This window comes from Acinetobacter sp. CY79 (genome assembly GCF_059515845.1).
This window is the reverse complement of the sequence record NZ_JCAKMY010000029.1, coordinates 1-41,530: the sequence shown is the minus strand read 5'-3', so window position 1 is coordinate 41,530 and position 41,530 is coordinate 1. Positions and strand designations below refer to the sequence as shown.

Genomic DNA, 41,530 nt, shown 5'->3' with positions numbered 1-41,530 from the left:
AGTGATGTGTGCTGATAAAAACGGAGGCTTTCACTTGGTAAACTAGACATACTCATCAGGAGTTTACCATGAGCAAAAAACAAAAGATTTATACAGCAGAATTCAAAGCTGAAGCAATCAAAGCGATTGAATCAAATCAAGGCAATGTCTCTGAAACTGCTCGACAGCTTGGTATTTCCATGCAAACCCTTTCAAATTGGTACAACAAAGCAAAGGTTGGGACATTAGAAGGAACACAACAATATTTGCCCGATCTCGTTGCTCTACTCGAAGAAAATAAGAAACTCAAACAACAACTCAAAACTGCGGAAATGGAAAAAGAATTTCTAAAAAAAGCGGCAGCGTACTTTGCCAAAGAAAGTCAGTGAGGTACGCTTATATGAAAGAGCACAAAAACACATACCCAACCACGATGATGGCTAGATTGCTAAATGTCTCAGTATCAAGGTTTTATGATTGGCTTAAACAAGGTTTAAGCCAACGAAAGATTCTAAGCAATCAGCAGACAATATTGGTCAAAATCGCCCATCAAAAGACCAATGAAAGTTACGGTTATATTCGGCTGACCAAGTATTTACAGGCTCAAGGTATCCAAATTAGCCAGTATGCTGTGCGTTGCATTAAACAGCAGAATCATCTGTACTGTAAGCGCCATAAGCGTTTTAAAAGAACAACGAATAGCGACCACAATCGTTCTATTTATAATAATTTGTTAGAGCAAAACTTTGCAGTAACTGCTCCAAATGTTGCGTGGGTAAGTGACATTACATATGTATGGACAGCTGAAGGATGGCTGTATCTAGCTGCTTTAAAAGACCTTTGTAGCAAACAAGTGGTTGGCTATAGCTTAAGTGAACGGATGACATCACAGCTTGTTTGCAACGCACTTAGCATGGCTATCCGCAATCATAAACCCTCTCGAAACTTAATCGTTCACTCAGACAGAGGAAGCCAATATTGCAGTAAAGAATATCGGAATATGCTTGAAAAATATGGTTTCGAAGGCTCAATGAGTAAAAAAGGAGATTGTTACGATAATGCGCCGATTGAAAGCTTTTGGGGAATATTAAAGAACGAACTTGTACATCATCGCAATTATAAAACAAGGGAGGAAGCTAAGGCTGATATTACAAAATATATAGAGTTATTTTATAATCAGCAGAGAATTCAGAAAGGATTGGATTTTAAGACACCAAATCAAATGGCAGAGGACTTTTACAAGTTGGCTGCCTAGAATCTCCCAAGTTAAAGCCTCCTGTTAATTCAGCATACATCAAAATTGAAAAAGATGATCAATATACACAGGATCTAAAAATTCGCACTTTAGAATTATTTCGACGAGATTTAAGAAATATAGAAATTATTACCTTTGATGAACTATATGAGCGAGCTAAATTTATCGTTAAACATTAAAAAAGGCGCACTAAGCGCCTTTTTTAAACCTCAATGATTACTGAGGAATACGTAAAACCTGACCTGGGAAAATATCATCTGCATTTTTTAACAATGGACGATTTGCTTCAAAAATTTTATTGTACTGATTGGCATCACCATAAAATTCTTTCGAAATTTTAGAAAGGTTATCACCAGATTTCACTGTATAGAATTTGCTTTCTGGTTCTGGTGTAGCCACTGTAAGTTGATCATCCACTTGCGCAACGTGATCAATATTACCCACTGCAAGAATGATCTTTTCACGATCTGCTTGAGTTTGAACCTGCCCTTTTACAGTTGCCAAGTCAGATTGACCATTATAACTTACAGACAAACCTGTCACTGGAAGACCAAGTGCTTTGATGTGTCCTAATAGTTTGTTTGCAATTTCTTGTGCAGATGGCTCAGCAGGCGTTGCTGGTGCTGCTTGCTGTTCTGCAGGTGCTGTATTTTTTTTACCGATGCCTTTAACAAAATCAAAAAGACCCATGTGTATTCTCCGTTTAGTTTTAAATGGTGTAGTTCTAAAAAATCGTAAGTTTTATGTTTAAATTTAACTTTATTTTTTATACCTAAAATTTAGACCATTTAAGTGTAGCTTTGGTGAATTAAACGTAACGATATGTAATTATAATTTTTTGATTTAATAGAAATATTTTTATTTTATACAGACAATAAAAAACCACCTATGAAGGTGGCTTTTTATTTTCAGCGATGCTGAAAAGTCTTTAATTAAGCAAGTTTCTTAGAAACGTAGTCAATTGCAGATTGAACAGTCGTGATTTCGTTAGAATCTTCGTCTGGGATTGTAATGTCGAAATCGTTTTCGAAAGACATCACAAGCTCAACTAAGTCTAAAGAGTCAGCACCTAAGTCATCCATGAAAGACGCTTCGTTTTTAATCTCTTCAGCCTTAAGACCAAGTTGCTCAGCTACTGCTTGTTTGATACGTTGTTCGATATCGCTCACAGGAATTCTCCTCATTGCTTGTGGCGTTATAATTGCCACTAGTTTAATTGAATCTAAAGTTTTTTCAAAGTTTATACATCGCTTTAAGCCATGTATAGACCACCATTTACATGTAAAACCGTACCTGTAATGTAACTAGCCTTGTCAGAGGCTAAAAAACTTACAGCATCAGCAATGTCCTGAGGCTCACCAAAGCGATTTAAAGCCACTTGGTCACTCATTTTCTTACGAATTTCTTCACTCAATTGCGCTGTCATTTCAGTCGCAATAAAACCTGGTGCAATACTATTCACAGTAATTTGACGACTACCCATCTCTTTAGCAAGGCTACGGCTGAATGCTTCAATGCCTGCTTTTGCAGCAGAATAGTTTGCTTGGCCTGGGTTAGCAAAATGCGCAACAACCGAACTAATATTAATAATTCGACCATAACGTGCTTTTGTCATACCTTTAAGGACACGCTTAGACAAACGGAAGACAGCTTTTAAATGGATATTTAAAATGTCATCCCAATCATCTTCAGACATGCGAAGCAACAGATTGTCTTTTGTGATTCCTGCATTATTCACAAGCACCAAAACTGAACCGTAATTTTGTTCAATATCAGATACCAAAGCATCAATTGCCGCACCATCACGTACATCTAAAACTTTGCCTACGCCATTCTCAGCAAACTGTGCAGATAATTTTTCCGCACCCGCTTCAGATGTCGCTGTACCTACAACAAAAAATCCGTCTTGAATTAACTGCTGAGCAATCGATGCACCAATACCACGGCTTGCACCCGTTACCAAAGCAACTTTACGTTCTTGTGTCATGCAATTTTCCCTTCAGCCACTAAAATGGCATTTAATGCATCTTCCATGCGAGATTGGGTATCAAGTGGAAATGCTTTCTCGATATTTGGTAGGCGTTTCGCCAAATTTGCCAATACATTACCCGGACCACATTCAGCAATATAAGTAATGCCTTGGTCTTGTAATAATTGCATTGTTTTCGTCCATTGCACTGACTCATACAATTGAGCAGTCAATGCTTGACGAAGTATAGCGACATCAGTAGCAGCTTCTGCACTGACGTTTTGAATCACAGGAATTTGTGGCATTTGAATATCAGTTTGTTCTAATGCTTGAGCAAACTTTTCAGCAGCAGGCTTCATCATTGAACAATGAGATGGTACAGAGACTGGCAGTGCTATCGCCTTACCACCATTTTCTTTTGCCAAGCCCATCACTGCCTCAACAGCAACAGTTGCACCTGCAATCACAACTTGACCTTGAGCATTATAGTTAGCAGCTTCTACAGAGCCATTTGCTTGTGCAGACACTTGTTGGCAAAGCTCAACAACTTTCGCATCATCCAAACCAAGGATTGCCGCCATTGCACCAGCACCTTGTGGCACAGCATCTTGCATCAACTTACCGCGCAAGTTCACAAGTTTAACAGCATCGCCTAAGCTTAAGCTTCCAGCAGCAACCAATGCGCTGTATTCACCCAGTGAATGTCCAGCAAGATATTTTGGTGCTACACCACCGAGTTCCAACCATACACGCCATAATGCGATACTCGCAGTCAGCAACACTGGTTGGGTAAATTCTGTTTGGTTTAACCCTTCACCACTTTGTGCAATGTGCCATAAATCAAAACCAATTGCTTTGGATGCTTCAGCAAATGTTTCTTTTACACCACTAAACTGTTCAGCAAACTCTGCCAACATTCCCACTTTTTGTGAACCTTGACCTGGAAATACGAAGGCAGTTTTCGTTGCGTTTACAAATTTTGAGCTGTCTATCATGGACATATAAATACATCTTGTAGTCTAAATTTGAGTTGATTGTATCTTAACAAGCTTGTTTCGGTGTCACCATCGCAAAAAATACCGTTTTTCTTGGTTATTATTTATAAGCAATATTGAGGGTTTAAACCTGAATCTCCTTCAAGGAATAGGACATAAGCCTTCACACTTAACATTATACAACATACTGTATTACAATAAGTTTTACTCTATTAAAATAAAATATATTTAAATCCTCTTGGTTTTTATTTCTTAAAATTAAGCTACGTGTATACCGATATTTTTTAGACGTGACACGTTCTTGCACTACACCATTATCATCATTTTGGTTGAGTTCTGCGCTGACTTTTCGAATATCAAAAACTGAGTTATGGCGATTGAATCGCTTATTTTCCACCATCACATTTTGATCTTTCATTACATCATCAAATATGACCAGATCAATCGCGTATTGGGATTTGAACCGACGAAAATCTAGCACACCGCAACTGCTTGCCTGCTCCTCATCATCAATTATCCCAACACAGAAGTCATTTTCATAATGCTTTGGCTTACGATTGCCCTGCTTGAGAAAATGATCTGATATCGCCTTAAATTGTTTTTTAGTTAAGTTTTGACCCAAGGGAATATTGATACGCTGCTGAGGATCTAACTTTTGATCAACTTAATGGAAAATATTTTGAGTGGATTGTTTTGCTTGAGCTTGACTGAATAAAATCGTTAAGCCAGCAAATACACACATCATCAAGCTTAAAAATTCATTTTTTATTTTCATATTGCTTAGTCTCTATTTATTCATATTTTGACAAAAGAATGACTTACTTTTTATTACTACGACTGATCAAGATTTAAGATACTTATTGATCAGTGTTCTTTTTAAAATTAATTCAAATGTTCTAATTTTGATCAAAAATCATAAAGCCAACGACACATAACCATAAAACAAACATAAAAAAAGGGAGCTTACGCTCCCATTTTTTCTACTAAGCTTGACGCTTAATACATTATCACTTATTCAGCATCAGCTGCTTTAGCGAATAATTGACGACCACGGTAAACACCATCTTTAGTCACGTGGTGACGACGATGAGTTTCACCTGTAGTTTGGTCTACAGTTAATGCATTCTCGGTTAAAGCGTCATGTGAACGGCGCATGTCACGGCGAGAGCGACTTTTACGGTTTTGCTGAACGGCCATGATGGCTCCTTACAAAGATCGAAAAAATGGATCAGAACAAATTCAGTTGTCTTATACTTTACAGTATAACACAAAAATTAGTTAAGTTTACCCTTTAGAGCAGCCAAAGCTTCAAACGGATTATCTCGTTTCTCTTCAACGATCTCTTCAACGGTAGGTTGATGCTTATGCACACAAGACTCATGCTTAGGCGACAAAGGCATCAACAATAACAACTCATCTTCTATCAGTGCAAGTAAATCAGCGGTGGCAGGTGCATCGTATGAACCTTTCGTCGTTGCTTCACTTTCACCTAAAACGATGAAATCAGCATCCTCATCCAAGCGCTCTATCAGTGACTCATTATCGATCAAAGCCAGATGAAAATCTAAAGCAAGGGGTATTTCAACAGTATCCAAACAACGTTGGCATTCCATTGGAACGTTTGCTTTCACACTACCATCTAGCCATACAATACGATGATACGCATCCATTGATAGCTTACAGTCTACGTTAATCAATTGATCATCAATTGATCCAACAGCTTCACGGGAAATTCGAACAAGGCGTGACAATGGCAAGGTACCTGACCATGTAAAACCTTGTTCGGCCCATTTAAACGGCTCAATCTGTGCCGGAAAGGTATTTGCTGACATAATTAAGGCGGCAATTCTACAAATTCATAAGTACTCTGTCAAAGATTAAGATACAATTTTGTACTTATTCAGACAGATCATTTGGGTAATACAAGTCATGCATCAGTTGCAGCCGCAACCTGAAGTCACCACTTCATTACAGTTAAACTATCCTATGCCTTCAGCTTTAGCCGATTACTTAGACCGCGTGCAACTCGCACCTTGGGTAAATCTGCAAACAGAAGCGCTACAGGTAGAGTGGCTTATCTTACACTTTAATCATTGGTTTTCCCACTTAAATGTCACTTTGATCAAAGGTGATTTTGAACCTGAATATTTTCCTGCAACATCAACTACTTCAGCTCGCATTCAATTTGCACATGGTTTTTTTAATAGTGCTTTACATGAAATTAGCCATTGGACGATTGCGGGTGATGAACGTCGAAAACTTGCCGATTTAGGCTATTGGTATGCCCCCGATGGACGTACCGCTGAGCAACAAGCCTTATTTGAGCAGGTTGAAATTAAACCGCAAGCGATTGAATGGTTATTCGCACAAGCCTTTGGTCGTAAGTTCCGTGTATCACTGGACAACCTCACAGGTGATGCAGGAAATGGCGCAACCTTTAAAGATAACGTCTTCGCGCAACTACAAAAATATTTTAGTGGTGAAGCTAAGCTACCTCGTGATGCAGCGCATTTTATTCATTGTATTTGTCTCTGCTGTCGAGCAGGTCAACCGCTACGTGCTGATGAATTTAAGCGTGAAATGTTAGACTAATGCATATGTACTATGGATGTGCTCAAGATGGTTTATCATCTAAAAGAGTAACCATTTAAATTGATTGAATGGATGAGAGGTGATTTAAATGGTGAAAAATCCACATTGATCAATTGAACCATGACCTGACTCAGGTAATAATGAAATTGTGCACCATCCGCCATTGAACAAAAGCACTCTGTTTTTTGCTCTGTGTTGCACTGATTGAAGGTACTAAGCAAGTGCTACAAAATGATTAGTTTTAAGCCGCAAATATATTTACAGATACTTAATATAATAATCACATCAGGAGAATCATTATGCTGCATTTAAGAGTACATCCTGACAATCCTCAACCTCGACTCATTAGCCAAGCTGTCGAACGCATTCGCGCAGGCGATGTCGTGGTCTATCCAACGGATGCTGCCTATGCGATTGGCTGTCAGATCGGAAATAAAACAGCTATGGCACGTATTGCACAGATTCGTGGCTTAGGTGAAAAGCACCAATACGCCATTATCTGTGCCGATCTTTCAGATATTGCCACTTACGCCAAAGTCGACAATGCAATGTATCGATTACTTAAACACAACACCCCTGCTGTCACGACTTATATTTTGCCTGCAACCAGTGAAGTGCCGAAACGCTTAATGCATCCTAAAAAGAAGACTATCGGTCTGCGTGTCCCGAGTAATACGATTTGCCAAATGCTCCTCAAAGAACTGGGTGAACCCCTCTTGACCAGTACATTAATTCTGCCTGATCAAAATGAACCTCTAGATGATCCTTATGACATCAAGCTGCAACTAGAAAAGCGCATTGATGTGTTTATCGACAGTGGACTCGGGACTTTAACCACAACCAGTATTGTAGATTTATCTGGTGATACCCCTGTAGTGGTACGTCGCGGTGTAGGTGATGTCAGCGCTTTTGAGTAAGCACTTTTCAAGATATTATAATCTTTAAGCACTCTGAGCTGAATCATCATTTAAATAAAAAAAGCCATCTTTCTAGATGGCTTTTGATTGGGTCAGTATCTTAACCTCACTCGAATCCTGCTTAAGGAAATGAGAAGATTCATATTGAGACTCCCCCATGATTTTGATCATAAAAAAGTCCGCCCTTTGGTCTGATAAAGTTAAAAATCAATCATAAAATTACGCTTATCCTATGATTTTAAAGGAAAATTCTTATCGTTGATTCGGGTTAACCTACACATTCTATTTTTTATCTTTACGTCCTGTGATTGGATAAAGCTTCATAAAATCTTCTAGTCGATTTTTTTGCTCACGCTCTAGATTAAAATTGTCTTGTTTCAACCAATCTTCAAAAGCCAGTTTCAGTTTTTGCCATTCTTCATCCAAAATTGAAAAGCAAGCTGTGTTTCGGTTACGACCTTTGACGATTCGATCTTGTCTCAGCGTCCCTTCGTATAAGAAACCAAAACGTACCGCAGCATTTACTGAAGCCTCATTGGATTCATCGCAGCGCCATTCAACTTTACGGAATCCGTATTCGAAGCATTGATTGAGTAATAAATAAACCGCCTCGGTTGCTGCTGTGGTATGACGTAACTGCTCAGAAAAAAAGAGATTACCAATTTCAGCTTTACGATTCAGCTCATCAATATTGATCAAACCCATCCAGCCCCAATACTGATGTCCTACTTGCACCAAGTAGTGTTGTGCCTGCTTTAAACCAAATTCAGTTTTTAAACTTGCCTTGAGATCATCCTGCGTATTGAAACCGTCATAACGCATATATGTCCAAATGGCTTTTGCATTTTCTAACTCAGTATCTCGATCCAAAGTTCGCCAAATATTTCTAAAAGCGCTATCTTCATCTTCTTCCGAGATGCTATTCACTGGAATGATTTTGCACCAACGACCATTCAGTTGCTCTGCATGAAATTTATCAATTTCATCCGTTTCAACAGGTGCCCCAACCACTTGGTTAAATTCATTTAATTCTGTTTTTAGATATTCAAACATTTTTATTCTTTATAAATATGACCAAAGTCTCAATTTTGCAGTTTTTATGAATATTTATCTAGTATCTTATTGAAAATAATAACCAAAACACACTTACAAAACATCAACTTCGATCTAATTTGAAGCTCGAGTACTTTATTTAATACTTTTTATCGTAAAAACCGCTATTTTCAATTTATTCATCGGGCTTTTTCATTTAGAATAGACCTATTCTTTTTATGCAATTCGAATCACTGTCCTTTTTACTGATTTCGATAAGTGATCTCCTGAATCGCTCAACATGCTTTTGAAAATTCGCGTGGCTAATAACTGTAATGACTCAAGCAATCCATAATTCGATGGAGCCTTCTTCACACATCCGTGTCATGGATGAGTGGCAAGAAGATCTTCCTGAAGATTTATACATTCCGCCTGCAGCATTCGAAATTCTATTAGAACATTTCGAAGGACCACTCGATTTTCTGATTTACCTGATTCAAAAAAATGGCTTTGACCTCCTTCAATTGGATATCTCTCCGATTGCCAGCCAATATTTATCGTATATCGACAGTATGAAATCGTTAAATATTGAGCTGACTGCGGATTACTTGGTGATGGCAGCACTGTTGGCAGATTTAAAGTCTCGTTTATTACTGCCTAAACCGAAAGCGATTCATATTGAAAAAGATCCCAAACAAGAGCTGATTGATCGTTTAGAAACCTATTTAAGAGTAAAACAAGCCGCTGAACGCTTGGGTCAGATGCCTATTTTGGATCGTGATACCTATTTAACCAATGTGTCTATTGGGCATATCGAGACAGTGAATGAAGGTTATGACGTGAGCATGCTCCGTGATGCCTTATTTTGCATCTTTAATCGTCCAGAACCTGTAGTTCATCAGATTGTCCAAGAGCCTGTTTTACTGGAAGAACGTATTTCTTATATTGAACATATGGTTCAAAGCGGTGAAGTACTGAGTTTTAAAAAATTACTTAAACCGAGCCAAGGTCGTATGGGCATGGTCGTAACATTTATGGCTATTTTAGAGCTGACGCGTCAGCAGAAAGTTCAGATTGTCAGTTCAGGCATTGAGTCCCCGTTAACGATTCAGGGATCACATGTATGACGATCGATCAAAGTACAATATTTAATATCGATGAGTCGCATCATGAAATCTTGATGCAAATGGAAGCGATTATTTTTGCAAGTGATGCGCCTGTCTCTGTCGCTCGTTTAAAAGAAGCGTTTCAAAACCAATATTCAAAGCAACAACTGCGTGCTTATTTACAACAGCTTGCAGTATTACAACATGGTCGTTCCATTGAGCTGGTTGAAACAGCTCAAGGTTTTCGCTTTCAAGTACGTGCAAAGTACCGCAGTACCATCGCTCAAACATGGCCTGAACGCCCAACCAAATTATCACCCTCATTGTTAGAAACATTAGCAGTGATTGCTTACCATCAGCCCGTGACCCGCGCTGATATTGAGCAGATACGTGGAGTAACGAATAACAGTCAATTATTGAGAACGTTATTCGAATGGAACTGGATTAAAGAATCAGGGTTCCGTGAACTTCCAGGAAGACCCGCGTTGTTAGTTACAACGCCACAATTTTTAAATGCTTTTGGTCTCAATTCTTTGGATCAATTGCCTCCCCTACAGGATGCCAAGGAAGCTTTTTTGACTTTGGATGCTCATGCACCCATGTCTTAAATAGGTGAACTGTTGATGATTATTTCTAAGGTTATGCTGTTATGAGTGAAAAATTGCAAAAGGTATTAGCACGTGTTGGCTTAGGCTCTCGCCGTTATATGGAAGAAGTCATTGCTGCTGGTCGTGTTAGTGTCAACGGTCAAGTTGCTCAAGTGGGTGAACGTATTGAACCTACCGATGAGCTTCGCATCGATGGTCGTAAAGTTGCGTTCCAAATTGAAGATGAAATTCGCCGTCGTGTTTTGATTTATTACAAACCAGAAGGCGAAATTTGTTCACGTAATGACCCTGAAAATCGCCCAACGGTATTTGATCAATTACCTTCAATTCCGGGTGATCGTTGGGTAATGGTGGGTCGTTTAGATATTAACTCGACTGGTCTTTTGATGTTTACCAATGACGGCGAGCTTGCAAACCGTTTAATGCACCCTTCTAGCGAAATTGAGCGTGAATACGCGGTTCGTGTGATGGGTGAAGTAACACCTGCTTTGAAAAAGAACATGACCACAGGTGTTGTTCTTGATGACGGTCCTGCCAAGTTTGAATCGTTCTCTGAAATTGGTGGTGAAGGGATTAACCGTTGGTATCAAGTGGTTGTAAAAGAAGGTCGTAACCGTGAAGTACGTCGTATCTTTGAATCACAAGGCCTAAAAGTAAGCCGTTTATTACGTACGCGTTACGGTACTGTGATTTTGCCACGTGAACTTCGTACTGGTCGTTGGGTTGAATTGGATAAAAATGATATCGACAACTTGACCAAAGCGGTAGAGCTTAAACCACGTCAAGGTACAGGTTTGTTTGGGATGGCGAAACGTCGTAACGAACGTATGCAAGACAAACCCCTTGCTGCACGTCGTGGGGGATACTTACGTCAACAGCGCCGTGACGAAGGTGAAGCTCAACCTGAGTTTAACCGCGAATCTCGTCCAGACCAACGTCGTGACTCACGTCCAATGAATACAGATAACCGTCGTGAATCACGTCCTATGAATACGGATAACCGCCGTGATTCTCGTCAGCCAAATTTCGATCAGCGCCGTGACAATCGTCCATCAGGTGAGCCAGGTCGTAGTGACAATCGTAGCTTCCGTCAAGATCGCCCAACAGGCGCACCTCGTCGCCATGAAAGCACTAACTACAACAGTGGCAATCGCTTTGAGCGTAAAGAAGAGAATGGAAACACTGCTGAAACACAGCAACGTGAAGAATCTCGCTTTACACAGCGCAAACCTTTTACAGTGAATAAAGGTTTCAAAAAGTTCTAATTGCTGAGCGTATTTCAGCTTCAGACAAGAAATAATCAAAAAAAGCCACTCTCATGAGTGGCTTTTTTTATACGTTGATCTGTGACTACAGAACTTATAGCGCAGGAATATCGATCCATTGAGCTTGAGGAAAATGTAATTCTAAATATCGTTTTAAGTAGGCAGCCGTATCTTGTGAAATTTTCGGATCTTGAGATTCATCTTTAAGGTTATAAGCCACGGCAAATAAATTTAATCCACGGTGTTGAATTGCTTCTAAGCTCAACAAGGTATGATTAATACTGCCCAATCGACCTGAAGAAACCAAAATAATCGGATAATTCTTTTCAACCAAGTAGTCAATTGTGAGTAATTCAGTTGTGAGTGGCACCATCAAACCACCAGCACCCTCCAATAACACCACATCAAATGTATCTGCAAGTTTTTGAGTCGCTTCTTCAATTTTTTTAAAATCAATATCTCGTCCATCAATTTGTGTGGCTAAATGTGGAGAAGCTGGATAACTCAAGATTTCAGGCATTGTGAGTTTTGAATCGTCTTCAGCAAACCATCCACGCCCCATAATGTCACGATGCTTCTCAATATCTTCAGAAATACCATCATTACCTGTTTGTATCAGTTTCTGCGTAATCACATTTTGACCTTGCTCAAACCATCGCTTTGCGAGATAGCCTGTCGTATAAGTCTTACCAATCCCTGTATCAATGCCACTTACAAAGTAAATCTGACCACTCATACCACGCTCCGCGCAATCACATAAATAGGATGATAACTCAAAGGATAAACCAGATTTTCATGTTCATCGGTCGTGATAAATTGACGATACGCTTGGTAAAAGTTCTCTAAAGATTGCTTTGTCCAACGAAATTTACTGGCCGTAGCTGTCACCCCTGTTGCTTTTAAATGCTGCAACACATCCTTTGGATGCTTAAAATTCAAAGTATCGACTTGTTCTGAAATATGTAAAATCTCAAAGCCTTGATCTTCTAGTTTGAGTTGAATCTCACTCATGTCGTAATAACTTAATCCCTGTTGGGTTAAGGCTTTTATTTCTTTTAAATTCTGCGTACCGAAGGTCGAGAAGCAAAACAGTCCTTGTTTTAATAAAGCTTGATTCACCTTTTTTAACAAACCATCTAAATTGTGCATCCACTGTATCACTGAACTTGAAACGATCAGGTCTAATTCTTTCGGAAAGTTAATCTGCTCTGCATCGCCAATATGCCATTCGATTGTGTGCTGATTTTCAAGTCTATTTATCTCGAAGCTATTTTCCTCAAACTCGAAGCTATTTTCCTCAAAACTGTTTCCTTCTAAACCCACAGTTTCAAAGTGTTGTTTAACTTCCGCATATAGATCATTGAGATAAATGCTTTTGAAGATTTGATTTTCCATATAGAGCTTGGTCAGATTTCCTGATCCGCAACCGATCTCAAGAATACGTTTTGGATGAGCTAGATCTCCATCTATACAATGGTATTTAGACATCAATTGCATCAATCGTAGCGCAATCTTTTTCTGAATAATGGCATGCTCATCATAACTTTGCCCTGCTTGAGCAAAGCGCTTAGCGATCTCTAACGTATCGATATGAACTAATTCCATTTAAACCTCAGAGCAAAGCCACAAGACGGTCAAGATCATGCTGATCAATTCGCGTATTTAAACAAATCCTCAAACGAGAGCCACCATGGGGAACGGTCGGTGGGCGTACTGGCATGATATAGAAACCTGCGTGTTGTAGCTGATTGGCCAGCGCCACGGTTTGAATCGAATCCCCCACGATCACGGGGACAATCTGGCTACTCGAAGGACAATCATAATTTTTTGCAAGAATTTGAATATTCAATGAATGACTCAGACGTTTTAAATACTGTCTTTGATCATTCATCTTCACCACTTTCTGTAAGATAAAGTTTGTCCATGCCATACACATCGGAGGCTGTGCAGTACTAAAAATCAATGGGCGCATTTTATTGATCAAGAAATCTCGAATGATCGGATGACAAATCAAATATCCACCGACAGAGGCTAAGGCCTTACCAAATGTTCCGACGATAAAATCAACATCTTGAATTACACTTGCCTGTTCGACGATGCCTAAACCCTGCTCACCTCGAACACCAATCGCATGTGCTTCATCCACATAGAGCATCACATTCGAATATTGTTTTTTAAGCGCCACTAATGCAACCAAATCCGCCTCATCACCATCCATACTAAAAATAGATTCAGTGACAATAATGATCCGCTCAAAAGTTTGATCAGCTTGGTATTTTCTTAATAGTGCATCCAAATGTTTAAGATCGTTATGGCGATAACGCACATATTGCGCAGTTGAAAGTCGCATGCCATCAATCAAACTGGCATGTACCAACTTATCTGCCAAAACCAATGTTTTATTGTCACATAAGGCTGGCAAGATCCCGATATTCATGTGATAGCCACTGTTAAACAACAGCGCAGACCGATTTTCAAATAACTGACTTAAACTATGTTCAAGTTGTTTATATGCAGGAAAGTTCCCTGTTAAAAGGCGTGAAGATGAAGAACTCATTCGTCGCTCTGAAACGGGAGTCAGGTCAAAGAACTCTTCCCGAAGTGACTCATCACTCGCCAATCCCAAATAGTCATTGGATGAAAGATTCAACATTCGTTGATCATTGATTTGAATATCACGACCCAATTGAATATTTGCAGTGAATTGTCTGAGATTCCCTTGTTTTTTTAACTCATCCAAATGCGATGCATAATGATCTAATACACTCATGACAGCGCTTCCTGCATGTTTTGAACAACATCGACCAACTGGGTTAATAAAAACTCAAGTTCATGCTCAGTAATGATATAAGGGGGCATGACATAAACCAGCTTTCCGAAAGGACGAATCCACACACCTCGTTCTACAAATTGCTGTTGTAATGACCGCATATCCACATCGAATTTTAATTCCACTACGCCGATTGCACCCAATACACGTACATCATTGACATGATCAAGATGATTTAAAACGGTCAGCTTAGTTTTTAAATGGTTTTCGATACGCTTTATGTTGGCTTGCCAATCTTGTGACAACAGTAATTGCGTACTTTTTAAAGCCACAGCACAGGCTAAAGGATTCGCCATAAAGGTCGGACCATGCATAAACACCCCAGCTTCACCACGACTAATGGTTTCAGCAACATGTTGAGTGGTTAGTGTCGCAGAGAGTGTCATATAGCCACCCGTTAGGGCTTTACCCATACACATAATATCAGGCGCAACTTGTGTATGTTCCCATGCGAACATTTTTCCTGTACGTCCAAATCCTGTTGCGATTTCATCAAAAATCATCAAGATATTGTATTGTTCACACAGTCTTTTGGCTGCTTTGAGATATTCAGGATGATAGAAACGCATTCCCCCTGCACCCTGAACGATTGGTTCAATAATGAAAGCAGCAATGGTTTGATGATGTTGCTGAATCATCTGTTCGAAAGATGTCATTTCGGAAGCATGCCACGTTTGATCAAACCCTATAGACGGTGCATCGACAAAAATACGATTGGGTAAGCTTGAACCAAACACTTGATGCATTCCTGTCACAGGATCACAGACAGACATAGCATTCCACGTGTCACCGTGGTAACCCGAGCGTGGTGTTATAAAATTGGTTTTATGTGTTAAACCTTGAGCAGTCCAATATTGCACTGCCATTTTCAGTGCAATTTCTACTGCAACTGAACCAGAATCTGCATAGAAAATTTTGTCGAGATTGGGTGGTGTGATTTTTAATAACAGTTTACCCAATTCAATCGCGGGATCATGGGTGAGTCCACCAAACATGATATGCGACATCTTTTGCAGTTGATCAATTGCAGCTTGATTTAAATCAGCATGGTTATAACCATGAATCGCACACCACCAAGATGACATCCCATCAATCAACTGGCGACCATCTTCTAACTCAATCGTCGCGCCATATGCCTGCTTCACTTTATAGGTTGGCAATGGATCAAGCATCGAAGTATATGGATGCCAGAGATGTGCTTGATCAAAACTATCCGTCATTCCTAATTTGACTCATTTCTTTATGCTTTTTTGATCATAACGTGCACATAAAGATTAAGGTATTGCCTGATCGGACAATCTTGATTAACTTTTCTCGAGTCGTTTTAAATATTGAGTGATTTTGTCACTTAAGGCTTCATATTGGAAAACTGGAAATCCATGCGATCCATGAACGGAATCTACATTTAAAAACTTTGCGCCTAATTTTCTAAAATTATCCATAATTTTGTAACTAACTAGACCATCAGCCTCAGCAAAGACATGTAACTGACTTCCGGGATAATTTTGGATAGTGTCAACAGTATTGAATTGCTCCAACATCTCTAAACCACAACTTTTCAGCGCAAGTTCCTCGTCATTTACCGAACTTTGTAATTTTTGCCAGTCTAATTTTGCATTACTACGCCCTTGAGTCACCAAGTAACAGAAACGCTTTAAAGTGGTTATAGGGTTTTTCTCAAATGCGCTTTTAAAACTTAAAAAGGTAGAATTCTCCATTCCAATCCCCCATGTATCATTGGCAATGAAACAAGGATTACTGGCCAAAGTGATCAAAGCTTTCAATTCCCCTGTCTGCTCATGGATGTGTTGCGCAAGCTTTGTCGCAAGCTGTCCACCTAAGGACCAGCCCATAATCACATCAAATTGCTCAGCAAGCTTTACATGTTTGATGAAATCATCGGCATCAAAACCATTAAATATATTGATCAATTCAACCTCAAAACCTTTTTGAATCAGTGCATCTTTCAGCGCTTGTAATGGCTGCGTCCCTACAGCCCACCCCGTGATAAGTAATATCTTCTGCATCCCTTCAAACTCGTTATCCTCATTTGTTATTACTATATAAAGTCTTAACCACAACTACATTGTGAAATAACGACAAAATTCAGTGTATTAAATGATAGTGACGAAGAAAGAATTCTTAACATTAAGTGTGTGCTTTAAAAAGATTCGCAAATTAAATACACATTTTATTCATTATTTTCTAAATCGAGTAACAGTTTAGCTGGATAAACCTTGAACCAATTTGTCTTAAACTGTTTATGAACCTGATCGATCTCGAAGGTGCTGCTACGACCAATCTGTTGTGCCTTTGCAATATCGTGGGCGCGCATATAAGCAATAAGATAATCCTTAGCCTCTAAATTTAAATAAAACCAAGATTCAATCAAGACACCTTCTGCTTTAAGTGTTTCAATCGCTTCTATTTTTCTATTTTCTAATTCTTTTTGCCAATCATTTATTTGTTTCAAGCGATCTTGTTTTAGCTCAATGAGTACTGCACCCACATCCATTTTATTCTCTTTTTGTGTGCTGAATGAACACTTAAAATATAGCGAACACTTTGAGATTAATAGTCAAAATTTGTGATTATCCTTAAATATCTTTCATGCACTGCTGTTATTTAGAACGCTTGCGATAAAGCACTCAGAAACAAAATAAAAGTCCCGACATGAAAAAAGCCCAACTTTCATTGAGCTTTCAAATGGGTACTTTATCTACACTTTAGAGCATATGACAGCCAAAATTACATTTGTGATTGAATATAGTTTTGCAAACCAATCAACTCAATCAAACGTAATTGCTTTTCAAGCCAATAGGTGTGATCTTCTTCAGTATCTGACATTTGTTGACGTAGCATATCACGGGTAACGTAATCGCCTTTTTCTTCACACAGCTTTACACCTTGTGCAAGTTTCTCACGTACTTCATATTCAAGTTTTAAATCCGCTTTTAAACAGCTCACCACATCTTCGCCAACATCAATATCTTCACGATTCATATTTGGCGTACCTTCCAAGAAAAGTACACGACGAATGATCGCATCAGCATGCTGTGCTTCTTCTTGCATTTCATGATCGATACGCTCGAAGATCTTGCTTAAGCCCCAATCTTCATACATACGCGAATGGATCAGATATTGATCACGTGCAGCCAGCTCACCACCGATCAACATATTCAGATAATCTACAACTTCTGGATTGCCACGCATTTCATTATCTCCATTTCTTTGTGGACATTATGATGAAAACGGTGATATTTTGCAAAGATTAAAAAAATGTAAACCCATGATTTATATAAAATAAAAATGAGAAACATACGCATTTACACACATCAAATATCGAATTAACATATATAAAAGAACATCTTGCATTAGTTACAGGGCAGAAATTTTCCGATAAAACTATTTTTATGTAGTATTGATTTTTTGTAACCAAATTCAAAATCTTGGCTGTGCCTGTTCATCTTACCGTATATGAAAAAGTTTAAATTGAACGACCACATCAGCAATACTGCAATACTTAGGCAAATTTTTACCTTAATTAAGAATTAAGCCAACTAATGGCAAAACCCAGCGTCCAATAGCAAAAAATTCATCGAATTGAGCTTAGCGCCAATGAGTCTGCTTCCAATCTTGTTGTTGCTGTTTATTCAAGAACGTCCAAGCCACAAAACGGCTCTCTTTTTGCCCTTGAGCCATCTGAATCGTTTGGACTTCCAAAGCACCAATACGTTGTAAGGCTTTTAACAGCGATGGTAAAGTGGTCTTTTTCGATACGAGCGTAGTAAACCAGAAACACTGCTGACTAAAGACTGAACTTTCTTCAACCATTTGGCATACGAAACGTTCTTCTCCACCGTCACACCATAACTCATTTTTTTGACCGCCAAAGTTCAAGACTGACTTACCATTCTCCCGCTTGCCAAGATTATGCAGTTTCTTCGATGCTGTAGCCTTGGCTTCTTCTTGCGAAGCATGAAACGGTGGATTACACAAAGTCAGATCAAAACGATCCGTGGGCTTGATGATGCCTTTAAAAATATTTTGAGGCGATTTTTGCAAACGAATATGAATCCCCTTGCTTAGATTAGAGTTGGCTTGTGTAATGAGCTGAGCACTACTCACCGATGCAGGATGAATGTCCGATCCGACAAATTTCCAACCATAACTACGATGACCAATTATAGGATAAATGCAGTTCGCCCCAACACCAATATCGAGTACATGAACTTTATGCCCTTGGGGTATCTGATCGCCATTACTCCCACCAATTAGGTCAGCCAAATAATGAATATAGTCTGCTCGCCCGGGAATTGGCGGGCAAAGAAAACCCTGAGGAATATCCCAATGTTGAATGTGGTAATAATGCTTAAGCAGGGCTTTATTCAGCGTTTTCACTGCGTCAGGATCAGAAAAATCAACGGAAAGATCATCATATTTATTCAGTGATACAAAAGGAGCAAGTTCAGAACAACTTTTAATCAGCTGAGGAAAATCGTAACGACTGCGATGTAAGTTCCGTACATGTAATTCCGATTTTTGTTTCGGAAATAATTTCTTTGCTTGCGCCATTTTTTTGCCAATAATCAACGAAGGACGAGAATAATCTGGTGATACAGGATTTAATCCTGCGTAAGAACTGACATTGTACGTGAATTCAATTCACGATGACGATCAAAAACTTTCATTCAGTTACAATTGCCAATTCATCAAACAGGCTTTTAGATATTCGGTATATAAACATAATGATATAGGCTGAGCTATGTACAGGCGACGGTGCCAATGCTTTATTTGAACAAAAATAAATGGGGCAATATGAAAAGCTGATCAAATTAATCACAGACAAATCTTGAGATTCTCAATATGATAAAAACAAAGTTGATGAATCAAAGTTGATGAATATGAATACCAAGACAATAACAACACCCATTTTAGTCACAGGAGCAACAGGTTACATTGCAAGTTGGGTGATTCAAAAATTACTTGAGCAAGGTCACACCGTTCACGCGACAGTTCGTGATTTAAATAAAACTGCTAGTTTTGCTCATCTAGAAAAAATTGCTCAAGAACTCAATGCCAATCTCAAATTATTCAAAGCCAATCTCCTTGATGAAGGCTCATTTGACGAGGCTATGCAAGGCTGCGAAGTCGTGATTCACATGGCATCTCCTTTTCTAGTGACCAACTTTAAAGACCCGATTGCAGATTTAGTCGATCCAGCAGTAAAAGGCACAATTAATGTTTTAAACAGTGTCAATCGCACTGAATCTGTTAAGCGTGTCGTGGTGACTTCGAGTATTGCTTCAACCTATGGCGATGCAATTGATATCTTAAAAACTGAAAATAATGCCTTTGACGAAAGCCATTGGAATACCACCAGCTCTCCTGAACATCAGCCCTATTATTATTCTAAAGTGGCTGCTGAACGTAAAGCATGGCAAATGCAAAAAGCGCAATCACGTTGGGATTTGGTCTGTGTAAACCCTGCATTGGTGATTGGCCCTTCGCTTACTCCTATGACTAAATCCGGTAGCGTTGAAGTGCTTCAACAATTTGGCAGTGGTGTAACGCGTTTTGGCGTTCCCAAACTATGGAGCGCTTTGGTTGATGTCCGAGATGTGGCCGATGCACATTTAATCGCTGCATTTAAATCAGATGCGAAGGGTCGCTATATTATTAGTGCGAAATCATTATCTATATTGGAAATGGGACAAATCTTAGCCCAACATTTTGGATCAAAATATCCCTTCCCTAAAATGGAAACGCCAAAGTTTCTCATCAAAGCTGTCGGACCTTTTCTTGGACATTCACGTAAGTATGTCGAGCTGAATGTCGGTTATCCAATCTACTTCAATGCACAGAAGAGTAAAGATGAACTAGGAATAGAATATCGTGAAGTTGAGAACAGTTTGATTGAACATTTCCAACAATTGATTGACGATGGGATTGTCAAAAATCGTGCATAAAAACCTTATTTAAAGTCCTCGTTGAGGGCTTTTTTTTAATTACAATTGTGAGTAATATTTAATTAACCCGAATCCTGCTTAAGAAAATAAGACCATTCATCTTGAGGCTTATCCATCATTTTGATCATCAAAAAGTCTGTGCCTTGATCTGATAGCGCTAAAAATTAATCATAAATTATATTTATATTATGATTTTAAAGAAGAATCCTTATCCGTGATTCGCATTAATTAAAAAATATATTAAGCAAACAATCCGTTTACTAAATTTTACAGACCCATTTACAGAATACATTGTTCCAAAAACATCTCTCCCAAGATAAATATATTAGTTTAGAGTCCATAATTAGACGTTTTATTGGGCTTAGATATGGAACATTCACCTTCAGACAATATCATGGTCACTTTAAATAAAAGACCAGTTAGTCTTCCAAATAAAAATGACTTTTTAATTAAAACTTCTACTGTCCCTAAGCTAAAAACAGGTCAAATACTGTTAAGAACCTTATATTTATCACTTGATCCCTATATGAGAAATCGTATGGATGAGTTTTTCGAAACACATCAAACTTATGTCACGCCTTTGAAAATTGGAGATGTGATAATTGGGTCGACCATCAGTGTCGTTGAAAACTCTCAAAACTCAAATTTTAAAGTTGGTGATATTGTTTTAGCCAATTCTGGATGGCAAAAATATTCAATATCTGATGGAAAGGATATACAAAAGATTAATAAAGATATTCCAAAGCTTTCCTTGGCCCTCAGCCTATTTGGCTTACCTGCATTTACTGCCTATTATGGAATGGTAGAAATTGGCCAACCTAAAAAAGGAGAAACTGTTGTGATCTCTTCTGCAGCAGGCGCGATTGGTTCAGTTGCAGGACAGATAGCAAAAATTAATGGAGCTAGAGTCATTGGTATTGCTGGTGGCAAGGAAAAATGTCGATTTGTCGTTGAAAAGTTTGGATTTGACCAATGTCTTGATTATAAAGATCCAAATTTTGAATCACTACTTGAACAATCTACTCCTAATGGAATTGATGTGTACTTTGAAAATGTTGGTGGTCGTGTTCTAGAAACGATCTTTCCACGACTCAATTTGAGTGCACGTATACCATTATGTGGTTTAATTTCGTACTATAATCAGCAACCATTACCACATGGACAAATAAAACTTTCTGAATTTCTTTATGATGTTTTATTAAAACAATTAAAACTCACTCCCTATATCATTACAGATTATTATTCCACGCATTATGACAATTTCATTAAAGATGTAAGCTATTGGTTTAAGAACGATCTAATCACAAATCAAGAAGACATTTTTGAGGGGATTGAAGCAGCTCCTGATGCTTTTATCCGCTTATTATCTGGCAATAACCAAGGAAAAGTTTTAGTTAAAGTTTCTCAATTTGACGAGAAAAATGTACCGTAAGTTACGGTACATTTACTTAATCATAACAATGATTTAGAACATGTAAATCAACTTTAAAAATTTTAGAGTTGACGATGTTTAATCAGGTGTGCGCACCAAGCTCAGGAAATGCAAATGACGCTCATATTGATCAATGATGTCTTGAAGTAAATCCTCCCGCGTCCAATCCATCACATCATAGGCCTGACCACCTTCTCGCAAGAACACTTCCGCTTGAAAATATCGAATATTTTCTTCACTCGATTCAGGCATGAAGCTTGGCGGTAAAGTCTCACGAGCCACCACTTGATAGATAAAATTCACTTCATTGTGATGATCCACTTTTAATGCCAAACCATTTTCAATGGTCTCAATAGTCACGTTTAAGTAACGTCGTTCAAATTCGACTTGTACACTTTCAAAAGCAGACTTTACTTCAATATCAATATAATGGCGCACTTCAGCTTCACTATGCGGATAATGCATAATCAAGCCTAAACGTTGTTGCCAACTACGTGGTGTTTGAATCGCTCGCGGTGTGATTCTCGCATCTTGAAGTGCATACATTTTGGTGACATCCAGTTTTAAGGCTTTCAGCAAACCCCAACTGATAAACAACATGATCAATGTAAAAGGCAAGGCACTCATCATCGTTGCAGATTGCAAGGCGCTTAAGCCACCCACTAAAAGCAAAACGATCGCAAGAAACGCCATCAAGAATGTCCAAAATAAACGTTGCCAAGCTGGAGATTGATCAGATTTTGCAGTGAGATAATCTGTGACTAAAGCACCTGAATCCGCTGAGGTGACAAAAAACAACATGATCAATAAGGTAGCAACTAAACTCATGACAGAAGAGAATGGAAGCGTTTGTAAAAACTCAAACAGTGCAACAGAGGAATCCGTTTGAACCGCAGTGACCAGTCCATGGTTGGCTTCATGCAAAATGCTATACAGTGCAGCATTACCCATAAAGCCCATCCAAATCAGGGTAAAGCCTGACGGAATAAGCAATACTCCCACGATAAACTCTCGAATACTCCGCCCTTCTGAGACCCGGGCAATAAACATCCCGACAAAGGGTGACCATGAAATCCACCATGCCCAGTACATAATGGTCCAACCACCAATCCAGCCATTTGGTTGATAGGCATAGAGATTGAAAGTCATACTAAATAAATTAGAAACATACTGACCTGCATTTTGAATCGTAGTTTGTAATAAATAAATGCTTGAACTGGCAAAGAAAACAAAGAGCAACAAGGTAACTGCCAAAATCAGATTAAGCTCTGATAAGCGTTTAATTCCCTTGTCTAATCCGAAAAATACAGACAGTGATGCCATCGCGCTGACAATCATCACCAAAAAAATTTGCGTCGTTGATGATTGCTCTATACCAAATAAATAATTTAGCCCTGAGTTAATCTGTGTTACACCAAAGCCAAGTGTCGTCGCCACACCAAATACCGTACCGATGGTGGCAAAGGTATCTACAGCATCCCCAATTGGGCCATAAATTTTCTTACCAATGATCGGGTATAGTGCTGAGCGAATCTTTAAGGGTAAATGATGTCGATATGCAAAGTAAGCTAATGCTAAACCGACAATGGTGTAGATCGCCCATGCATGAAAACCCCAATGGAAAAAGGTAACACGCATGGCTTGTTGTGCTGCTGATATCGTCTCACCTTCACCGACGGGTGGTGAGACATAATGCATCACAGGTTCAGCAACACCAAAGAACATTAAGCCAATGCCCATTCCCGCAGTAAACAGCATAGCGAACCATGAACCATTGCTATAGGTCGGCTGGCTATGATCGGGACCGAGTTTAATTTTGCCCATGTCTGAAAACGCAATATAAATCAGTAAAATCAGAAAAATAGCGACAGATAAAACATAGAACCAGCTAAAAGAATCGGTAATCCATTGATTCAATTGTTTGGTGAGAAGATCAAAAGCGTTGGGTGCTAAAACCACTAAGGTGAGAAATAACGCAATAATAATGACTGTACTTAAAAAGACATTTGGATTCACATTGGAATACCAAGATGTATTTTTGGAAGGCATAAATCCCCCATTTCATTTTTAATTTAGGTGATTGACCACAATGGTCTTAAAAGCATTCACACGAGGTGAATAAAGAACAGGTTCTGAAGACAAACATTCGAACCGAGGGCACATCATAATTTATGATTAAAAATAAAGCAGTTAACTTAATGTAACTTTGGCTATACATAAATATGCAGGCTAATATATGGGTTATGTTCGAGGCAACTTTCTTATAGTGTGGCTTAAATCAGTTCTATATTTAGATTGTTTTACCTAAGCTCAAACAAGTGACCTACTCCATCAACACAATAGAGCAGGTCAATATTTTTCTAAAAAATTTTAGCCCTCAATGCCCTGTCCATACTCAGCCATGAGCGCTAAAAATGCGTGTTCATCCAACACAGGCACACCGAGCTTTTCAGCTTTATCCAGTTTTGAACCTGCTTTTTCACCTGCAACGACACATTTGGTTTTACTGGACACACTACCGCTCACACGCGCACCTAAAGCTTGTAGCATCTGAGTCGCTTCATCACGCCCCATAGAACTTAAAGTTCCAGTCACCACCCAACTTTCACCATTCAACGGCTGACGTGTAGGCGCAACAGGTGCATCCCAATGAATCCCGGCTTCGATTAAACGATTCACCACTTCAACATTATGCTCAGCTTGGAAAAAATCTAAAATCCACTCAGCTGTAATATCACCAACATCAGGCGTCTTCTTCAACGCGTCAAGATCCGCTGCTTTCAGCGCATCCAAAGTTTGGAAGGTATTTGCAAGCATGCGTGCCGTTGTTTCGCCCACACCACGAATCCCCAATGCAAAAATAAAACTCGCAAATGTGGTTTTCTTACTGTTTTCAATCGAATCAATTAAATTTTGAACTGATTTTTCACCCATTTTTTCAATGGTCAATAACTTTTCACGATGTGTGTGTAAGTGGTAAATATCAGCAACATCTTTGAGTAAATCTAAATGCAATAAAGACTCCGCCCAACGATCTCCCAAACCTTCAATATCCATGGCTTTACGCGAAACAAAGTGTCGAATTGCCTCAATACGCTGTGCCGCACAATATAAACCACCTGAACAGCGTGCAAGCGCTTCACCCTCAGGCATCACCACTGGAGAATCACATACAGGACAGTTCGATGGTAAATGCACTTCTATAGCATCGACAGGGCGGAACTCAGGCCAAACCTTTTCAACCTTTGGAATCACATCACCACTACGATAAACACTTACCGTATCGCCTATACGTACATCGAGACGATGAATTTCTCCGATATTGTGCAGTGTCACATTTGAAACCGTTACACCACCCACGGCAACTGGGTTTAAACGTGCCACAGGAGTCAAAGTCCCTGTTCGCCCTACTTGCCAATCAATGTTATCCACGGTGGTCAAAGCAGCGACCGCAGGAAATTTATAAGCCGTCGCCCAACGTGGCTCACGACTCAAGAAACCAAGCTGTTTTTGTTGTTTAAGATCATCAACTTTGATGACCATACCATCAATTTCAACACTCAGGTTTGGACGTTCTGCATTGATTTTTTCATAAGCAGTTTGTACATCTTGAATAGAATCACAGACAAAATGCTGTTCACCAATCGCAAAGCCAAACTGCGTTAACCATTCTAAGCTTGCCGACATCGTCGTTTGCCCATGATGTGGTTCGCACTGTGCAATCCCATAGGCATAAAATGCCAATGGGCGTGATGCCGCTATACTTGGGTCGAGTTGACGTAAGCTTCCTGCTGCAGCATTCCTTGGATTGGCAAAAGTTTTTTCACCCTTCGCTTCATTTTCAGCATTTAATTTTTCAAAGCCTGCTTTCGGCATGAGTACTTCACCACGAACTTCCAATAATGCTGGAACAGGTGCTTTATCCGAATTCAGTACTTTCGGTAAGTTACGAATGGTTTTGACATTTTCAGTAATCACTTCGCCTGATTCACCATCCCCACGTGTCACTGCACGAGTCAATACTCCATTTTCATACCACAATGAAATCGCTAGACCATCAAATTTTAGCTCAACATCATATTGAATTTTTTGATTGGGTAAGCGCTCTTCTATACGACGTGCAAATGCATAAAGTTCTTCTTGGTTAAATACATTGCCAAGTGACAGCATAGGTACGGCATGCGTGATATTTTCAAACTTAGACAACGCCTTTCCACCCACTTTATTGGTCGGCGTATCGGATTGAATCAGGTTTGGATATTGTTGTTCTAAAGCTTTAAGTTGATGAAATAATTGGTCATATTCACTGTCTTCAATCGTTGGCTGATCCATTACATAATAGGCATGATTATGTTGTGCAAGCAGTTGAATGAGCTGACGCATTTGCGCCAATACAGCAGTTTGATCCATGAAATTTCACCATATAAAAAGGCGGAAAATTCCGCCTAAATTCGTCTGAGCTGATTATAACCATTTTATTGAAATCGTTTGAACTCAATTCAGTCATTGAGCTATGGCAATGCTGAGTTTACATCACTCAGCATTGCCGATTTTTTTCAAATCCGATTTAAATACTCAATCAAACGTCTTGTCCAGAACGATAGTCGATGGCTTTATGACGCCAATGCTCTTTGAGCTGTGGCGTAAATTCAAGATTATTTTCATCATAAACCGTACCGTCCGTTTCACGCGCAATTAAGCCTGCAATACTGACCATACTGTCGTAACCCTTTTGAACATTTTGATGTGGTAAAGCCAAGAAGAAAGCTAAACCTTTGACTTGTTCAACAGACAAGGCTTCAAGATCAAAGCCCGCAGGACCTTCTTCAGTGATACGCAGTACAGAGAACATCAAAGGACTCACCTTCTCAGGATCTTCATATCGGTGGAAACAATTCATTTCACCAAAACGTAGACCATATTTCAGCAAAACTTTCAGTGTTTTATCACCAGACAAGGCTTTACGTGGATTTGGATATACATTCAAACTGATAATGTGCTCAGCTCTTGCCAACTCACTTTCATCATCAAAGCGTTGTTGTTCATGCAAGTGCACATCTAAAATACTGCTTTCATCTTCATAATCCTTAATTTCAGCAGTTTGAATATTTGGATTTAAAGAAAATTCAGGCTCTTTTAGAATTTTAGTCGTATCAGCTTCACTTGGTTCAGGTGGATGTTGAGCTTCGGCACTCAGCTCTACTTTTTGATCTGTCTTTGTTTGGACTGACGTTGTCTGAACTTGCGAAGCTTGATCCACTTGAGCTTTTTCAGAATTAACTTTCTGCTCGCTGCTAACTTCTGTATTCGTACGAGATGAATCGTGTGGAATCGCTATTTCAGCGCCTTGCTCAGCCGTTGGTTCCACCATTCGCTGATCATTCGCTTGCTTGTTATTCAAGAGTTCGTATTTTTCAGTGCTTTGAATACTCGGCTCAATGCGTGCTACTGTTTGGGCTTCAACAGTTTCAGTCTGTAGTTGATCTCGTACATGGCGAGGAATAATCGGGATGTTACTGTCTTCGTTAATATGCAATTCAGCTTCCAATGATGGTGGCGCTTCATTTGGTGAACGCAACATCATTCTCAAACCCACAACACAAATGATGATTGCAACCACAATTCCAATAATTGTACTGATTTCCATATTATGACTCCGCAACTAAACCGTATTCTTTCGCATCTTCCAAATTCACAGTGACGAGCTTCGATGTACCTGGTTCAGGCATCGTCACACCTAATAAATCTGTTGCCATCGTCATCGCAACTTTATTATGGGTAATGTAAATGAATTGCACCTGATCAGAAAGCTCTTTTACCAAATTACAGAATCTTCCTACATTTGCATCATCCAATGGTGCATCCACTTCATCAAGCACACAGAATGGTGCAGGGTTCAATCTAAAGATCGCAAAAACCAAAGCCAAAGCCGTTAACGCTTTTTCACCACCCGATAAAAGTGCCAACGAACTATTCCGTTTACCTGGTGGGCGTGCCATGAGTTTTACCCCTGACTGCCAATCACCTTCAAGACTTAAACTTGCTTCACCGCCATTAAAGACTTTTGGAAAGAGTTCTGCGAGTTCTTTATTGACCTGATCAAAAGTGGTCATAAACAGCTTTTTAGTTTCTTGATCAATGCTTTTCATTGCATCTTTCAACTGCTCAACGGTCTTTTCTAAATCTTCAATTTGATGACTTAACTCTTCAAATCTTTTAGAGACTTCTTCATATTCTTCTGATGCGGCTAAATTCACCGCACCAATTTTCTCGAAGCTGTGTTGAGATTTTTCCAATTTCATCTGATGTCCATTCAGATCAATATTTAGATTTTCAAGCACATCACTATTCAGTTCTTTCAATTGTTCAGAATAATGCTGTAAGTCAGATTTTGCGACTTGCCATGCCAGTCTTTTTTCTTCTAACTGCGTTCTAAATGTCTCGTCACTTTGTTGATGTTGATGACGCAACTCAGTCAAGTTTTGCTGTTTAGACTGAACATTATTCAGTTCAACTTGCCATTCAGCCCATGTTTTTTGCAATTTTTCAGTGATTTGAAGTTGTTCATGAAATTGACTTTGCAAGCTTGGCAATTCTAACTGAATCGGGTCGACAAACTTTTTCGCTTGTTCAATTTGACTCAAAATTTGTTGATATTGTGATTTTAAAAATGAAACATCTTTTTCCAACAATTCAATCTGCTGTTGATTTTGAACCGCTAAACGGCGAGATGCTTCCAGATCTTGTTGCTTCAGCTGAATCTGCTGTTGTAACTCTTCGACTTGATCGGTCAATGCTTCCAACTGGAATTGTTGCGTTTTATAGGCAGGAAGATTTTGTTCAAGCTTGAGATTAAGTGCATGCAAATCGATTTCAAGATCATCTTTTTGCATCGCATCTTCTTCAAGTTGTGCATCCAACTGAGCCAATTGCGATTGTAATTGTTGCTTTTGCACATCAAATGCCTGAACTGCGGTTTGCTGTTTGGCAATTAACACATCTAATTTTTGAGCTTCGATTTGCTGATTTTTTAAATTGCTTTGCAAAGCTTGTAGTTCAGTTTGTAATTCCGACGCTTGCGCAGTGAGTTGAGGTAGAGCCGTTTCAGCTTGGATCAGTTGTGGTTCAAGTTGAGCCAAAGCTTGATCAATTTCATCCAAACGTATGCGATGACTCAGCGCGCCTTGTGTGGATTGACTGGCTTCATCAAAGAATAAACCGATGACCCAATCTATACCAACATGATAGCCGTCCAGACTCAGAATTGACTGACCTACGTTCAGCTTTGATTGATGTGCTAAAGCTGACTGTAAATCCTTACAAATGGCCACCTGACTCCACAGACTATGAGCAGGAGAATCAATCCAATCGGCTAGACAACTCAAATCACCGAGTTGAATTTTTTCACCATGACTTAAATCGATCTGTTGAGCTTTGATCTGACGGGCAATATTTTCTTTAAATGCGCCATCTTGATCTAACACTTGTGCGGAGAGCCACTTTGCCAAAAATTTTTCAATCAAATTGGCATGCGGTTTAGCAGTATCCTTTAATTTCAATACTTGCATCAACTGCGTGACATTTTGATCACTTTGTTTTGAGACTTTGACCACCAACTGATTTAAGTTTTTTTGTTCAGATAACAACACGTGTATTTCAGACTTTAAAGCTGAAATTTGAGATTTTTGCGTTTGGATCTGAGCCTGAATGGCTTCGAGTTTGTTCTTTTGCTCAGCAATCATCTGTTCAGAGTGTTCAGTTTGAATCTGATATTTGGCTTTATCGAGGTTCAATTGCTCCAAGTCTTGATCTTGATACTGCTGTTGAATCTGAATGGACTGAGACTTCAAGGTTTCTTTTTGCTGTTCTATTCGCACGATATTTTTAGCCAATTGTTCACTCTGCGCCAACATCTGTGCTTGTTGTTGTTGCTGTTTTTCGACCTGCGCTTTGATTTGAGTAAAACTTTGCTGTGCTTGAGCATGTTGTGCTTTCAAATCGTTAAATTGTTGCTGGGACTGCTGTCCATCACTTTCACTGCATTGCAAATGTTCAGTCTGCATCTCTTGTTGGCTATATAAGCTCTCAAGCTGCAAATCAATTAACTGTATCCGCTCTTTGCTGTGTATTTTCTGCTGTTCAAGTTGTGCCAAAGTTTCAGTATTTTGTTGGAACAAACTTTGTTTCTGTTCCAAATTCATTTTCAACTCAGCCAGTTTTTTCTCAGCGTGTTGCCATTCATTTTGTAAGGGTGTCGATTGTTGAATCAGGCGTTGAAATAATTCACTGGTCGAAGCTAAATCATGCTCGACCGTGGTCAGCTCGGAACGCACCAATTTGAATTGCTCACCCAAGTCAGTCATTTGCGTACTGTATTCTTGTTGAATGCGCTGACTTTGTTGGCATTGAAAAGACAAAATTTCGATTTTTAAAGTACGAATTTCAGTTTCTAAAGCTTTGTATTGAATCGCTGTTTCAGCTTGGCGCTTTAAGGTTTTTAACTGCGATTTAAGTTCGGAAGCTATATCCTCCAAACGACTTAAATTTTGCGTGGTATGGTCTAAATGTTGCATCGTCTCACGACGGCGTGCTTGGTATCGAGAAACCCCAGCGGCTTCTTCGATGTACACTCGCATCTCATCAGGTTTAGCATCGACCAAACGGTTGATCATGCCCTGTTCAATAATCGCGTATGAACGAGGTCCTAAACCTGTCCCTAAAAATATATCGGTAATATCACGTCGTCGACATTTGGTGCCATTGAGGAAATATTCTGATTTTCCATCTCGGTTGACTTGGCGACGCACAGCAAGCTCAGTATAGGCATTATAAGCCCCCCCTAACTTGCCATAGGTATTTTCAAAGCGTAATTCGACACTTGCCATACCCACGGGTTTACGCTTTGCCGTGCCTGTGAAAATCACATCTTGCATGCTTCCACCGCGCAACTGGCGCGCGCTAGACTCCCCCATGACCCAACGGATCGCATCAATGACATTGGATTTACCACATCCATTTGGCCCCACAACCGCAGTACGATTGTTTTTAAATTGTAATGTGCTACTGTCGGCAAAAGATTTAAAGCCTGATAGTTTTAAGCTGCTTAAACGCATAGTGTCCTGATTATCTGCGCGATCTCCGCGCCCAAGCTAATTCGATTTGTTTCATCCGTGTTAATGACTCTAACACTAGGTTGCGCAAGTGTCGGCAAAAATCGTCCATAAATAAAGTGGCTTGTTGTGATTTTCGGATCAAAATTGCATCAATCACTAACTTAATCAGTTCTAAAGCATCTTGAAGTTCGCGTCTAGAGGTATTCAACGTTAAAAAATAACTACGGCGCAAAGAGGGTAACAATTCTTTAAAAAATTTCATGAGATAAGGATTGGCGACCATATCATCTTGCTGGGCTAAAAACTCAAACACCCCATCATAAAATTTCTCCGTATTACTGTGTTTAACCTGCTCCATCAAATGGATCAATAACTGTTGTATTGCTTCTGCTTCATGGGTACGCCAGGTCTCACTCATCCGTTGTACAATTTGTCCCAAGATCAATGCACACGTATCAAATAACGCCCGCACTTGTTGTGCAGACATCTCCGATACAATCGCACCACGCCGTGGGTAAATCTCAATCAAATGCGTTCTTTCCAACAAAAGTAGGGCTTCACGTACTGAACCACGACTGACATCAAGCTCTTTTGCGATACGGAGTTCTTGTATTCGCTCACCTTCGACCAATTCGCCACTAATAATTTGTTCACTAATATGTTTGGCAATTTGCTCTGAAAGGCTATCTTTCTCTTCCAATTGCATAAAATTCCTATTTATTTTTATATTTAGCTCAACTTAGCAGAGCTCACATTTCGTTTTTATATGAACAGGCTATGATTTGGCTATGTCTTTGTCTGACAATTTTAAGAATTTAAAGTCAATTGGATTGCCTTTTAGAGCATTTCAAAATACAGCTATGCTTATAAAAGCCCTTGATATATAAAATAAATTCCCACGGTACTGAGCAGTAAAGCAAAACATTTCTTCAGCATTGCAGCAGATAACGCATGTGCAACTTTTGCACCGAGTTTAGCCGTGATAAAACTCATTACACTAATCCCAATGAAAGCATAAATATGTACATAACCAATTGCATTTTCGATATTGCCCTGTGCTTTTGCACCAAAGAACATAAAACCGAGTGCACCTGCAACAGCAATGGGTAAGCCGCAAGCGGCGGATGTTGCGACGGCTTTTTGCATCACCACACCATTTTTATTCAAATAAGGTACGGTTAAGCTTCCTCCACCAATCCCAAAGATCGCTGATGCAATCCCGATTCCACCACCAGCAAGCGTTTGTGCAAGGGGTGATGGCAATTGCTTAGATTCATCAACCACTGCTTTTGATGTACTGAACATGCGATAAGCGACCCAAAGTGCAAATACACCAATCACCAATTGAAGATTGCCACCCGACATCATGCCTGCAATTGCAGCGCCAACAAATGACCCTAAAACCAGTCCAGGTGCTAAGTTTTTAAAGCCCCCCCACAATACGGCACCCTTTTTGTGATGCGCCATGACTGAGCTGATTGAAGTCACCATAATCGTGGCTAAAGAGGTACCCAATGCCATGTGCATAATCACATTCGGGTCATAGCCCATTTGGCTAAACACCACAAATAAAATCGGTACAATGATCAAGCCACCGCCCACCCCAAATAATCCTGCGGTGAATCCAGCAATTGCGCCAATGGCTAAATATATGATTAACTCCATCAATCTTTTACTCTTCTCAGATTCAACATGGATTTAGAGACTCGTCATCTTCGACAACTTCTCAGTAACGCTCAGCAACTTCCTGAGGTGCTTTTACTTAAACAAACCACCACATCGACCAATGACGAAGTACGTGCATTGGCGAAACAAGATGTACAGGGTATTTTAGTTTGTAGCGAACAGCAAACACAGGGACGAGGTCAACATCAAAGAAAGTGGGTATCGCCGATTGGTAATATTTATTTAAGTACACTCCTTGAAACACGTCTCCCCTTAGATGGACGTCTCGCACTCGAAATTGGTTTAAATATTCTTCAAATTCCTGCATTAAAAAAACTGAATAACTTACAAATTAAATGGCCGAATGACTTATTCAGCGACCAAGGCAAATGGGGTGGAATTTTGGTTGAACCGATCAATACGCATCAAGCCATTGTCGGTGTCGGCATTAACCTACTACCCGTCTCTCAAGAAGGGATAGATCAGCAAGCGACTTCATTATTTCAATTGGGTTTAGACCATCCCAATCGGATTCAGATCATTGCTGAACTGTATCTCGCTATTCAACAAGCAGGTCAATGGTTTGATCATGGTAGTTACAACCTCTCAGGTCGATTTAATCATTATGCTGCGTTTATGGATCAGCGCGTTGAGTTTGAACAGATCCATGAAACCATTTCTGGCACATTTAAAGGCATCTCTGATGATGGTCAAATTCATATCTTGACCGAGCAAGGACTGCAAGGTTTTTATCAGGGTCGCTTACGCGCAAAAAATTAAAATCAAAAGCATGCTTAAAGTATTTTGGAAAAGATCATGAAACAACTGTGGCTAGATATCGGAAATACACGACTTAAATATTGGATCACCGAGAACGATCATATCATTGAACATGCGGCTGAATTACATCTCCAATCCCCTGCCGACTTGATGCTGGGATTGATTCAGCATTTTAAAAATCAAAATCTGAGTAAGGTCGGCATTTCATCGGTGCAAGATAAAAAGAACAATGAAAGGATTATCAAAATCTTAAAAATGCTCGATATTCCTGTCAGTTTTGCCAAAGTACATGCTGAATATGCGGGCTTAAAATGTGGTTATGATGATATTGGACAGTTGGGAATCGATCGGTGGTTACAAGTCTTGGCTGTAGCAAATGCAGATCAAAATTTATGTGTCGTGAGCTGTGGTACGGCACTGACTATCGACTTAACTGAAGGGTTACAGCACTTGGGCGGATATATCTTACCCAACTTGCATCTACAGCGTAATTCACTGATTCAAAACACCAAAGGCATCAAGATTCCCGATATCGCGTTCAATGAACTCTGCCCAGGTCGCAATACCATTGATGCAGTACACCATGGTATTTTTTTAGGACTCCTCAGCACCATTCAAAATGTAATGAAGCAGTCCCCTCGACAACTTATATTAACTGGTGGCGATGCGCCACTTTTTGCTCGGTATTTACAAGAATATCAACCCATGATTGAACATGATCTTCTGCTCAAAGGGCTTCAGCTTTATCTATCCAAACAAGATTAATTCTTGGATCGAAAATTCTTTTCAATCAGAAATGAATGTTGATTTTTTGTGATTTTTAAACAGGATTCAACATTCAGCTTAGACAATTCACTTATACTGAAATCAAGTGCAACATCATAACGTTATAAAAAGCTATCGTTTGCACACTGACACTTCAAATCATCAATAATTTTAATGATTGATAACAACAGAACTTAACCGGATTACGACAATGAAATTAACGCATTTACTCTGCGGCACGATGCTTGGACTCACGGCAATTTTGACTGGTTGTACCAGCATGCAGTCTCAATCCAACCATATTCCTCAGAATATTCAACAACAACTCAATACTAAACAACCAATCATCTCATATTTTAGTAAAACTCCGAATGAGCAAGATTGCGGTTGCGCATCAACAGTTGATCAAACTTACTCACTTAAGCCCATTGAAGACGGTTATTACCGCACCTTACTGGGTCGTGATCAGGAAGGTCGTTTCTTAGTCCAAGATTTTTTCCAAAAAACACAAAAGCCTCAGTCTTCTCCAATTTGGATTCAAGACCCAATGGGACTTTTCAGCTTTGAAAACAAATACGTCAGTGGTCCAGTCACGCTTTATTTTGAAAATGGCAATGTCTCATTCCAAGGGACGTTGGAGCAAGGTGAAGAGATTGGGACATCACAAACCTACTATAAAAATGGCAAACTTGGTCTCGAAAGTGAAATCCTAGACGGCGAAACAGTGAAGCAGAAACTGTGGTACTCAACAGGGAATAAAGCAGCTGATTTTAGCATTTCAGATGATGCATCAATCCAAGTGACTGATAACAAAGTCTGGAACAAAGAAGGTCAATTGGTTGAAGATGAAGCTCAAAAAAGCGAAATCGTAGAATCTATTTATAATGAGTTAAATGCAGATCGCGAATAAAACGTTGTGATATCTGAATTCTTCACCCTTCGATTGAATACGTTAAAAAGCCACCTTTTAAGGTGGCTTTTTATTTTTCAGAAGTGCCTTCAAAATACAATTTAATTGAAGATTCTTTGACTCCATTAAGCAGTTAAGATGCTCTGAATCAGTTCCCATAATTGAGGAAATTCTCGATAATGGTCTGCTTTCAGAAAATGTCCCGCACCCTTAATTTCCATCATTTGCGCATTAATACGCTGACCTAAACAGATCGTTAAAGTTGCAGGTACATACACGTCATTATTTGAAAAAATCACATAGCGTTGTTGAATATTCAAACGAATAATGCTGTCATTTAAATGTATTTGATCAATAAATTGATTGAGCTCTGGCAAAGATTTGAGCTTCTCTTGAAAACCCGACACCCCAATAAAAGCTTTTATTTTCTGCTGTTGAAGTGCTGAAGACAAATAATCCAGGGCTGTGATACAAGCTAGACTATGTGCAATTACAATCGTATCTTGATCCAAAGCCTGAAGCTGATGACTTAAATCCTGCTTCCACTTTGTATAATCAGGATGCGTCGAATCAGTTAAGTTCAGCACATGACAATCAACCCGAATAGTTTCAAGTTGTTGCTTTAACCACGGAAACCAATGACTTTGAGGAGAAGCTTGAAAACCATGAATAATAAATACTTTTTTCATTATTTTTAGTTCTAATAAAGAATTTAATTTTTAAAACTAAATAATAGCGAATTCTCAAGCATGAAAAAAGGTGCTTAGCGCACCTTTTCTTTGTCACAATGGTCAGATTATTTCTTCGGCGTTTCGCCAAAAAGTGGACCCATGTTACTGCCACCACCGAACTTTTTCTGCATACCCGTCAATGATTTCATCATTTTTGCCATCCCCGATGGATTAGCAAACTTCTTCATCATTTTCGCCATTTGTGCATGTTGTTTAATTAGTTTATTCACTTCAACAACATCCATGCCACAACCCGCGGCAATACGTTTCTTACGGCTTGGATTCATCAAGTCTGGATTACGGCGTTCTTTAATGGTCATCGATTGAATAATCGCTTCCATTTTTTTCACTTGCTTTTCAGGGTTCGCCTGCGCAATCGCATCTTGAATACCTGAATTACTCATGCCAGGCAACTTGTCTAAGAAGCCCATCATACCGCCCATTTTGTTCATTTGCTCAAATTGCATCAGCATGTCTTCAAAGTTGAAGCTGCCGCCTTTTTGCAATTTCTTCGCCATTTTTTCGGCTTTTTCTTTGTCGACTTTACGTTCAAGCTCTTCGACTAAAGAAAGTACATCACCCATCCCCAAGATACGTTGTGCAACACGCTCAGGATGGAAAGGCTCGAGGGCATCAAGTTTTTCACCCATACCTAAGAATTTGATTGGCTTGCCTGTAATCGCACGAACAGAAAGTGCAGCACCACCGCGGGCATCACCATCAGTCTTGGTAAGGATCACACCTGTTAACGGCAAGGCATCATTAAAGGCTTTTGCAGTATTGGCCGCATCTTGACCGGTCATCGCATCGACAACGAACAACGTTTCAGTCGGCTTAATTGCTGCATGAAGCTCTTTGATTTCGTCCATCATATCGCCATCGATATGTAAACGACCTGCTGTATCGACAATCAAGACATCCGCAAATTGAATCTTGGCTTGTTCAATCGCACGATTGGCAATCACGATTGGATTTTCATTGGCATTTGATTCAAAGAATATCGCACCAACTTCAGCGGCAACCGTTTGTAGCTGTTTGATTGCTGCTGGACGGTAAACGTCGGCAGACACCATGGCTACTTTTTTCTTTTGACGTTCTTGTAAGAAGCGTGCAAGTTTAGCTGCAGTCGTCGTTTTACCCGCACCTTGTAAACCTGCAAGTAAAATCACCACTGGTGGTTTAGCCGCTAAATCAAGGGTTTCATTCGCATCACCCATCATCTTCGTTAATTCGTCATGGACGATTTTAACGAAAGCTTGACCAGGTGAAAGTTGGGTCATGACTTCTTGACCCAATGCCTCTTCCTTAACTTTCGCGATAAACTCACGAGTCACAGGTAAGGCAACATCCGCCTCAAGTAAGGCCATACGAACTTCACGTAACGTATCTTTAATATTGTCTTCGGTCAGTTGCCCTGAGCCAGTAACATTTCTTAAACTCTGCGTGAGTCGTTCTGTTAAGGTATCAAACATTGCAAAATCCGCTTAAAATGGTTGTTGCAAAAAAATCTTTCTTAAAATAGAAAATTTATGCATAAGATGCTATAGGATACTGTAGTTCGCATGGAATTTATATCGCATAACATGAATATTCTGCATCCAGAAAAAGGTTTGACATGATTAGCCTCCCTTTGGTTTACACAATTTTAGCATTAATTGCTTATACCACATCTTTTTGGTATTTGTTTTTACACTTAATGTCAAAGCGTGCTCCAAATCACTGGTTTATTGGCATCATTTCAGCTTTGGGTCTTATTCTGCATGCCACAGTGTTATATCACGATATGACCACGCCTATGGGCATAAATTATGACGTTTTTAGTCTAATGTCATTTACCTCTGCCCTCATGCTCTTACTCAGCTTGCTTTATAGTTCCTACCGCCCGGTTATCGCACTAAATCTCATTGGGATTCCTGTTGCAGCTCTTGGACTCATCTTAGGGTTTACCCTGAGTCAACCCAAAGAATTTACAATTGCACAAAATACCTTAGCCTTAGACATTCATGTGATTTTGTCCTTATCTGCCTATGCGGTCCTACTCATGGCAACCATTCACGCTGTATTGCTTTGGCTACAAAACCGTGAACTTAAGAATAAGCAAAAGAATCGTGTTTGGGTCAGTTTACTGCCTTCTTATCAAGCGATGGAAAGTTTACTGTTTGATATGCTGATCACGGGATTTGGTTTACTTTCTGTGGCATTACTCTTCGGTTTCTTCACCATTGATGATTTCTTTGCACAGCATTTAGCGCATAAGACCGCATTTAGTATTGTCTCTTGGATTGTATATGGTGCTCTACTTTTTGGACACTATCGCTTTGGATGGCGTGGTCAAAAAGCGATTCGTTTTACCATCGTTGGATTTGTACTATTGGCTGTCGGATTTATCGGATCTAAGTTTGTTTTAGAAATGATCTTAGGTCGCTAAATCTGCTGTTCAAATCCTGATTAACTCACAATGATAAAAGTAGACAACCGATCATAAAATGCGTATAACCCTGTTTTTTGATTCAACAGGCGGATTGCTTTGAAACTCATCCTTGCACCGATGGAAGGCTTAACTGATCCAATTATGCGTGATGTACTGACATCCGTGGGCAGTTTTGACTGGTGTGTGACTGAGTTTATTCGAGTAACCAACTCTGTTCTGCCTGATCATGTCTATCATTCATATTGCCCTGAACTATTAAATGGTGGCAAAACTGCTGCAGGTACGCCAGTACATGTACAGTTTCTTGGTAATGACCCTGAAATGCTTGCGGCCAATGCAATCAAAGCTGTGCAACTCGGTGCGCCTGCGATTGATATGAACTTTGGTTGTCCTGCGAAAACTGTCAATCGTCATCGTGGTGGTTCTGTACTCTTAGACGAACCTGAAGTCGTACATGAACTGGTTAAAGCGGTTCGTGATGCTGTACCTGCACATATCCCTGTTTCAGCAAAAATGCGCTTGGGCTATATGGATCGCAATTTCACTTTGGAAAATGCCCACGCGATTGAAGATGCAGGCGCTTCTTGGCTGACCGTCCATGCTCGGACCAAAGCTGAAGGATACACGCCTCCTGCTTTTTGGGATCAGTTGAAACCGATTCGTGAAGCTTTAAATATTAATGTGATCGCCAATGGTGAAATTTGGAACAACACCGATGCCAAGCAATGCCAAATTGAATCAGGATGTGAAGATTTAATGATTGGTCGGGCTGCGGTCACTACACCTGATGTTACTCAATGCATCCGCCGAAATACCGATGAGGCTTTGATCACTTGGGATGAATTGGTCGCACTGCAAGTGCGTTTTTTGAGTGGTCCTTATAAAAAAGAAGTGAATATGGTCGGACGTTATAAACAATGGATTGGGATGATGTCGAAGCACTACCCTGAAGCGAAAGAGCTTTGGGGTGAAGTGAAACGAATTAAGCAACTTGAAGATATCTTAAAATTATTAAAACCAATTTAAAATTAAATTTACCTACATAATGCCTTTTAAACTCAATGAGATTAAATCTTCTAGCCACACGTATTCACTCGCAATCAAATTCTCTTATAATACTAAACAATAATATTGTCACCTTTACAATTACTCAAAAAGTAGAGTTTCAGTCATAATCGAAAATTGAACAATAAATCTAGATAAAACTACAGCTTGGTAAAATCAATAACATCATTTGAATTTTGATTACACGCAACTAATTTACTACCACTTTTATAAAGAGAAATTTGCCAATCATCAATGCTGTCATAGCTTAAAGGAATACCTGAAGGCGTTTTTTCACCCCATTTTAAAGGATAGAAAATAATAAGCGAAAACCTTTCACCATTACATAAATTCACATAATTTTTATGGTTAGTTTCAACTATACGCCACCCCCCCTCTTCTAATTTTATATAAATGCCTTTAATATCATTTGTATTTAAGTCAACTTTATTAATATTAATTAAACCATACTGCTCTCCATAATTATGATTTGCACGAGCATTCGTGTCCTGATATTCATATGTATAACCATGAAAATAAGTATCCATAAAATTTTTAAATAGATCTGGAATAATTTCTGATTTCTCAGTTTCTCTATTCACACATCCTGAGAAACATATAACAAAAATTGAGAATATTAAAATAAGTTTCATGACTAATACTTGATAGGAGTTTTAATTAAAGGAATAGTGATCGAAGCTCCTGCATCTATATCAAGCTTCTCTGTACTATAACCTACTTCAATTGCTTTTGGGGTTTTCAAATTAAGAAAATCTTTATCAAGAGGAGACGTTACACCGAGCCTTATGTTTCGAATGGTAGCTGATATTGACCCAGCTCCTCCTGTTAAAAAATTATCGGTTTTTTCTGCAACATTCAAACCTTTATCATTATAGATAAATCCTAAACTACACTGACCACCTATAATCTGAGACATTTTTTTAATATCAGTATCTGTATTCTTTACTCCTTTATAAATTTTATCTTTAAGAATTTGTTTATAGATGTGAGTAGGATCGTATAGCTGCAATCTTATTTTAGGATACAATGATAAAAAATTCATTTGATCAAGATTATGCCTAAAATATATTCAGTGGATTTACGTGAAAAAGTCATGCAGTTTTATGAAGAAAACAATCACAAATCATATACATGTAAAACTTTTAAAATATCTAGGACTACTTTGGATGATTGGATTCTTCTTCAAAACACCACTGGAGAATTGAAACAGCCTAAAATCAATGCAGGCCGACCCACTAAAATCAAGGATATGGATGCTTTCAAACACTTTGTTGAAACGACTGAATTTTCTCAAGTGAAAGATCTTATTCCTTTATTTGAACAAAAATTTGGTTATCCAATCATTTACTCAACCCTATTAAAAGCCATTCATAGGCTTGGTTGGACACGTAAAAAAAGAGTTTCCTCTATAAACAATCCGATAAAATAACAAGGGCGGTATTTAAGTGGTTTCTTCCGCAATGGAAAGAAGAGTTTGGGGAGGATAAGATGATCTATATTGATGAATCTGGAATAAACACAACAGATACAGCGCAATATGGTTGGTCTAGACTAGGCAGTCGTTGCGCTGCTTTAAAATTAGGTGGTCATGGAAAAAGATTAAGTATCATCAGTGCCGTGAGGTCTAATTCAGCGTATCAGTTCCTTTACCCTTTGGTTTTTCAAGGTACATGCGATCGAGCGATGTTCACGGGATGGCTGAGATATCTACTTGAAAACTTGACTAAAAATAATCAGGATAAGACCAAAAGGCATCTGCTGATTCTAGATAATGCTTCGATTCATAAGAACGGGGAAATCAAAAAACTAGCCGCAGACTTTAACTGTAGAATCATGTACTTGCCTGCTTACAGTCCAGACTTAAATCCAATTGAAAAAGCATGGTGAGTGCTCAAATCCAAAGTTAAAAATATAGCTTTCCGTCTAGACAAAACAATAGAAGAAGCACTCGATTTAGGCTTGAAAGAAATGTAGCTTAAAATTTAAATCCAGCTATACTCCAACCAACACAGAAAAATACTCCGATCACATGAGCCTTGAAACACTAAAGGTTGAATAAATTTGAATGGTGCATTTGATCTGACGGCACTGATCATGCTGAGTCTGGTGCCATGTCCACCT

Annotated in this window: 40 protein-coding genes and 1 pseudogene; 15 read left to right on the top strand and 26 right to left on the bottom strand. The window is 39.2% G+C overall.

The window, feature by feature from the left end:
- The first annotated feature begins 68 nt into the window (after positions 1–68).
- Positions 69–1,234, top strand: a protein-coding gene (locus tag AC5YCE_RS12335; protein WP_496171372.1) for an IS3 family transposase whose coding sequence is annotated in 2 segments (ribosomal slippage) — positions 69–336 and positions 336–1,234 — 1,167 coding nt in all. Because the reading frame shifts where the segments join, the coding sequence is not laid out codon by codon here.
- Positions 1,235–1,450: 216 nt separating this feature from the next.
- Here AC5YCE_RS12335 and lysM read toward each other — a convergent pair.
- The 7 genes from lysM to AC5YCE_RS12300 form a co-directional block, all read right to left on the bottom strand.
- Positions 1,451–1,924, bottom strand: a complete 474-nt coding sequence (gene lysM / locus AC5YCE_RS12330) for a peptidoglycan-binding protein LysM (protein ID WP_496124452.1) — start codon at positions 1,922–1,924, stop codon at positions 1,451–1,453.
- Positions 1,925–2,166: 242 nt separating this feature from the next.
- Positions 2,167–2,403, bottom strand: a complete 237-nt coding sequence (gene acpP / locus AC5YCE_RS12325; RefSeq protein ID WP_166322567.1) for an acyl carrier protein — start codon at positions 2,401–2,403, stop codon at positions 2,167–2,169.
- Between the two features lie 83 nt (positions 2,404–2,486).
- The gene (gene fabG / locus AC5YCE_RS12320) at positions 2,487–3,221 is read right to left on the bottom strand and encodes a 3-oxoacyl-ACP reductase FabG (protein ID WP_496172242.1); all 735 of its coding nucleotides are present in this window, start codon (positions 3,219–3,221) and stop codon (positions 2,487–2,489) included.
- Positions 3,218–4,204, bottom strand: coding sequence for an ACP S-malonyltransferase (gene fabD / locus AC5YCE_RS12315; RefSeq protein ID WP_496172241.1), 987 nt, complete (start codon positions 4,202–4,204; stop codon positions 3,218–3,220). The genes fabG and fabD overlap by 4 nt, the downstream gene beginning before the upstream one ends.
- A 169-nt stretch (positions 4,205–4,373) precedes the next feature.
- Entirely contained in the window at positions 4,374–4,820 is a 447-nt protein-coding gene (locus AC5YCE_RS12310; RefSeq protein WP_496172240.1) for a hypothetical protein, read from the bottom strand.
- Positions 4,821–5,209: 389 nt separating this feature from the next.
- Positions 5,210–5,395 carry a 50S ribosomal protein L32 gene (gene rpmF / locus AC5YCE_RS12305; protein ID WP_035269206.1) on the bottom strand — a complete coding sequence of 62 codons (186 nt, stop codon included), beginning with the start codon at positions 5,393–5,395 and terminating at the stop codon, positions 5,210–5,212.
- Positions 5,396–5,472: 77 nt separating this feature from the next.
- A complete protein-coding gene (locus AC5YCE_RS12300; RefSeq protein WP_496124448.1) occupies positions 5,473–6,030 on the bottom strand; it encodes a YceD family protein in 558 nt (185 codons plus the stop codon).
- A gap of 97 nt (positions 6,031–6,127) precedes the next feature.
- Between AC5YCE_RS12300 and AC5YCE_RS12295 the strand changes: the two genes are divergently transcribed.
- The gene (locus tag AC5YCE_RS12295) at positions 6,128–6,790 is read left to right on the top strand and encodes an elongation factor P hydroxylase (protein WP_496124447.1); all 663 of its coding nucleotides are present in this window, start codon (positions 6,128–6,130) and stop codon (positions 6,788–6,790) included.
- 299 nt (positions 6,791–7,089) lie between these two features.
- A complete protein-coding gene (locus AC5YCE_RS12290; protein ID WP_496172239.1) occupies positions 7,090–7,707 on the top strand; it encodes an L-threonylcarbamoyladenylate synthase in 618 nt (205 codons plus the stop codon).
- Positions 7,708–7,989: 282 nt separating this feature from the next.
- Here the strand turns inward: AC5YCE_RS12290 and AC5YCE_RS12285 are convergent, their stop codons facing one another.
- On the bottom strand, positions 7,990–8,760 hold the full coding sequence (locus AC5YCE_RS12285; protein ID WP_496172238.1) for a GNAT family N-acetyltransferase: 771 nt from the start codon (positions 8,758–8,760) through the stop codon (positions 7,990–7,992).
- A 314-nt stretch (positions 8,761–9,074) separates the two neighbouring features.
- On the opposite strand from AC5YCE_RS12285, the gene AC5YCE_RS12280 reads away from it, so the two are divergent.
- The 3 genes and pseudogenes from AC5YCE_RS12280 to rluB form a co-directional block, all read left to right on the top strand.
- A complete protein-coding gene (locus AC5YCE_RS12280) occupies positions 9,075–9,866 on the top strand; it encodes a segregation and condensation protein A (RefSeq protein WP_496172237.1) in 792 nt (263 codons plus the stop codon).
- Positions 9,863–10,453, top strand: coding sequence for an SMC-Scp complex subunit ScpB (gene scpB, locus AC5YCE_RS12275; protein WP_496172236.1), 591 nt, complete (start codon positions 9,863–9,865; stop codon positions 10,451–10,453). The genes AC5YCE_RS12280 and scpB overlap by 4 nt, the downstream gene beginning before the upstream one ends.
- Positions 10,454–10,494: 41 nt before the next feature.
- Positions 10,495–11,460: pseudogene (gene rluB / locus AC5YCE_RS12270) on the top strand (23S rRNA pseudouridine(2605) synthase RluB); the annotation flags it as partial.
- A 352-nt stretch (positions 11,461–11,812) separates the two neighbouring features.
- Here rluB and bioD read toward each other — a convergent pair.
- The 8 genes from bioD to rlmF all read right to left on the bottom strand — a co-directional run bounded on the left by bioD (position 11,813) and on the right by rlmF (position 19,123).
- Positions 11,813–12,454, bottom strand: a complete 642-nt coding sequence (bioD, locus tag AC5YCE_RS12265; RefSeq protein WP_496172235.1) for a dethiobiotin synthase — start codon at positions 12,452–12,454, stop codon at positions 11,813–11,815.
- Complete coding sequence (bioC, locus tag AC5YCE_RS12260; RefSeq protein ID WP_496172234.1) at positions 12,451–13,323, bottom strand: malonyl-ACP O-methyltransferase BioC; 873 nt, start codon at positions 13,321–13,323, stop codon at positions 12,451–12,453. The genes bioD and bioC overlap by 4 nt, the downstream gene beginning before the upstream one ends.
- 7 nt (positions 13,324–13,330) lie before the next feature.
- Positions 13,331–14,488: an 8-amino-7-oxononanoate synthase gene (locus tag AC5YCE_RS12255; RefSeq protein WP_496172233.1), complete on the bottom strand. Its 1,158-nt coding sequence runs from the start codon at positions 14,486–14,488 to the stop codon at positions 13,331–13,333.
- Positions 14,485–15,768: an adenosylmethionine--8-amino-7-oxononanoate transaminase gene (bioA, locus tag AC5YCE_RS12250; RefSeq protein WP_496172232.1), complete on the bottom strand. Its 1,284-nt coding sequence runs from the start codon at positions 15,766–15,768 to the stop codon at positions 14,485–14,487. Before bioA ends, AC5YCE_RS12255 begins: the two co-directional genes overlap by 4 nt.
- An 84-nt stretch (positions 15,769–15,852) precedes the next feature.
- Positions 15,853–16,575 (bottom strand): alpha/beta hydrolase family protein, encoded by a 723-nt coding sequence (locus AC5YCE_RS12245; protein ID WP_496172231.1) that lies wholly within the window; start codon positions 16,573–16,575, stop codon positions 15,853–15,855.
- Between the two features lie 164 nt (positions 16,576–16,739).
- Entirely contained in the window at positions 16,740–17,063 is a 324-nt protein-coding gene (locus AC5YCE_RS12240; protein WP_496124437.1) for a DUF6176 family protein, read from the bottom strand.
- A 233-nt stretch (positions 17,064–17,296) separates the two neighbouring features.
- On the bottom strand, positions 17,297–17,761 hold the full coding sequence (gene ftn, locus AC5YCE_RS12235) for a heteropolymeric bacterioferritin subunit Ftn (protein ID WP_496172230.1): 465 nt from the start codon (positions 17,759–17,761) through the stop codon (positions 17,297–17,299).
- Between the two features lie 396 nt (positions 17,762–18,157).
- Positions 18,158–19,123 carry a 23S rRNA (adenine(1618)-N(6))-methyltransferase RlmF gene (rlmF, locus tag AC5YCE_RS12230; RefSeq protein ID WP_496172229.1) on the bottom strand — a complete coding sequence of 322 codons (966 nt, stop codon included), beginning with the start codon at positions 19,121–19,123 and terminating at the stop codon, positions 18,158–18,160.
- 329 nt (positions 19,124–19,452) lie between these two features.
- On the opposite strand from rlmF, the gene AC5YCE_RS12225 reads away from it, so the two are divergent.
- Together AC5YCE_RS12225 and curA are read left to right on the top strand one after the other, a co-directional pair.
- A complete protein-coding gene (locus AC5YCE_RS12225) occupies positions 19,453–20,517 on the top strand; it encodes an SDR family oxidoreductase (RefSeq protein WP_496172228.1) in 1,065 nt (354 codons plus the stop codon).
- A gap of 367 nt (positions 20,518–20,884) precedes the next feature.
- The gene (gene curA, locus AC5YCE_RS12220; RefSeq protein WP_496172227.1) at positions 20,885–21,949 is read left to right on the top strand and encodes an NADPH-dependent curcumin/dihydrocurcumin reductase; all 1,065 of its coding nucleotides are present in this window, start codon (positions 20,885–20,887) and stop codon (positions 21,947–21,949) included.
- A gap of 78 nt (positions 21,950–22,027) precedes the next feature.
- Here curA and AC5YCE_RS12215 read toward each other — a convergent pair whose 3' ends face one another.
- From AC5YCE_RS12215 to AC5YCE_RS12190, 6 genes are all read right to left on the bottom strand, one after another.
- Positions 22,028–23,998: a glycine betaine transporter gene (locus AC5YCE_RS12215; RefSeq protein ID WP_496124432.1), complete on the bottom strand. Its 1,971-nt coding sequence runs from the start codon at positions 23,996–23,998 to the stop codon at positions 22,028–22,030.
- A 321-nt stretch (positions 23,999–24,319) separates the two neighbouring features.
- Positions 24,320–26,359 carry an NAD-dependent DNA ligase LigA gene (ligA, locus tag AC5YCE_RS12210; protein ID WP_496172226.1) on the bottom strand — a complete coding sequence of 680 codons (2,040 nt, stop codon included), beginning with the start codon at positions 26,357–26,359 and terminating at the stop codon, positions 24,320–24,322.
- A gap of 169 nt (positions 26,360–26,528) precedes the next feature.
- On the bottom strand, positions 26,529–27,596 hold the full coding sequence (locus AC5YCE_RS12205) for a cell division protein ZipA C-terminal FtsZ-binding domain-containing protein (protein ID WP_496172225.1): 1,068 nt from the start codon (positions 27,594–27,596) through the stop codon (positions 26,529–26,531).
- A 1-nt stretch (position 27,597) separates the two neighbouring features.
- Complete coding sequence (gene smc / locus AC5YCE_RS12200; RefSeq protein ID WP_496172224.1) at positions 27,598–31,062, bottom strand: chromosome segregation protein SMC; 3,465 nt, start codon at positions 31,060–31,062, stop codon at positions 27,598–27,600.
- A 10-nt stretch (positions 31,063–31,072) separates the two neighbouring features.
- The gene (locus AC5YCE_RS12195) at positions 31,073–31,768 is read right to left on the bottom strand and encodes a GntR family transcriptional regulator (RefSeq protein WP_496172223.1); all 696 of its coding nucleotides are present in this window, start codon (positions 31,766–31,768) and stop codon (positions 31,073–31,075) included.
- Positions 31,769–31,926: 158 nt separating this feature from the next.
- Positions 31,927–32,727: a sulfite exporter TauE/SafE family protein gene (locus tag AC5YCE_RS12190; protein WP_496172222.1), complete on the bottom strand. Its 801-nt coding sequence runs from the start codon at positions 32,725–32,727 to the stop codon at positions 31,927–31,929.
- A gap of 27 nt (positions 32,728–32,754) precedes the next feature.
- On the opposite strand from AC5YCE_RS12190, the gene AC5YCE_RS12185 reads away from it, so the two are divergent.
- The 3 genes from AC5YCE_RS12185 (at position 32,755) to AC5YCE_RS12175 (ending at position 35,182) form a co-directional block, all read left to right on the top strand.
- Positions 32,755–33,507, top strand: coding sequence for a biotin--[acetyl-CoA-carboxylase] ligase (locus AC5YCE_RS12185; RefSeq protein WP_496172221.1), 753 nt, complete (start codon positions 32,755–32,757; stop codon positions 33,505–33,507).
- A 36-nt stretch (positions 33,508–33,543) separates the two neighbouring features.
- A complete protein-coding gene (locus AC5YCE_RS12180; RefSeq protein ID WP_496124426.1) occupies positions 33,544–34,272 on the top strand; it encodes a type III pantothenate kinase in 729 nt (242 codons plus the stop codon).
- A 211-nt stretch (positions 34,273–34,483) separates the two neighbouring features.
- Positions 34,484–35,182, top strand: a complete 699-nt coding sequence (locus AC5YCE_RS12175; RefSeq protein WP_496172220.1) for a toxin-antitoxin system YwqK family antitoxin — start codon at positions 34,484–34,486, stop codon at positions 35,180–35,182.
- A 125-nt stretch (positions 35,183–35,307) separates the two neighbouring features.
- Here AC5YCE_RS12175 and AC5YCE_RS12170 read toward each other — a convergent pair whose 3' ends face one another.
- Both AC5YCE_RS12170 and ffh read right to left on the bottom strand, forming a co-directional pair.
- Positions 35,308–35,871, bottom strand: coding sequence for an RBBP9/YdeN family alpha/beta hydrolase (locus tag AC5YCE_RS12170; protein ID WP_496172219.1), 564 nt, complete (start codon positions 35,869–35,871; stop codon positions 35,308–35,310).
- 107 nt (positions 35,872–35,978) lie between these two features.
- Positions 35,979–37,385 carry a signal recognition particle protein gene (gene ffh, locus AC5YCE_RS12165; protein ID WP_496124423.1) on the bottom strand — a complete coding sequence of 469 codons (1,407 nt, stop codon included), beginning with the start codon at positions 37,383–37,385 and terminating at the stop codon, positions 35,979–35,981.
- 143 nt (positions 37,386–37,528) lie between these two features.
- Between ffh and AC5YCE_RS12160 the strand changes: the two genes are divergently transcribed.
- Both AC5YCE_RS12160 and AC5YCE_RS12155 read left to right on the top strand, forming a co-directional pair.
- Positions 37,529–38,341, top strand: a complete 813-nt coding sequence (locus AC5YCE_RS12160) for a cytochrome C assembly family protein (RefSeq protein WP_496172218.1) — start codon at positions 37,529–37,531, stop codon at positions 38,339–38,341.
- A 99-nt stretch (positions 38,342–38,440) separates the two neighbouring features.
- Positions 38,441–39,370: a tRNA dihydrouridine synthase gene (locus AC5YCE_RS12155; RefSeq protein ID WP_496172217.1), complete on the top strand. Its 930-nt coding sequence runs from the start codon at positions 38,441–38,443 to the stop codon at positions 39,368–39,370.
- 179 nt (positions 39,371–39,549) lie between these two features.
- On the opposite strand, the gene AC5YCE_RS12150 is transcribed toward AC5YCE_RS12155, so the two are convergent.
- Positions 39,550–40,041, bottom strand: a complete 492-nt coding sequence (locus tag AC5YCE_RS12150; protein ID WP_496172216.1) for a hypothetical protein — start codon at positions 40,039–40,041, stop codon at positions 39,550–39,552.
- A gap of 2 nt (positions 40,042–40,043) precedes the next feature.
- Positions 40,044–40,451, bottom strand: coding sequence for a hypothetical protein (locus AC5YCE_RS12145; protein ID WP_496172215.1), 408 nt, complete (start codon positions 40,449–40,451; stop codon positions 40,044–40,046).
- 12 nt (positions 40,452–40,463) lie between these two features.
- On the opposite strand from AC5YCE_RS12145, the gene AC5YCE_RS12140 reads away from it, so the two are divergent.
- Together AC5YCE_RS12140 and AC5YCE_RS12135 are read left to right on the top strand one after the other, a co-directional pair.
- The gene (locus AC5YCE_RS12140) at positions 40,464–40,838 is read left to right on the top strand and encodes an IS630 transposase-related protein (protein ID WP_496172214.1); all 375 of its coding nucleotides are present in this window, start codon (positions 40,464–40,466) and stop codon (positions 40,836–40,838) included.
- Entirely contained in the window at positions 40,835–41,296 is a 462-nt protein-coding gene (locus AC5YCE_RS12135; RefSeq protein ID WP_496172243.1) for an IS630 family transposase, read from the top strand. The genes AC5YCE_RS12140 and AC5YCE_RS12135 overlap by 4 nt, the downstream gene beginning before the upstream one ends.
- Positions 41,297–41,530 lie beyond the last annotated feature (234 nt).

Bases quoted from the DNA above. Each gene is read 5' to 3' on its own strand.
- lysM (WP_496124452.1), bottom strand. From the start codon at position 1,924: ATGGGTCTTTTTGATTTTGTTAAAGGCATCGGTAAAAAAAATACAGCA.
- fabG (WP_496172242.1), bottom strand. From the start codon at position 3,221: ATGACACAAGAACGTAAAGTTGCTTTGGTAACGGGTGCAAGCCGTGGT.
- fabD (WP_496172241.1), bottom strand. From the start codon at position 4,204: ATGTCCATGATAGACAGCTCAAAATTTGTAAACGCAACGAAAACTGCC.
- rpmF (WP_035269206.1), bottom strand. From the start codon at position 5,395: ATGGCCGTTCAGCAAAACCGTAAAAGTCGCTCTCGCCGTGACATGCGC.
- AC5YCE_RS12300 (WP_496124448.1), bottom strand. From the start codon at position 6,030: ATGTCAGCAAATACCTTTCCGGCACAGATTGAGCCGTTTAAATGGGCC.
- AC5YCE_RS12295 (WP_496124447.1), top strand. From the start codon at position 6,128: ATGCATCAGTTGCAGCCGCAACCTGAAGTCACCACTTCATTACAGTTA.
- AC5YCE_RS12290 (WP_496172239.1), top strand. From the start codon at position 7,090: ATGCTGCATTTAAGAGTACATCCTGACAATCCTCAACCTCGACTCATT.
- AC5YCE_RS12285 (WP_496172238.1), bottom strand. From the start codon at position 8,760: ATGTTTGAATATCTAAAAACAGAATTAAATGAATTTAACCAAGTGGTT.
- AC5YCE_RS12280 (WP_496172237.1), top strand. From the start codon at position 9,075: ATGACTCAAGCAATCCATAATTCGATGGAGCCTTCTTCACACATCCGT.
- scpB (WP_496172236.1), top strand. From the start codon at position 9,863: ATGACGATCGATCAAAGTACAATATTTAATATCGATGAGTCGCATCAT.
- bioD (WP_496172235.1), bottom strand. From the start codon at position 12,454: ATGAGTGGTCAGATTTACTTTGTAAGTGGCATTGATACAGGGATTGGT.
- bioC (WP_496172234.1), bottom strand. From the start codon at position 13,323: ATGGAATTAGTTCATATCGATACGTTAGAGATCGCTAAGCGCTTTGCT.
- AC5YCE_RS12255 (WP_496172233.1), bottom strand. From the start codon at position 14,488: ATGAGTGTATTAGATCATTATGCATCGCATTTGGATGAGTTAAAAAAA.
- bioA (WP_496172232.1), bottom strand. From the start codon at position 15,768: ATGACGGATAGTTTTGATCAAGCACATCTCTGGCATCCATATACTTCG.
- AC5YCE_RS12245 (WP_496172231.1), bottom strand. From the start codon at position 16,575: ATGCAGAAGATATTACTTATCACGGGGTGGGCTGTAGGGACGCAGCCA.
- AC5YCE_RS12240 (WP_496124437.1), bottom strand. From the start codon at position 17,063: ATGGATGTGGGTGCAGTACTCATTGAGCTAAAACAAGATCGCTTGAAA.
- ftn (WP_496172230.1), bottom strand. From the start codon at position 17,761: ATGCGTGGCAATCCAGAAGTTGTAGATTATCTGAATATGTTGATCGGT.
- rlmF (WP_496172229.1), bottom strand. From the start codon at position 19,123: ATGGCGCAAGCAAAGAAATTATTTCCGAAACAAAAATCGGAATTACAT.
- AC5YCE_RS12225 (WP_496172228.1), top strand. From the start codon at position 19,453: ATGAATACCAAGACAATAACAACACCCATTTTAGTCACAGGAGCAACA.
- curA (WP_496172227.1), top strand. From the start codon at position 20,885: ATGGAACATTCACCTTCAGACAATATCATGGTCACTTTAAATAAAAGA.
- AC5YCE_RS12215 (WP_496124432.1), bottom strand. From the start codon at position 23,998: ATGCCTTCCAAAAATACATCTTGGTATTCCAATGTGAATCCAAATGTC.
- ligA (WP_496172226.1), bottom strand. From the start codon at position 26,359: ATGGATCAAACTGCTGTATTGGCGCAAATGCGTCAGCTCATTCAACTG.
- AC5YCE_RS12205 (WP_496172225.1), bottom strand. From the start codon at position 27,596: ATGGAAATCAGTACAATTATTGGAATTGTGGTTGCAATCATCATTTGT.
- smc (WP_496172224.1), bottom strand. From the start codon at position 31,062: ATGCGTTTAAGCAGCTTAAAACTATCAGGCTTTAAATCTTTTGCCGAC.
- AC5YCE_RS12195 (WP_496172223.1), bottom strand. From the start codon at position 31,768: ATGCAATTGGAAGAGAAAGATAGCCTTTCAGAGCAAATTGCCAAACAT.
- AC5YCE_RS12190 (WP_496172222.1), bottom strand. From the start codon at position 32,727: ATGGAGTTAATCATATATTTAGCCATTGGCGCAATTGCTGGATTCACC.
- AC5YCE_RS12185 (WP_496172221.1), top strand. From the start codon at position 32,755: ATGGATTTAGAGACTCGTCATCTTCGACAACTTCTCAGTAACGCTCAG.
- AC5YCE_RS12180 (WP_496124426.1), top strand. From the start codon at position 33,544: ATGAAACAACTGTGGCTAGATATCGGAAATACACGACTTAAATATTGG.
- AC5YCE_RS12175 (WP_496172220.1), top strand. From the start codon at position 34,484: ATGAAATTAACGCATTTACTCTGCGGCACGATGCTTGGACTCACGGCA.
- AC5YCE_RS12170 (WP_496172219.1), bottom strand. From the start codon at position 35,871: ATGAAAAAAGTATTTATTATTCATGGTTTTCAAGCTTCTCCTCAAAGT.
- ffh (WP_496124423.1), bottom strand. From the start codon at position 37,385: ATGTTTGATACCTTAACAGAACGACTCACGCAGAGTTTAAGAAATGTT.
- AC5YCE_RS12160 (WP_496172218.1), top strand. From the start codon at position 37,529: ATGATTAGCCTCCCTTTGGTTTACACAATTTTAGCATTAATTGCTTAT.
- AC5YCE_RS12150 (WP_496172216.1), bottom strand. From the start codon at position 40,041: ATGAAACTTATTTTAATATTCTCAATTTTTGTTATATGTTTCTCAGGA.
- AC5YCE_RS12145 (WP_496172215.1), bottom strand. From the start codon at position 40,451: ATGAATTTTTTATCATTGTATCCTAAAATAAGATTGCAGCTATACGAT.
- AC5YCE_RS12140 (WP_496172214.1), top strand. From the start codon at position 40,464: ATGCCTAAAATATATTCAGTGGATTTACGTGAAAAAGTCATGCAGTTT.